The organism is Sphingopyxis sp. SE2 (assembly GCF_032227185.1).
Taxonomy (GTDB): domain Bacteria; phylum Pseudomonadota; class Alphaproteobacteria; order Sphingomonadales; family Sphingomonadaceae; genus Sphingopyxis.
Window position 1 is genome coordinate 2,096,375 of sequence record NZ_JAPMXW010000001.1, and the last position, 55,216, is coordinate 2,151,590.

Sequence of the window (55,216 nt, forward strand, 5' to 3'; positions counted from 1 at the left end):
GCTGGTGCCGACCCGGTCGAAGAGCAGGCGCGCCGCGCCGCGTCCGTCCCCCGCCGCAAAGCGGACGTCGCCGGGCCAGTTTCGCTGTTCGAAAGCACGGCCCGGCAGCACTTGCCATTCGCCGGCGACCCGCCGTTCGAACCCATAGCCCGAGGGCGCGAAATTGACCGCGACGCTGCGCCCCTCGATCACCGCGACATCCCGCGCGGCGGCAAGCCGCGCCGCAAGCCGGTCGGCCTCGCTGCGCACCGTGCGTTCCTCGCCCGGAATGGTGAGCACAACCGCGGTCGCGGCGAGCGCCATAATCGCGAGCACGACCATCAGTTCGACGAGAGTGAAGCCGCGATCATCGGCACTTGATCGCACCCCCGCGGAGGGCGTTCGGAGGCGCGGGACTCCGAACGCGGCCCAGACCTGACGCGGACGCGCCTCAGGCGTCGCTGCGAATATCCGCATTGTCGTCGGTCCCGCCGGGGGCGCCATCGGCACCGAGCGACCAGACGTCGAACGCCTTTCCGTTCGGCCCCGGCGCCTGATAATTATAGGGGCGCCCCCACGGATCGGCGGGCAGTTTCTTGATATAGCCGCCGCGGCGATAGCGTTCGGGCTGGGCCAGCGCAGGAGGTGCGGTGACAAGCGCGTTCAGCCCGTCGGTAGAAGCCGGATAGACCAGATTGTCGAGCCGATATTGTTCGAGCGCATTTTCGAGCGTCGCGATATCGGCCTTCGCCTTGGTCACCATCGCCCGGTCCTGGCTCGGGAGGACGTTGATCATCACCACGGTCGCGAGCAGCCCGATGATGAAGATGACGACCATCAATTCGGTCAGCGTGAAGCCGCGCTCGTCCTTCTTGCGGCGGCGGTGAACGGGGGAGCGGCCCCGATCCGAAAAGGACGTATCGAGCATCAGGTGAAGGAATAGCTTCATCAGCGACATTTTCATAGTCCGGCTAGATTCTGCAACTGAAGGATCGGCAGCAGAATGGCGAGGATGATCAGGGCCACGCACGACCCCATAACGACAATTATGACAGGTTCGAGAAGCGCCATCGACGCGGCCGTAAAACGGTCGAATTCGCGCTCGAGATAATCGGCCGCGCGTTCGAGCATCACCTCGAGCCGCCCGGCGCTTTCGCCGCTCGCGGTCATATAGACGAGCAGCGGTGGGAACACCCCGGCGTCGCGGAGCGCGGCCGAGAGGCCGCCGCCGGCGCGCACCTGATCGACGATGTTGGCGGTCGCGCCGGCGAGCGCGGCGTTGCGGATCGTCGGCACGGTCAGTTTCAGCCCTTCGACAAGCGGCAGGCGGCTCGACACCATCGTCGACAGCGTCCGCGCGAAGCGCGCCGCGTAGAGGTCGCGGAGGAGGCGCCCCAAGAGCGGCAGGCGGAGAAGGCGGGCATCGACCGCGGCCTTGAACGCCGGACGGCGCAGCGCGGCGGCCCAGCCGAACGCGGCAGCGACGATGAGCAGCGCGATCAGCCACCACCAATTGGCGGCGAAGCTGGAGATCGCGATCACCGCGCGGGTCAGGAAAGGCAGCTGCTGGCCGGTGTCGGTGAACTGTTCGACGACGCGCGGGACGACGAAGATCATCAGCGCCGCGACGACCCCGATCGCGACGATCGCGAGCACGATCGGATAGGCGAGCGCGGCGATCAGCTTGCCGCGCACTTCGGCCTGGCGTTCGAGCAGGTCGGCGAGGCGCGCGAGGATCGTGGTGAGGCTGCCGGTCGTTTCGCCCGCTGCGACCATTGCGCGATAGAGCGGCGGAAAGCTGCCGGGCTGGCGACCCATCGCGTCGGCGAGGCGGCGGCCTTCGAGCAGGCCGGCGTGGACGTCGCCGATAATCGCGCGCGCGCTTTCGGCCTCGCTCTGACGCGTCAATGTGCGCAGCGCCTCTTCGAGCGGCGCGACCTCGGCGAGCGTCGCGAGCTGGCGGGTAAAAAGCGCCAGTTCCTTGGCTGACAGTTTGGTCTTGCGGAACGCGAGCAGCGAGCGACCGGCGGGTTTCGCTCCGGCGGCTTCGACCGCAACGATGTGGAATTTCCGCCGCACCAGATCGGCGCGCGCGGCCTCGTCGTTCGCGGCGGTCAGCCGTCCCTTGCGCTCGCGGCCTTGGGGATCGATCGCCACATAGCGATAATCAGGCATCGACATCCTCGCGCCGCGCGATGCGGATCGCCTCTTCTGCGGTCGTCAGCCCCTTCGCGACCATCGACCGCGCCGCCGAGGCGAGCGTCGGCGATTTGAGGAAGGCGTGCTTGGCGATCATCGCCTCGTCGCCGCCGGCGTAGATATAGCGGCGCACCGTCTCGTCGACCTTGATCGCCTCGAACACGCCGATGCGCCCCTTGAAGCCGGTGCCGCCGCACGCCTCGCAGCCTTTGGGGCGCCAGATGACGGTTCCGATGTCGAGGCCGAGCATCGCGGCGACGCTGTTGTCGGCCTGGACGGGTTCGCGGCAATTTTCACAAAGTTTGCGCACAAGTCGCTGCGCAAGAACGGCCCGGAGAGTCGAAGCCAGAAGAAAAGGCTCTACTTTCAAATCTTTAAGTCGCGTTATTGCGCCGACCGCATCATTGGTGTGGACCGTCGAGAGGACGAGGTGGCCTGTGAGCGAGGCTTGCACCGCGATGTCGGCGGTTTCGCGGTCGCGGATTTCGCCGACCATCACGACATCGGGATCCTGGCGCAGGATCGCGCGCAGACCCGCGGCGAAGTCGAGCCCGACCTTGCTGTTTACCTGCGTTTGTCCGACCCCGTCGACGGCATATTCGACCGGATCTTCGACGGTCAGGATATTGCGCTGGCCGTCGTTGAGTTGCTTCAAGGCGGCGTAGAGCGTCGTCGTCTTGCCCGAGCCCGTCGGGCCGGTGACGAGGATGATGCCATTGGGTTCGGCGAGCGCCTCGCGCAATATCTGATCGGCGGCGCCCGACAGACCGAGCACGTCGAAGTCGATCCCCGCCGTGTCCTTGTCGAGAATACGCATCACGACCCGCTCGCCCGCGCGGCTCGGCAAGGTCGAGACGCGGACGTCGACCGCTTTCCCCGCGAGCGTCAGCCCGATGCGGCCGTCCTGCGGCACGCGGCGTTCGGCAATGTCGAGGCGCGCCATCACCTTGATGCGGCTGACGACGACGGGGGCGACATGCGGCGGCATGCGGAGATGCTCGCGCAGCACGCCGTCGGCGCGCATCCGCACGACAAGCCCGCTTTCATAGGGCTCGATGTGGATGTCGCTGACCCCCTGCCGCACCGCTTCGGCGATGATCGCGTTGATCAGGCGGATCGCCGGGGCGTCGTCGGCGCTGTCGAGCAGATCCTCCGCGCTGGGGATGCCGAGGTCGAGGTCGCTGCCGTCGAGCGAGCCCGCCATCGCGGCGGCCGAGCTGTCGACGGCATAATGGTCGGAGAGCAGCCGGTCGAAATCGGCGGCATCGGCGGTCGCGACGCGGAGCGGCTGCGCGAGATAGCGTTTGACCTCGATCAGCACCGCGGGATCGCTGCCCTCACGCAGCGTCGCGAGCCACACGCCGTTTTCGCCCGGCGCGATGACGACGCCATGCGTGCGCGCGAAACCGTAGGGAATATCAACCGGCGCCGGGGAAGGCGCCGCCGGTTCGATGTCGGTCACGGATAGTCTCCGGCAGGCGGGGCGGGCGCCTCGGACGTCGAGGGCGGAACATCGGTCGTGATCACGCTGCCGTCGGGGCGGCGCAGTTCGGGGAGGTTGACCGGGCCGACCGTCACGTCGGCCGGCGTCGGCGGCGACGGCGGCGTCGTGCCCATATAGTCACGCACCAGCGTGTCGATCGCGGGTTCGACATCGGGATTCCGCTGGAGCTGGAAGTCGCGGATATAGCCGTAGCGGCGCGCGGTGAGCGCGGCATTGTCTTCGCGGCTCTTGAGGATGGTCGGGCGGATGAAGACCATCAGGTTGGTCTTTGACCGCGTCCGGCTGCGCGACTTGAACAGTTCGCCGATCAGCGGAATATCGCTGAGGAGCGGAATCCGCTCGATCGTCTTGCGCTCGTCGTCGTTGAGCAGCCCCCCGATCGCGAGGATTTCGCCGTCGTCGACGGTCAGCACGGTTTCGAACGCGCGCTTGTTGATGATGAGGTCGCTGTTGCGCGACGACACCGGCCCCGCGACGCTCGACACTTCCTGGCGGAGGAACAGCTTGACCTCGCCCGCGCCGTTGACCTGCGGCGTCACGTCGAGCTTGATGCCGACCTCTTCGCGCTGGACGGTGCGGAAGGCTTCGTCGAAATTGTCGCTGAGCGCCTCGCCCGTCGTGATCGGCACTTCCTGCCCGACGAGGAATTTCGCCGCCTGATTGTCGAGCGTGACGATATGCGGGGTCGCGAGCAGGTTCGACGTCGTGTCCGATTTCACCGCGTTGATGATCGCGCCGAAGATCGTGTTCTTGCCGATGTCGCCCGCAAAGCCAGCGAAGCCGCCCGTGGCCTGAAGCAGCTGCGCCGCCGCGGCCTCCTGAAACGCGTCGCCGAGCGCGCTCGACGTCGTGGTCACCACGGTCGTACCGTCGGTGGTCGTCGTTTCCTCGCTGATCTGCGTCGAGGCATAGGCGCCGCCGAGCGTCAGGATATTGGGCGACGCATTGCTGTAGCTCGTCGCAACGAACGGGATATTCTTGCCGCCGAGCAGGAACTGGACGCCCAGCTTCTTGGCCGCGTCGTCGCCGATCTCGACCACGATCGCCTCGACGAGCACCTGTTGCCGCCGGCTGTCGAGCTGGCGGATCAGCTCGCCGAGCATCCGCTGCACTTCGCTGTTCGCCGCGACGATGATCGCGTTCGCGCCCTCGTAGCGCGTGACGATCGCGGGACCGCGAGTCGAGATGCTGCCGCTGCCGCCCGCGCCGGTCGAGGTCGCGGCGGGTGCGGCGGCGGGCGCGGGTGCGCTGCCGCCATTCGAGGAAGAAGTCGAGGTCGAGGCGGACGCGGGCGGCAGGCCCGCCTTTTGCGCGGGGTCGCTGCCGCCGCCGATCAGCTGCTGGAGCGTCGGGAGCAATGTCTCGGCATTGGCATGTTCGAGCCAATAGACGCGCAGTTCGGTGCCGCCCGCAGCCTTGGCATCGAGATCATTCGCCATCGCGACGAAGCGCGCGACGAGCGCCTGATCGCCCCTGAGCGCGATCGCATTGCTGCTGTCGATCGGCACGATCGCGACCGGCGCGCGCGCGCCCTCCCCCGCCGCGGGCACCAGCGCGGCGAGCGCGGCAGCGATTTCGCGTGCCCCGGCGTTCTTGAGCGTGACGATCTGGCTGGTCGAACTGTCGCGGTCGATGCTGGCGGCGAGCGACCGGATGCGGCGGATATTGTCGGCGAAGTCGGCCACGACGAGGCTGTTGGCGTTGCGGTTCGCGGTGAGCGAGCCCTGCGGGCTGACGAGCGGGCGCAGCGTTTCGACCGCCGCGACGGCGTCGATATGCCTGAGGCGGATGATTTCGGTGACGAACTGGTTCTGCGCCGCGCGCGCGCTGCCGATGCGGCCGGGCTGCGATGCCGCGCCGTCGATCGGCTGGATGCGATAGCTGCCGTTCGGCCCCGGCACCGCGACGAGGCCGTTCGAACGGAGGGTTGCGAGGAAAATCTCGAAATATTCGCTGCGCGACAGCGGCCGGTCGGTGACCACCGACACCTTGCCGTTGACGCGCCCGTCGATCACGAAGGTGCGTCCGGTGATCCGCGCCGCATCCTGGATGAAGGCGCGAATATCAGCGTCGCGCACGTTCAGCGTATATTGGGCGACCGCAGGCGCCGGTGTGGCGGAAACGAGCGCGGCGGCAAGCATGAGCGAGAGTTTAAGACGCATAGAACCTATTGCTTCGAAAGGAAGATGGCGACGGGAACGACGCTGGCGCCGCGTTCGACCTCAAGCGCGATACGCGCGCCCGGGGCAAGTTGATTGGCAAGCGCCGCGACGTCGCTCGCCGAGGTGATCGGGCGGCCGCCGACCGAGCGGATGACGTCGCCGGGGCGCAGACCCGCGGCGCGGAAGGTGGCGCCGTCGCCCTGCGGCTGGACGACGATGCCGGTGATGCTACCCTCTTCGGCGCGCGGCGCAAAGGCGACGCCCGCCTTGATCGCTGCGGGGGTCATTTCGCCGCTGGTGGCCGACGGCGCCGCGCCGATTTCGGGCGTCGGCGCGGGGAGCGCCGTTCCCGGACTGGCGACGGGCGCCTCACCGCTCTGGTCGAGAAACAGGCTTTCGCGCGCGCCGCCGCGATCGAGCAGCACATGGTCGAACGCGACGCCGGCAAGCTTCAGCCCCGGCGCGATCTCGTCGCCGACGGCATAGCTCGTCTGCACCCCGTCCTCGCCCGCGATGATCGCCGACCCGCCGCCCGTCGCTTCGTTGAGGTTGATCCCGAACAGCGTGAGCCCGGCCGAGGTCACGGTCGCGGTGGCGGGACCCTGAACATTGCCGCGGAAAAAGGGATCGAGGCTAGTGAAGAGCGAACGCCGTTCGGCGGGCGATGCGATGACGGCGGTCTGCGGCTGCCACGCGCCGAGCGGCGAGAGCGGCGTGAGCAATGTCCAGAGCAGGCGGACGCCTTGCCAGATCAGGAGCGCGCCGAGCAGGCCGACGAGCAGGTGCGGCCAGATTTCGCGCGGGGTCCGCTTGCGAACGCGGAGCCACGAGGGCAGCGCGCGCGGCAGCCGAACGGCCGATCCGGACATCAGCGTTGCCATGTGGTTATCTGTCCCCCAACCGAAAGAGCATCTCGCGAATCGCCTAGGGGCGATTGGTGACAATCAGTTGACGGCAAGATTACAGTTTTTTGTCAGCCGGGCGAGTCCGGTGCGGTGGGGCGCTTCGCATAAGCCTCTCCCCTTTAGGAGTGTCAGGTCGGTCATGCCCCCGGCATGACCTAAACCGTCCGGGGGACGGTTTACCTGACACTGGGTTGGGGTGGGGGCCATCGGCCTTGCGCAAGGCCGATGGCCCCCACCCGCTGCGACTAAGCCAGCAAGCTGGCAAGTCTCGCTGCCCTCCCCTGAAGGGGAGGGCGTCAGTTGGGTCAAAACTTGATCGAAGCGCTGAGCGAGAAGGTGCGGCCCAGCTTGTAGCGGTTGAAAAAGATCTTGTTGTCGCCCGAGGTCTGGACTTCCTGATATTTGCGCCCCGTGAGGTTGCGCGCCTCGAACTTCAGTTCGATTTCCTTGTTCAGGAGATTGATTCCCTGCCGCGCGACGAAGTCGAGCTGGATGCCGGGCTTTTCCTTGAGGTCGGGCTGGCCCGACGGGCCGCGGCTGGTCACGCGCGGGCTGGCGTAGGTCAGGAGCAGGGTCTGCTGCGAGAGCCGGTCCTGATCTTCGAGCCCGATCTGGAAATTGACCAGATGGTCCGACTGGCCGGTCAGCGGCGCCCCGTCGAAGAAGAAGTTCTCCGCATTCTGCACCACGCCGTTGATGACGGTCGTGTCGCCATCGCCGACCTTGATCTCCGATTTGGTGTAGGTGTAGTTGCCGATCAGCACGAGGCGGCGGCTTTGCCAGAAGGGCGAATCCGATAGCGTGTCGAGCGGAAGATATTTCTGCACTTCAAGCTCGGCGCCATAAAGGGTCGCCTTCGGCGCGTTGGCGTAGCTGCTGTTCACCGACGAGTCCGAAATCGAGGTATAGGTTTCGATCGGATTGTCGATCGACTTGTAGAAGCCGGCGACCGTCAGGCGCTGATCCTTGTCAAAATACCATTCATAACGGGCTTCGGCATTCCACAGCTCGCTGTCGGTCAGCGAAGGGTTACCACGGAACAGACGGTTCGATTCGGGATCCTGATAGACCTGTGCCACCAGTTCGCGGAACTGCGGGCGGGCAATCGTTTTCGATCCGTTGAGGCGCAGCTGCATATCGGGCGCGACTTCCCAGGTCAGCGTGACGCCCGGGAGCCAGTAATCATTGTCGAGGTTTGTTTCGACGATCGCCGACGATCCGGTGCCGAACAGGTCGATCGGGACAACGGTCTGCTTCGCCTCTTCATAGCGCACGCCGGCGTTGACATTGACGCCCGCCGTCAGCTCGGCCTGCACCTGCGCATAGCCTGCATGGGTGGTCAGCTTCGCATCGAAGGCCGCCGTGCCGTCCTGCGCCGAAGTTTCGAGCAGCGAGATGTCGTACAGCTGAATCGTCGCGTCGGAGAGCAGATAGTCGGGGCGCAGCTGCTGCACCTCGATCGGCAGGTTCGACGCGCGGAACTGGAAGGTGCGGCGTTCCGAAATGCGGTGCGTGTCGGTATAGGCATAACCGACCGTGGCGGTGATCCGCGGCGCCAGTTCGTACGACAGATCGACGCCGCCCGACCACAGATCCTCGTTGAGGTCCGAAAAGGCGATCGTCGCGTCGCCGCGGTTGCCGCCGAGGTCGTTAACGAACTTGTCGCCCACCGGGTCGCCCGGCTGGTTGGTGCGGACATAGGTGAAGCCGCGCTCATAGGGCGCCTCGCGCTGCGAATTGGTGTAGGCGCCGCGCAGGTCGAGCTTCAGCCGGTCGAATTTGAATTCGCCGACCAGCTGCGTATTGATCAGCTGGCGCTCGTACCAGGCCGTGTCCTGCTTCATGATGTCGCGGTCCGACTGGTTGGCGTCGGTACCGAGCGCGAGGCGCGCCTGCTTCAACGTGTCGCGGATATAGAGGTTGGTCCAGCGGATCTTGTGATCGCCAAGTTCGAGCCCGAAGCCGAGCAGCCCGTTCACCACGACACGATTGTCGGTGATGACGCGGTTATAGCTCGTCTGCGGGTCGCCCGAGAGGTCGTCGTTGACCGAGGTCTGCTGGAGCGTGTCGCGCGTGCGCCATTTGTTGCTGATCCCGGCGGTCGCGATGATCCCGAGTTCGCCATCGGGAAGCTGGATCGTCGTGCCGCCGGTGATGCCCGCCGACCAATTCACCGGGATATGGTTGTTCTGTTGCAGCAGCGTGGTTTCGGCGTTCACCAGCTCCATCTGGATCGCTTCGAGCTGGTCCTGCGAGAAATCGGCGCCTGCGAGGATCGGCTTGCCGCTCTTCAGCGCAGCGCTCAGCAGCGGCGGAACGTCGCGCGTGCCGTCGTCGAATCCCGTCCAGTCGGTGTCGCTGCCATAATAGGTATAGCCGAGTTCGTTGGTCGTCTCGCTGTCCCAGCCGATGCCGCCCGAGAAGGTGAGGAAGGTCTCGCGCGGGGTGGCCTTGGTCGTGAGGTTGATCACGCCGCCGCCGAATTCGCCGGGGAAGTTCACCGAGAAGCTCTTTTGCACGAGCGTCGAGTCGATGACGTTGGTCGGGAAGATGTCGAGCGGAACGACGCGCTTCAACGGTTCGGGGCTGGGCAGCGGCGATCCGTTGAGCAGCGCGAGCGAATAGCGGTCGCCGAGGCCGCGGACATAGACGAAACCGCCGCCGACGACCGACAGGCCGGTCACGCGCTGCAGCGAGCCCGAAATATCGCCTTCGCCGGTGCGCGCGATGTCGGCCGACGAAAGCGACGACACGACTTCGGGCGTCGCACGGACGATATTGGGGGTATAGCGGCCGGTGACGACGATTTCCTGATCGGCGCCGCCGGGAATCGAAACATCCGCTTCTTCTTCGGGCGCCGCCGTGTCGTCGGCAACCGCTTCATCGGCAGCGGGCGGCGCATCGGCAGCGGGTTCGGCGCTGGCGTCCTGCGCGAGCGCGGCCGGCGCAACGAGCGCGGAACTAAGGAGAAGCAGGCTGGCGAAGATCGGCCGCTTGGTCATGGTGAAAATCCCCAAGGTATATGCAGGAAGGGAGCGGGCCAGCCCGTCAGGCGTGCCCGCTCCCCGTTTGGATCGCGAGCGATCAGGTCGTCGGGATGGCGCTGCAGCTGCCGCTCGACGTACCGAAGTCCGCCGTCGCCGAGTTGCAGGTCCAGCCCTGGTACCAGGTGTCGTTCGCGTCGCGGACCGCGCCGACATAGGCCGTGGTGTCAAAGAAGGACGCGATCGTCTTGGCGTCGAACGCCGCGAAACCCGTTTCGGTGGCGCCATTGACGAACAGGCTGGTCAGGCTGGGCGTGTAGTCGAAGCGGTTGTTCGTCCCGGCGGTGAAGATCGCCTGGACTTCGGCGTCCGTCACGGCCGGGCTGCCGCCGCCGCGGAACGGGCGGGCGGCGCTGCACTTCGCCGAGACCGAGAAGAAGCGCGGCGGCCCCTGTTCGTCGGCACCCGTCGTCTGCGTCGTCGACGTGCTGTCGATGCGGAAGCACGACGTATCGGTCGTCAGCAGGCCGTTCGCGAAGGTGTAGTCGGCACCGCCGCGGATGCGGATGGCGGCCGCATTGCTGTTGTTCGCGTTACGGTGGATGAAGGTGAAGTTCGAGATCGTCACATTCTGACGCGGCACCGCCTGTTCGTTGCCGTCCGAGTCGATTTCCATCATCGAGTCGCCAACCGTCCCGCCGGCCCGGCCGATCGCAATCGCATATTGGATATTGCCCTTGTAACCGACGTCGGTGTCGAAGGCGTCATCTTCGGCCCCGGTGACGATCATATGCTTGAAGTTCGGGCGGCCGCCGAAAACTTCCATGCCGTCGTCCGAGCTGTTGTGGATCTGGATGTGATCGAACTGGGTGCCCGAACCGACGCCCGACGGGGTCAGGCCCTGCAGTTCCTTGTCGGCGCTGAGGATGAAGCCCGAATAGCGGATTTGGACATAGGACATGCGGCCCGAATTGTCTGCCGGCTGCGCGCCGCCGTATAGTGCGTTCGACGTACCCTCGGTATCGCGTTCGCAATCGACGGTACCTTCGGCGGCGCCCGGTGCGAGGCAGTCGGTGACCGGCGCGCGGCCGAGCAGTACGACCCCGCCCCAGAGCTGCGAGGTGTTGTCGCCCGCCGAACCGACGACGTTGCCACGGCCGGTAAAGACGATCGGCTGCGTCGGGGTGCCGACGGCGTCGATCCGGTTGCCGCGGTTGACGACAAGGTACGAAACGCCCGTCGAACCGAAGATGGTAACGCCCGGATCGATCGTCAGCGTGACGGCAGTGTTGGTGCTAGCGGCGCCCTGATCGGTGCCGACGTCAACGCGGCCGGGCAGCGAATAGATGACGCCGTCCACCTTCGGGATCGCCGTCGTCGAATTGAAGCGCGCGGGGAAGCCGCAGTTGCGCCAGGTGCCTTCGTTACCGGCGATTGTGCCGAGGTCGGTCAGCTGGTCGGCACCGGCGATGCTCGGACAGGCGTCGGCCGGGGTCACGCCGGTCGGCGTGGGCGTCGGGGTCGGGGTCGGAGTGGGCGTCGGGGTCGGCGCGGGAATCACGATCACGCCTTCGCCCGGCGACGCAACGCCATCGGCGCCGCACGCCGCAAGAATGGAACAGGCCACGCCGCTGAGCATGACCAAACGAATGCGTGCGAAAGCCGCCATGAAAATCTCCGTCCCGGTGTGCGCCCCCAATCGGTCGAGCAGCGCCCCTGATGAAAAACACGCCGCGGGCGAGAAGAAGAATTGCTGACTCGCCCCCGGTGACGCCGCCACTAGGGTGATTCGATGACGGTCTGACGCCAGAGCCGTGACAGTTGCATGACTCTTTCGAGTCCGTTCGATGACAACGGCAGCCGTCGCGGCCTGCGTTTGCCGGCGCGCGCGAAAATAAAAGCGGCGAAGCTCGCTTGCATCCCCCTCAAAGCTTTGCTAGGCGCCCGCTCCTACCTGGTGCCGGACCCGATCCGGACCATCATGATGTGCGGTCGTGGCGGAACTGGTAGACGCGCAACGTTGAGGTCGTTGTGGCCGAAAGGCCGTGGAAGTTCGAGTCTTCTCGACCGCACCATCATCGCCGTTTGTGGCGTATCTTCAGTAGCTTGGCCAGAGGCGGGGAGAGAAAGCCCCGGCACCCCCTACATGGGCGGGTGCGCGCAGAACGACGCCGCGGTGCCAAGGCGTAAACCCCGCCTGCGCATGATCGCGTCAAGCGTCTCGGTTTAGGCGGCGCGCGCGATGGTCGCGACGCACTCCGCGCCAGCGGCGCTGCCGATGAAAGCGCGACGGCCCAGCATCAGCCCCCCGGCGCCTGATCGTAGACGAGGCGGAAGCCGACGTTGCTCGTGCCGAGCCCGGGATCACGGCCCTGCCGCGAGGCCGGGCGATAACGCTGGCAATAATTGGGGGCGCAAAGATAGCTGCCACCCTTGACGGTGCGCGACGGCATGCCTGGGTTCAGCGGGTCATAGGCGTTGTTTTCGCTTGGGCCCCTGGGATTGTCCGTCTCGTCCGGGTTATGACCCGGCTTGAAAAAGTCCGACGTCACTTCCCAGACGTTGCCGACCATGTCGTAGAGCCCGTTGGCATTGGGCTTGTAGCAGCCGACCGGCGACACGCCCTTGAAGCCGTCGCTTGTCGCATTGTAGTTCGGGAAGGCGCCCTGCCAGCTGTTCGCTTCTTCAGGCTGGACGTTTTTCGACCGCTGCCCGGCGCTCGCCGCATATTCCCATTCGGCCTCGGTCGGAATCCGCCCGCCCGCCCATTTGGCATAAGCGACCATATCGTCCCACGCCAAGTGCACGACGGGTTCGTTGGCGACCTGGTCGGCACCGGTCGGACCATAGGGCTTTTTCCAGTTGGCCCCCGGAACATATTTCCACCAGTCGGCATAGTTGTTCGACGGAAAGTCGGGCGGGGTGAACACTGCCGACCCGGCCTTCAGCATATCGGCCGGAATCTGCTCGACGGGCACCTGAAACTGCTTCGGATCGACGGGCTTTTCGGCGACGGTGACATAGCCGGTCGCCTTCACGAACGCGGCGAACTGGCGGTTCGTCACTTCATGCGGATCGATCCAGAAGCCCGCGACCGTCGTCTTCCGCACGGGGCCTTCCTCGGCATAGACGTCGTCCTCGCCCATTTCGAAGGTGCCGCCGGCAAGCTTGACCGGCGTGTCGGCAATGCCCGGGCATTTGCGCGGCGCAGCGGCAGCGACCCGATTGTCTTCGGACTCGCTCTCGCTGCATGCGGATGCCGCGAGGAGGATGCCGGCGCCCACGACGGGCGCGAAGAAAAACAGGGGCGAGCGGGTCATGATCTTCTCCTGAGGCACCTTGGCATTGCCACCACAACCGGGGCTGAACGCCTTCGCGGCCAAGGTCAATGGGCGAGCGCGGGCGCTGCGCCAGCGGTCCGCTCGACCCGTACATGGCCGGTCACGACGAGCAACCAGCCGCTGCGCGCGGGCAAGGAGCGTTCATGACGGCGGCACCTAACAGCAGTCCCGAACCGCATCTTTGCCGACGATGGAACCGGAAGCCGGCAATTCCTGAAATCAAGCTTTTATCAACGCAGAGGCTGCTGAAGTGCGCCCCAAGTCGTTCATCAAATCTGATAATGGAAGATTCTCTGGTAGCGGAGGAGGGACCCATATCAAGGTATTAATTATCTGTTTTCACACGATTTATTTTGACGACCGCTCGAAAACCGCCCCAGTTTTAGCCCCCATTCGACGAGTAGTTTGCGGAATACGACAGACCGTTTTTGTCAGTTCGCTTCCCGCGATGTCTCCGATGCCGTCGTTCCGCGCGGGCGATGCTGCATTCGATTTGCTGTGAGAAAGCGGCGGATACTGTCCACCATGATGACGGTCGCGCGCCCGACTTTTGCAGCCTCGATGTCCCCCGAGGCGATCAGCTCATATATGGTCGAGCGCCCCAGACCGGTCATGCGGCTGGCGTCAGGAATGCGAACGCTGATCGGTTCAATCGGCGACCGGGCGTCGCCGGGCGTCAAACTTGCTCCGCTTCCGCGACGGTGCATCGCTACGTCCTTCGCCGCTGCTTGCTGAACTCGCGGTCGCCGGCAATGAAGCGTTCGATCATCGGCGGGATGAGCTTCTCCGGCGTCAGCGCCGATGCGAGCCCTGTCAGTTTGGCGTGGACCTCGGCATAATCTGCAAGGTCGCGCGCGAGCGCGCCCGATATCTCGAGCGTGAGCTTCACCGGTTTGTCTTCGGGGATCGGACCGAGGCGGAGCTTCGTCATCGCGCCGCCCCGATGTCGATCGGCTCGAGGATCAAATCGCGCGTGACGATGACGCGGAACGCAAAGCCCGGGCGCACTGTGAGGGTCGCCGGAACGGACAGTTCTCGCTCGACGACCCGCCTTCCCGCCTCGTTCGTCCCGTCCTGCACCCCCGCGCGCAAAGCGCGCACGAGGTCGCTGTCGCCGCTCGACACCAATTCGGTGCCGACGCCGAGGAGCGAGGAGATCAGCGCAGCGCGGAGCATCCGGCCCCAATGATTGTCGACCTTGTCTTCGAGGCCCGCCATGCCGGACGCATCGGCACCGGGCTGGCGGTCGAGCCGGATCGACCGGCCACCGGGAAGGATGAGCCTGTCCCATGCAAGAAGCACGCGACTCTGCCCGGCGACGACCTCGCTGTCATACTCGCCAACGAGGCGCGCGCCTTGCGGGATCAGGAGAATGCGGCCCGTAGGGCTATCGAAAACATTCTGCGTGACCTGAGCGCTGATCTGACCGGGCAGGTCGGAGCGTATGCCCGTGATGAGCGCAGCCGGAATAACAGCGCCTGCCTGCAAGATGAAGGGAGAGCTCGGTGCTACGATCGGCTCGCTGCTCTCGATCGGAGGCCGGCCGCCGCCCGCCATGAATTGTCGCCGCGCCGAGGCGATCGTCGGCTTCTCCTCCGCCGCTTCGGCGGAAGCCGGCGTCGCGGCGATCTCGGCCGCAGCCTCGCGCAGCGGCGCCCCGCCGCTTCCGCCAAGGAACAGCCGGCTCCCCTGCGCCGCCTCGCGTTCCTGCAAGGCGCGCTGCCGCGCCTGTTCGGCCGCCGCGACCCGGGGATCGACCGGCGGCTGCGCCATGCCGGGCACGGGCACGGTTTCGCCGGCATTCTGCGCCGCCACGATCGGCCGCCCGAGATCGCCGGGAAGCGGCGGCCCCAGTTTCGGCACCGAACCATAGTCAGCTGGGCCGCTGGTGATCGTTTCCGCCCGATTGGGGTTGGTTACCTCGTAAAGTTCCTGCGCGGGCCTCGGATCGGGTGTCCGCAACGCCCAAAGCAAAGCGCCGCCGATCGCGAGGCCCGCCGCCCCGCCCGCAAGGGCGAGGGTCTTGCGCGACAGACGCATGACCCGCGGCAGCTCGCCTTCGAGCCGGAAGCCGTCGGGGCTGGCGGGGGCCACCGCTGCCGGACAGAGCTCCGCCTCGACAGGCGCCCCCTCGCCTTCCCGGTCCGGCGCGTTCACTTGCCGCTCCGGCGGCGGGGCGCATCGCGCTCGATGCGAACCGAGTTCGCGGCCCGCCCGCTGCCGAGACGAAGCTCGGCGCGCTCGAAGAGGCGGTCGACAATCATGAAGCGGCCCTGGACGCGGTAGTTGACGAGTTCGGCTGCGCCCTTGTCGCCCAGAATGAAGAGCGGCGGCATCTCCGCGGTCGCGACATTTGCTCCGAATTCGACGAAAAGCTGGCGGCCATCGTCGAAGACGCGCTGCGGCCGCCACGCGACCTTGTCGCCTGAAATCCGGTAGGCAAAGTTCAGGGCGGCGAAATCGATCCCGCCGGCCACGGGGGCAAGCCTTTCGCGTTCGGTCTCCGCGGCGCGGAGCGCGATCAGCTCGTCCTGCGGATAGGACCAGGACACGCCCGCCATATAGGTCGACGGCGTTGCCCTGAGCTCGATGTGATAGGTTCTACGGCTGGTGTTGATGACGAGGTTCGTCATGATATCGGGCCGCGTTGGCTTCACGAGGATGTGGACGCGGCGCGATACGCCGGCGCCGCTCAGCGTGTCGCCGATGATCCAGCGCACCGTGTCGCCTGCGGCAACCGGTCCGGGGCCGACAAGCTCCTCGCCTTCCTGCAGCGCGATGTCGGTGACCTGGCCCGGCGCCGTGTAGATCTGGAACAGCGCGCCATCGGCCCAGGCATATTTCTGGATCGCGCCCTGGAAGGTCGCACGCTCGGGCTGGACGCGGGCGGCGTCATTGGCGCGGCCGACCTGGACCTTGGGATCGCCGGGCGCGGCGTGCGCGGGAAGGCCGAGCGCGAGGGCGCCCAGCAAAAGGGGAAAGCGGATCACTGGCTGAGCTCCTTCGACCAATTCAGACTGGACACAAAGACGCCGAGCGGGTTTGTCCGCAGCGCGTCGGCGGTTCGGGGCGGCTGGATCGTGACCGTAACGATCGCGGACCAGCGCGAGGTTTCGAGGAGGCTGCCGTCCTGATAGCGGCGCTCGGTCCAGGCAATGCGGAAGCTGTCCTTGGACGCCCGGATCACGCTCGATACATCGACCGCGACCTGGCGCTTGCCGATCTCGGCGAACGGGTCGTTGGTGCGGGCGTAATCATTGAGTGCCTGCGCCCCGCTCGTCGTCGCAAAGTCATAGGCGCTCAGCCAATCCCTGCGCAGAACGACGGGATCGGCGGGAATCGAGCGGACATGCTCGATGAAGCGCGCGAGGTGGAAGGCGATCTGCGGATCGGTCGGCGCGAACTCGCCGTCGGCTGGCGCAACCGAGCGCGCCTCGCCAAGCTTGTCGACCTCGACGATCCAGGGCGTGATCGTACCGCGTGACGCCTGCCAGACCACGGCGGCGGCGAGCCCGCCCGACAGGAAGAGCGTGCCGAAGAAAGCGAGCCGCCAGTTCCTCGCCTGGACGCGAGCGGAACCGAGCCGGTCGTCCCAGACCTGGCCTGCGCGCTGATATGGCGTCACGGGCTCGGGCGATTTGCCATAATGGTTGGTCGGTCGTCGAAACATCGCGTCATTCCTTCTGGCTGATGTCGGGAGCGGAGCCGGCCCCATGGCTGTCGCCGGCCTTCAGTGTCTGCGAAGCGATGGTCGCGCCCGACGTGACGGCCTGACGCCGTTTCATCGCAGCGGCCCATGCCGGCGGACCGGCGGGCGCGGAACCTTGCGCCGCCTGCGAGGGCGAACCGCCCTGCCCCTCGGCATAGCTTGACCGGAGCCGCGCCGCGGCGCGGCGCAGCGGAGATCCGGCGCCACTCGCCGCTTCGCGCGCCACATTCGCGAGGCCCGCGCCGAAAGCGCGCATCCCGCTCTTTCCGGCCGCCCCGCGCGCATAAGAGGCCGATGCGCCGCCAGCGGTGCGCGAGGCACCGAGCGCAGTCCGGCCAAGGGCACTGCTTGCCGCGCCGGCGGCAAGTGTCGCACCCGCCGCGCCGGCGGCGAGCGTCGCTCCCGCCGCGAGGGTCGTACCGGCGGCGGCGCCGGCGCCGAGCTGCGGGCCGCCGGCAACGATGCCGTTCGCCACGCTGGGACCAAAAATGCCGAGACCGAGCAGCGTCAGCGCGCCGAGCGCGATCGCCATGACTTCGCGGATGTCGGGCTCGGTGCCGAGTCCCGCATCCATGAAGCGCTGGAAGAGCGTGGTTCCGATGCCGGTGATGACCGCGAGCACCAGCAGCTTGATGCCTGAGGAAATGACATGCCCGAGCACGCGCTCGGCCATGAAGGCGGTCCGGTTGAAGAAGGCGAAGGGCAGCAGGACGAACCCCGCAAGGGTGACCAGCTTGAACTCCAGGATCGTCACGAAAATCTGCACCGCGAGGATGAAGAAGGCAATGACGACGATCACCCAGGCTATCAGCAGGATCAGGATCTGGACGAAATTGGTGAAGAGCCCGACCGGCCCGACGAGGTCGGCGGTCGCGTCTAGTAGCGGTTCGGCGGCGTCGAGCCCGGTGGCTGCGACCATGCCGGGGCGCATGAAGTCGCCGATGGCCATCGCTCCGCCGCTCGCCTTCAGGCCGAGACCTGCGAAGCTTTCCAAAAGAATGGTCGCAAGCGCCTGAAAATTACCGATGATGAAGGCAAAGACGCCGACGTAGATCGTCTTTTTGACGAGCCGTTGCAGCACATCCTCATCGGTGCCCCATGCCCAGAAGAGCGCGGCGATCGTCACGTCGATGACGATCAACGTCGAGGAAAGAAAGCCGACCTCGCCGCCGAGCAGACCGAAGCCGCTGTCGATATAGGTCGAGAAGACGCCCAGAAAATTGTCGATGACGCCGGTGTCGTTCATGGCTTGCTCTTTTCGGTCCGGAAGAAGTGGCGCCTTTTGGTCTCCCAGGCGGCCTCGCACTCGGGGTCGGCTTCGGTGACGGTGCGGCAGCGGCGCAGCGTGTCGCCATAATCGGGGGGTGCGTCCGCTCCGGAGATCTGGGGAGCGGACGCACCGGGCGCGGGCGGATCGAGCGCCGCGATGAGGGCAAGGGCCAGCGCAAGACCCAGGACGATTGCCCCCATCACCAAGCCGCCCGCCCGGCCCATCTCAATTGCCTTTGCGGAAACGGCGGAAGCGTTCGCGGCCCTCGGCCTCGGCGGCCGCCGCGCGCGCCGCGCCCAGCATCTCCGCCCGCCCCTGCGCGCTCATCACCGCTGCGAGGTCGGAAATCTGCTGCGACTGGATGGCGAGCAGCTGGTTGCCCGCCTGCGCCGCCTGCAGCGCCCCGGTCGCCGACTGGCTTGCCCCGACGATTGTCGAGATGGACGTGCGCGTACCGCCCATGTTCGAGACGATGCCGGCCTGCACCTTCATCGCATCCTCGAACGCGCCGACGCTGTCTTTCCAGCGCGCCTCGGCATTGGCGACCATCTCGGCGGCCGAGCCGGTCAGCGCACCACCCTTGTACCGCTGCTCGAAGCCCTTGCGGATGTCGGTCACGTCATAGGCAATGCCTTCGGCCTCGCTCAGCAGCTGGCGCGTCTGGTCGACCTGCGCCTGTAGTTCGCCGAGCGTCGAAACGGGCAGGCTCTGGAGGTTCCGCGCCTCGTTGAGCAGCGAAGCCGCCTGGTTCTGGAGCTGCTTGATCTGGTTGTTGATCTGCTCGAGCGTGCGCGCGGCAGTCAGGATATTCTGCGAGAAATTGCGGGGATCGTGGACGATGCCGCCGACCTGGGCCTGCGCCCGCATCGCCAGCATGGGGCCGGATACTGTCACGGCAGCGAGCGCCGCAGCGACCATCGTGCGGGCAAGTTTCTTCTTCATCGGGGAGACTCCTCATTGGGGGCGGCAATGGGGGGGGAGCAGCTCGGCCGCCCATTCGAGCTTGCGGTGAGAGAGCCAGGCGGCGGCAAAGCCGGCGGCGCCATGCGCGGCGAAAATCTCGCCGATGCGCGTCTGGTCGGTCTTCGAAGAGGCCGCCGTGAAGGCGAGTGCGACGTCGCCGAGCCCGAGGTCGAAGAGGCGATTGCCGCGGCGCGACTGGCAATAATAGTCGCGCTTGGGGGTCGCCCGGCTCAGTATCTCGATCTGGCGCTCGTTGAGACCGAAGCGTTCGTAGATGCGGGCAATCCGCGGCTCGGCGGCGCGCTCGTTCGGGAGGAAGATGCGCGTCGGGCAGCTCTCGATGATCGCCGGCGCGATGCTCGACGTCTCGATGTCGGCAAGGCTCTGCGTCGCGAACACCACGCTGGCATTCTTCTTTCGTAGCGTCTTCAGCCATTCGCGGAGTTGGGCAGCGAAAGCGGGCTGATCGAGGACCAGCCAGCCCTCATCGATGATGATGAGGGTCGGCGAGCCGTCGAGCCGCCCGGCGATCCGGTGGAAGAGATAGGAGAGGACCGCGCTGGCCGACGCCGCTCCGACGAGCCCTTCGGTCTCGAAGACCTGCACGCGTGCCTTGCCGAGCTGTTCTTCGTCGGCATCGAGAAGCCGCCCCCACGGTCCGCCGATGCAATAGGGCGCGAGTGCCTGTTTCAGCGGCTGCGACTGCAGCAGCACCGCGAGGCCGGTCAGCGTGCGCTCGGACATTGGCGCTGTCGCGAGCGAAGTGAGCGACGACCAGAGATGGTCCTTGGCCGCGGGGTCGATCGCGATCCCTTCGCCGCCCAGCAATGCCGCAAGCCATTCGGCCGCCCAGCTGCGTTCGGCTGCCTCGTCGATCCGCGCCAGCGGCTGGAGCGCAACACCGCCTTCGGCATCATGAAGCGCGCCGCCGAGATCCTGCCAGTCGCCGCCCATCGCAAGACAGGCCGCGCGGATCGAGCCGCCGAAGTCGAAGGCGAAGATTTGCGCCCCGCGATATCGCCGGAATTGCATAGCCATCGCCGCGAGCAGCACCGACTTGCCGGCGCCGGTCGGCCCCACGACGAGGCAGTGCCCGACGTCGCCGACATGAAGGGTAAGGCGGAACGGGGTCGAACCTTCGGTCTTGCCGTAAAGCAAGGGGGCGTCACCGAAATGCTCGTCCCGTTCCGCCCCCGCCCACACTGCTGAGAGAGGGATCAGGTGGGCGAGATTAAGCGTGGAAATCGGAGGCTGGCGGACATTGGCGTAAACGTGACCGGGAAGGCTGCCGAGCCAGGCCTCGATCGCGTTCATGCCTTCGATCGTGCAGGTGAAGTCGCGGCCATGGATCACCTTCTCGACGAGGCGCAGCTTCTCGGCCGCGAGCGCCGGATCGGTATCCCACACCGTCACCGTCGCGGTCACATAGGCGATGCCCGAATGATCGGCGCCGAGCTCCTGCAGAGCCATATCGGCGTCGGCCGCCTTGTTCGAGGCATCCGAATCCATGAGCACCGACTGCTCGTTGGTCATCACTTCCTTGAGGATCGCGGCGATCGACTTGCGCTTCGCGAACCATTGCCGGCGGATCTTCGTCAGCAGCTTCGCGGCGTCGGTCTTGTCGAGCATGATCGCGCGCGTCGACCAGCGATAGGCGAAGGCGAGCCGGTTCAGTTCGTCGAGCAGGCCCGGCCAGGTCGCGGTGGGGAAGCCGGTAATCGTGAGCGTCCGCAGATGCGATTGGCCGAGCCGCGGCTCGAGGCCGCCCGCAAGCGGCTGATCGGTGAGGAGCGCGTCGAGATAGACGGGTGTCTCGGGAACGCGCACGCGCTGACGCTTGGTCGATACGGTGCTGTGCAAATAGGTCAGAGTCTCGCCGTCATCCAGCCAGTCGGCCTCGGGCATGAAACCCTCGACGAGGTGAAGGACGCGGTTCGACCGGTCGATGAAGCTCTTCAGATGCTCCTTCGGATCGACGCCGCTCCGCGCCATCCCTTCATAGAGCCAGGCTTCGGCGCGCGAGGCGTCCTCGGCCGGCGGCATCCACAGGAGGGTCAGGAAGTAGCCGCTCTCGAAATGCGCTCCCTCTTCCCGGAACTGCTCTCGCCGTTCCATGTCGACGAGCGCGGAGGCCGTGTCCGGGAATTCCGAGACGGGATAAGCGTTCGAGGGCACGCGCTGCGCCTCGACGAACACCGCCCAGCCAGATCCGAGCCTGCGCAGTGCATTGTTCAGCCGGGCGGTGACGGCGACGAGTTCGGCGGGCGTGGCGCTTTCGAGATCGGGACCGCGGAAGCGCGCCGTGCGCTGCAGCGATCCGTCCTTGTTCAGCACCACGCCCTCGCCCACGAGCGCGACCCAGGGGAGAAAGTCGGCGAGGCAGGCAGATTTGGAGCGATATTCGGCGAGATTCATCATGGCCGCATCCAGACGGGATATTTGATGTGACGCCGGGCGACGTCGACGAACTGGGGGTCGCGGCGCGCGGCCCAGACCGATAGCGCATGGCCTATCGCCCAGATCGCGAGGCCGGCGATCCAGAGCCGGAGCCCGAGACCGATCGCGCCCGCGAGCGTACCGTTGACGATCGCGAGGCTGCGCGGCGCGCCGCCGAGCAGGATGGGCTCGGCCAGCGCGCGGTGGACCGGCGCGAAGAAGCCCGGCACCTCCCCTTCCCGGCTCATCAGACGAGCGCTCCGCCGCCAAAGGAAAAGAAGGACAGGAAAAAGCTCGAGGCCGCGAAGGCGATCGACAGCCCGAACACGATCTGCACCAGACGGCGGAAGCCGCCCGAGGTGTCGCCGAATGCGAGGCTCAGCCCGGTCACGATGATGATAATCACCGCGACGATCTTGGCGACGGGCCCCTCGATGCTCTCGAGGATCGACTGTAGCGGTGCTTCCCATGGCATCGACGAACCGCCGGCGCGGGCGGGTGCCGTGTAGATGAGACCGGCGGCGGTAACAGCCGCAGCACCGAAGCGGTCGAGCGTTGTCCCGCTAAGCAAACGGCGCTTGGTATCCTTCTTGTTCATGCTGGCACTCCTTCAGGGGGGATGAGCGATTTGAGGCGGTACTCGCCGGTCGCGGGATCGAGCCCGTCGACGCGGGCGAGTTCGGAAAGCCGGCGTCCGGCGCCATCGCGGACGAGCACGGCGACGAGGTTGATGGTTTCGGCGAGCAGCGCGCGGGGTACAGTGATCACCGCTTCCTGAATGAGCTGCTCCATCCGGCGCAGCGCGCCGATCGCGCTGCCGGCATGGATTGTTCCTATGCCGCCGGGATGCCCGGTGCCCCAGGCCTTCAGGAGATCGAGGGCCTCGGCGCCGCGCACCTCGCCGATCGGAATGCGGTCGGGCCGCAGACGCAGCGACGAGCGAACGAGATCCGAAAGCGAAGCCACCCCGTCCTTCGTCCGCATCGCAACGAGGTTGGGCGCCGCACACTGGAGTTCGCGGGTGTCTTCGATAAGGACGACGCGGTCCGAGGTCTTCGCAACTTCGGCCAGCAGGGCGTTGGCAAGCGTGGTTTTTCCGGTGCCCGTACCGCCCGCGACGAGAATGTTCTGGCGGTCGGCCACCGCGCGCCGCAGCGCCTCCGCGGCCACCATATCCATGATGCCCGAGGCGACGTAATCGCCGAGGGTGAACACCGCGACCGCGGGCTTGCGGATCGCAAAGGTGGGTGCCGCAACGACGGGAGGGAGCAGGCCCTCGAAGCGCTCGCCGCCGTCGGGCAGTTCCGCCGACACGCGCGGAGCGCCGGTGTGAACCTCGGCGCCGACATGGTGCGCCACCAGGCGAATGATCCGCTCCCCGTCGGCTGCCGAGAGGAGAATGCCGCTATCGGTAATCCCGACCCCAAGCCGATCGACCCAAAGGCGGCCGTCGGGATTGAGCATGATCTCGATGACGGTCGGGTCGGCCAGCCACTCCGCGATGGCGCCGCCGAGGGCGGTCCGGAGCATCCTCGCTCCGCGCCCATGCGCCTCCAGCCGTATCGGTTCCGCGCCCATGGAAGACCCCGTTCCTGCGTCCGGGCAACGGCGCCCGGCTCGACGGGGATGAGTAAGAGACGCATAAAAGGTCGGGCTTCAACAAGGATTTGCGCGCGTCAAACAACAGCAAAGAAAGACAGGCTCCGGCAAAGTCGTTCGTCTTCAATTCGGAACGAACTCACCGCGACTCACCCCCTTGATGCTTGCGCTCGGCGACTTTGTGACCAGAGTGGGACCATGGATGATTCGGGGTCGCACCCACCTGACGATGAAGATCGATGGAACCGGCTGACAGATAAGCAGCGCGCGTGCCTCGACATGCTGATCGAACATAAGACCTCGAAGGAGATTGCTCGGCTGCTCGATATCTCCAAGCATACCGTCGACCAGCGGCTCACGACGGCACGCGATGTCCTCGGTGCGGCCGACCGGAACGAGACTGCGGTGATCTACCGCCGGCTCAAGCAAACATACGACCGAATGACATACGATGCGGTGGGTATTCCTCCGAGCCCGGCGTTGGTGCGATCCGAGTTCCCAGACGGAAGCCCGCCCAACCTGATGGAATTGCACGACAGTTCCGAAGTGCTGGGCAGGCAATCGAGCAATCGCTCTCCGTTCGGGGATTTGTTGAGGCCCGACCATAGTTCGGCAGCCCGCATCGGGATCACGTTGACGCTCGTCGGCGCCATCGTCCTGATCGGACTTGGCGGGCTGTCTATCGGGCAGACGCTTACCGAGCTGCTTACTCGCTGACCCCCTTCCATTGTCGCCGAACAAGGCCGGAGCGGATGCCGCCTCCGGAACAGGAGAAGTCATGTCCAACGAAATCGCACCCACCACCGCGCGTCTCCAGCAGGACGTCGCAGCTGCCGAGACCAGCGTCGATGATACGCTGATCACCATTTCCACTCTCATGAGCAGCGTCGTTGCTGCTCGGCGCGACACTCCGGGCGTTCCTGTCGTCAAGGGTCACGCCACCATCCGCCGGCTTGCGACTGCACAGCTCGCTCTCGTCGACCTCAGCGGCGACATCCACCGCGTCCATGGCGATCTCGTCGAAATCGGACGGGAAACCGCGGGCTATGATCTTCACGAATGTCCGAAGACCGCGGGCGCCAATGTCGTACCGCTCGCCGCGGTGGCCTAAGCTCGTTTGACCGAGAGCCATGAGCGTGAAAAAAGAAGAGAATGCGCATCGCAGCATTCCTCATCCTCATGCTCGTAGCAATCGGTTATGCCCTCCGGAAGGGCGGCGGGCCAGAGCGGGCGATGGCCCTGATTGCAGCGACGATGATCGCATCGGATCAGGCGCTCCACCTGCTCGTCCCGCCAGAATATGCGAGCCTCGACGTCGGACATCTGGCGATAGATCTCTTCGGGGCGAGTTCGACGATGTTCCTGGCGTTGATAGCCTATCGGTTCTGGCCGATGATTGCAGCCGCGCTCCATATTCTCCCGCTTCTCGCCCATCTCAGCCGCTACTTCGACTTTGCGCTGCATCCCGCAGCCTACCTGATCATGCAGGTGAGCTCCTCCTGGCTGGTCCCGCCCCTGCTGATTGTCGCAACTTGGCGGCATCAAATGCGGCTCAAGCGGAACGGCAACGATCCGTCCTGGCGCGGCTCGTCGCTGCCGTTGAACCGGCAAATTGCGAGCGGATAGCCGCAAAGCTTCTCGAGGAATTCCAGAGCATCGGCCGGATCTGGGCGGCAGCGCCCGAAGCGCTTGGCCGCGTCCTTGGGGACGTTTCGCCGGTCGTTTCGCTGATAATCGGCGCGCGCGATGCCGCGCTTGAGACCATGGCGGGCGATCTTCGCGGTATCGCAATCGACCCGTTCAGCCCGGAACTGCGACGCTATCTGATCGCGTCGATGGGATCGCTCGCCGATGAGACCTTGCGCATTCTCTTTCTCGATAGCGCCCGGCGCCTGATCGCGGACGAACGGCTGCAGAATGGCACGCTAAGCCAGCTCGCGATCTTCCCGCGAACGATCTTCAGGCGCGCTCTCGAGCATAATGCGGCGGGCCTTATATTGGTCCACAACCATCCGAGCGGCGATCCCTCGCCGAGCGAGGAAGATATCTCGGCCACCAGGCGCCTCGAAGCGATCGGGCGCTCGCTCGATGTCGAGATCGTGGATCATATCATCGTGACGGCCGCCTACACCCATCATATCCTGAGCCGGGACGCGATCGCTGGAAAGGCTCCATCGCCCTCGCTTTTCACATTCCGCTCGCCCCCTCCGCCGCGATCGGCGCCCGATACCTCCGTGGCGCTGGCCAATGCGGAGACGCTTGTTCATCGACGCCTTCTCCGGCAGCAGCTGATCGGATCATCCGAGCTGTTTGGCGACCCCGCCTGGGAAATGCTCGTCGATCTCTTCATCCATGAGTGCAAGGGCAAGGATCTCTCGATCAGCTCGCTTTGCGTCACACCCACGATACCGATGAGCAGCGCGTTGCGTCTCGCCCAGAAGCTGTGCGACGCGGGCATCCTGCGCCGGGTCGCCGATCCGTTCGATGGCCGTCGGAGCATCATCAAACTGGAGCCCGAAGTCTTCCACAGGCTGCGCGCCTATTTCGAGGGAGGATCGGAATGATCCCCAAGATCGCGTGAGAGCTCGGTTGCCAGTTTCGGCCCGCCCTCCATCCGCCGCGCGAGCGCGGCAACGAACGCCTCCCAGCGCCGCTTGCCGACCGCTTGGGCCGCGGACAAGGCGGCATCGGGCAGCGGCGGACTGTTCGTCAGCCAGTGCCGGACGAGCAGCGCCAAGGTTTCACTCACGAGCTCGCTTTGCCATTCGATGCGGTCGAGTTGACGTGTCATCCGGTCGAGCCGCCTCGTCACCATCGCCTCGAGCCGTTCGTCATGGTCGGGTGTTAGCAGCGAGGCCAAGGCGGCTTCGACGATCTCGGTGCGCGTCAGCCGTCGTTGCTGCGCGCGTTCGCTCATCAGCCGGACGAGCTCGGCATCGAGCCTGAAGGTCTGTTTGACATGCCCGGTCACAGGTCGATCCCGTCGCCGGGATCGAGCGACGCGGTCCGGGCATTGCGAGCCATGCGGCGGTCGGCCGCCGCCCGCAGGCGCGCGGCATCGGCCTGGCTGTCCTCGTCCCGGAAATCGAACTCGCCGTTCACCGGCGGAGGGGGCGGCGCGATATCTTCGTGCACGGGCAGTTCCGGTTCCTGCCGGATGCCGCCATTTGCTGCATCTTCGTTAGCCTCGGCACCTGCAGCGGGATCGGGCGGCGCGACGGATTGCTCGCGGCCCGTCCAGTCGTCGGGTCGGTCAGGACCGCTGTGATCAACCGTCGGCGGTGGCAGGATGCGGCGCGCAAACCGAGCATCGGCATAGTAGCGCGCCTTCTGGCCGCGGATCGGTGGCAGCCCGGAAGCCATCACGATCTCGTCGTCCGGCGGAAGCTGCATGACCTCCCCCGGGGTAAGCAGAGCGCGCGCGGTTTCCGTGCGCGACACCATCAGATGACCGAGCCAGGGCGAAAGGCGATGCCCGGCATAATTCTTCATCGCGCGCTGTTCGGTGGCCGTACCCAGCGCATCCGATATGCGTTTGGCGGTCCGCTCGTCGTTCGTCGCAAAACTAACCCGGACGTGGCAATTGTCGAGAATGGCATTGTTAAGTCCATAGGCCTTCTCGATCTGGTTCAACGACTGCGCGATGAGGAAGGCCTTGATCCCGTAGCCAGCCATGAAGGCGAGCGCGCTTTCGAAGAAGTCGAGCCGCCCGAGCGCCGGGAACTCGTCGAGCATCAGAAGCAGCCGCCGCGGTCGCGCAGCCGGATTGAGCTCCTCGGTCAGGCGCCGCCCGATCTGGTTCAGGATCAGGCGGATCAGCGGCTTCGTCCGGCTGATGTCGCCGGGCGGCACGACGAGATAGAGCGACACCGGGGTATCAGCCTCCATCAAATCGGCGATCCGCCACTGCGAGCTGCCCGTGACCCTGGCGATAACCGGATCGCGGTAGAGCCCGAGAAAGGACATGGCGGTCGACAAGACCCCGGATCGCTCATTCTCGCTCTTGTTTAAGAGTTCCTGCGCGGCCGCCGCGACGACGGGATGGACGCGATCACCCAGATGCTTCGCCTGCTTCATCCTGTAGAGCGTCGCCTCGATCGGTCGGCGCGGATCGGACAAAAAGGCCGCGACGCCCGAGAGCGTCTTCTCCTCCTCGGCGTAAAGGACATGGAGGATGGCGCCGACGAGCAGCGCGTGGCTGGTCTTCTCCCAGTGGTTTCGCTTTTCGAGTGACCCCTCTGGGTCGACGAGCACGTCGGCCACATTCTGCACGTCGCGCACTTCCCATTCGCCGCGCCGCACTTCGAGCAGCGGATTATAGGCTGCCGATTTCGCGTTGGTCGGATCGAAGAGCAGCACGCGGCCGTGGAGGGCCCGAAAGCCGGCGGTGAGCTGCCAATTTTCGCCCTTGATGTCATGGACGATGCAGCTTCCCGGCCAGCTCAGCAAAGTGGGCACGACGAGACCAACGCCCTTGCCCGACCGCGTCGGTGCGAAGCAGAGCACATGCTCGGCGCCGTCGTGCCGCAGATATTGTTTGGCGAAGCGGCCAAGGATCACACCATCCGGCCCGAGCATGCCCGCCTTGCGGATTTCGCGCTCATTCGCCCAGCGCGCCGAGCCATAGGTCTCGGCGCGGCGCCGCTCGCGAGCGCGCCACACCGACATGGCTATCGCCACGATAATCGAAAGGAAACCGCCTGACGCGGCGATGGCCGCGCCGCGATAGAAGATCGGCGGCGCATAAGCGTCATAGGCGAACCACCACCAGAAGAAGGCGGGAGGCGGATAAACGGGATAACCGTCGACGCGGAACCATGGCGCGCCGAGCGCGGTCTGAAAGCCGAGCGCGGCAGCCGTCCATTGGGTCGCCGCCCAGACTGCGGCGGTCACGATGGTGAGGACGATGACGATCTGTCCCCAAAGAATGCGGTCGTTCATATCTCCATCCTTTTCTCAGATACCGATCCCGCGGCCGCGGCCGAGGGCCCAGTCGATCCCGCCGGCCCCGGTGATAGTGCCGATGACCTGCTTGCCGAGATGCCGGTCGAGAGCGGGTCGCCAGGGAACGAGCTGGAAGCCGAGGCCGTCATCGATCATCGCAAAGCGGCCGGAGGCGAGCATGACTCGCTCGCGGTAGATGCCGGCCAAGCGCTCGCCGGGCGCCGATGGGCGATGGGCGAGGCCGGTGCGCGCGGCGATCGCCGCGCCGGCCGCCTCAAGGTCGCGGCGGCGCAGCGTTTCGATCAGCCCGGGCTCGAGATTCCATCGGCCGCCCTGCCGCCGCGCAAGCCCCTCGCCCTCGAGGAAGGCGGCGCGCGCTTTCATCGCATCCTGAAGTTCGAGCCCGAAGCCCGAACCGGCGACCGGCTCGCGCGCGAGCAGCTGCCGATCGAGCCAGGTCGCGCCGCGCGCCGAGATCTGGTCGGCGAGCGGGAGGTCCGAACGAAGTGCGAGCGACAGTCGCCGCGCTCCATCACGACCTTCCCAGCTGCGAAGCTCGACGATCGCACCGGCGGCGGCGTCCCCGGTCCATTCAAGATCGTCGAAGCGAAGATGATGCGCGCGGCCGTCGACGCCATCGACGATCGCGAAGGCGGATCCCGCGAGCTCGTCGTCGAGGCCGCGCGCTACCAGCCGCCCGACGATCGGACCATCGCCCTCTCCATCATGGATCGCGAGCGCGGAGGCATCGAACCGCAATCCCTGCGCCCGCATCTCGCGGTGCATCGTCTTGATGATGTCGCCGCGCTCGCTGAGTTGACGAAGCGTTGTCTCAGCTTCGGGATCGATCACGAACAAGCCCGGGCCGAGCTTCGACGCCAGCCCCATCGCTTCGAGCCGCGCCGCGCGGCCGCGCAGATGGCGGTCGGCTCCCGTATCGCCGCGGTCCGGTCTGAGGTCGGTGACACCCGTCTCGCGGCCGCGCGCGACAAGCTCCGCATCGAGCCCGGTCCAGCGGTCGGCGTCGACCTCGCGCGCCTGCGCCTTGTCGATCTCCAACTCGGCGCGCGGACCAAGTTCGAGCGTCAGGATCTCGGACGCCCTGCCGCGGATCCCTTCGGCGACATAGGTCCGGTCGACCACCAGATCGGATCCGTCCTCGGCGACGCCGCGGACGAGGATATGGATGTGGGGATTGTCGGTATTCCAATGGTCGACCGCGACCCAGTCGAGGGGCGTATCGAGATCGCGCTCCATCTGTTTCATGAGATCGCGGGTGAAGCGCCTGAGATCGTCGACCTCGGCGGCGTCCTCCGGACTGACGATCAGCCGGAAATGATGCCGGTCGTCGGCGCAGCGCTCCGCGAAGGAACCCCTGTCGGCAGCATCCCCGCCGGCATCGAACATCGAGGCGTCGTGCCCGTCGCGCGTGACGCCGTCGCGCTCGAGATAGGCAATGTGCCGCCCGAGAGGCGCCGCGCGAAACTGCGCTCCCTTGTGACGAACGATGCGGGCCATGACGGTGACGCGGCGCTGGGCGGGGCCGCGCCGCATGGCCGCGAGCGCGTGGCGGCCGCGGCCATGGCGCCCGGTCCCGCCGCCTCCCGTGCGGCCGGGACGCGATCGCGTGAACCCCGACCGGGCGGCCGCGCGCTTGACCTGCGCGGCAAGCCGCTTGCCCCTCTGACCCGAACCCGCCCCAGCGTCCCTTCCCTTTCCGGGCCGAACGCGAAAATCCATGTCGTCGCCGCTCATGGCAGCGATGCCAGACGGCAAGTTGTTGAGAGAAAGCAGGAAAGTCGCGCCGCATATGGCTGAGCGAGGGCGGTGCCATACGCAAAAACGTCGGTAATCCAACCACATACCGCCAGCAAGCTGGCAGGTCTTTTATCTTGCCCTCCCTTCCACCACCCCAAGTAGAGCAGCCATCCCAGGAAAATCATGTCCGGACGATCCACGAGACCGGGACGGCAGAAGCTCATTGGTCGCTCCCGGAAAGCGGGACGAACAGGGGCGAGAGCTGACGCGCGGCCGGCGGCGAAGCTGCCGCCGACGCGCGCTCGTCTTGCAGCGCCGGTGCAGCGGAGCTGCCCGGCACACTGCCATTGGCCTGCCCCGCGAAGAGCGAAGCGCTGCGCCAGGCGGGCGCGCTTGCGGTCGGTGCGGGAGCGAGCGGAGCGATGCTCGATGCGCCGATCGCGGGCGCGATCGCTGCGACATAGGCGATAGTCTCGGCGGGCAATCCGCGCCGTCCCGCCGCATAGGCGTCGGCGCGGCCGGGTCCCGCATTATAGGCCGCGAGCATCAAGCGGATATCGCGATAGCGATCCCACATCGCGCGCAGATAGGCTGCACCGCCGAGGATGTTCGCGCGCACGTCGAAGGGATTCGTACCGAGACCATGGCGTGCGGTCAGCATCGCCCAGGTCGCGGGCATGATCTGCATCGCCCCCATCGCGCCCGCAGGCGAAACAGCGCGGGCATTGCCGCGGCTTTCGATATGCATCACGCGCCAGATCCACTCCTCGGGTATGCCGAAGCGAAGCGAGGCCTCGGCGACGTGGGCCGCATAGGGGTGCGACGCGCCCGGCGAAGCCGGCGCCGCGAACGCATCCCCCGCGGCACCACCAAGCGCCGCGAGGAACAGCAGCGCGGCGGCGATGCGCGCGGCGCGGAAGCGCGCCGAGCGAGCCGGACGCGTCACCGCTCAAGCCTTGTCGCGCGGCGCAGGCCGCGACCAGAGCAGATGATATTCATCCTCATTCTGCGTCGAGCGCAGCAGGTTCGCGCGGATCGGCGCGCCGAGCGCCGGGTCGTCGATCTGCAGCGCGATGTAGGAGCCGGCGCGCTCGCCGCGCCGCTCCCATCCCGCGCCGATCTCGATGCCATTGTCGGCCTCGACGAGCAGGACGCGCCATGCCGGAGCATTCTCGGCGTCGGACGGCTGCGCCGGAACGATCGCGATCATCGCGTCGAGAAGGAGGGTGCGGATATGCCCTGCGAAGCCGTCGTCCGCAGATTGGAAGTTTCCGATAATCATGGGGTGGGTTCCTTTTCTTCCGAGGTTGAAGCGGGGGATTGGGGGTTCGGGCGCCAGCGCAGCGGCGCGCCCGGCGCATCGCGCGTGAGCAGTGGATGCGCGGTGCCGATCACAGCGAGGGCGGGCAGCGGGCCGAAGTAGCGGCCGTCGAAGCTGTCGGGTGCATCGCCGAGGAGGAAGACTTCGCCGCGCTGAAGACGGCGGCAACCGAGCCACTCCGGTAGCGGACGGCCGAGCCGGTCGTGCGCGCGAGCGCGCGCCACGCCGGCACCGTCGACGGTCACGAAGGCACCGCTTCGGCACACGAGCGATCCTTCGGTCGCGGCGGCGCGCTTCAGGAGCGGCACGCCGCGCGGCAAATAGCTGCGCGCGGCAAGCAGCGCGGCGACGTCGCTCGCCGGCTCGGCGACAACCATATCCCCGGCGACCGGGCGGCGGCCGACCTCGACGCGGTAGAAGCCGAGCGGCATGCTCGCGCTCGCATTCCAGATGAGCCGCGGCTGCGGCGCGAGCGCAGCGACGGCACCGAACAGGCCCGCGAAGAGCCCGCCCGAAATGACCGTCGCCCGGAGCCAGCGCCGCCTCATGATTCGATCGCCCTGCGGCGGAGCCACGCAGCGTGCCGATCGATCCCATAAGGACGAAACGGCAATCCGGCGGCAAGCTGGCTTCCGATGTGGCGCCAATGATCGGGCGCGACATCGCAGGGATCGACGCCGGCGGCCTCGATCGCGTCGATTGCCTTCAGAACCTTCTCGACCTTCGGCCAGCCGTCGATCCGGAGCAGCAGCTCGCCGCCGGGTCGGACGAAGGGATAGGTGGAATAGGGCAATCGCGGCGCAGCGGCCGAGAGGATGGCGATGCTCGAATGGACCGTGCCGAAGTCGTTCGAACTCCAGCGCACGAACGCGAAGACGGCGACGGGACGGAAGGAGACGACGCGCGTGCGGCGATCGACAATGCGGTCGGCCGCAACGCGGCCGAAGCGTATCCATCGCTCGAGGCGGCGCTCGATCCAAGTCAGCTCGACGTCGGTCAGGCCGCTGGCCGCCGACGGAGCGCCGACCGCAGCGGCGGCGTCGGACGCAACCAGATCGCGTGGCCGCGCAGCGGCAAGCGCGCACATCAGCGGCGCACCGGGCGCGCGGGATGGATGCAGCCGTTGCCCGGATCCGAGGTCGAGGTCTTGCGGCCGATGTCGGCCCAGGCGTCGAGGTCGGTGATCGCATAGACGATGCGCCCGCCTAGCTTGTGGTAGCGCGGCCCCGTTCCGTAGCAGCGATGCTTCTCGAGGGTCTTCGGCGAGAGGCCGAGGTGGACGGCAGCGTCGGGGGTCTTGAGATAACGCGGGACGACGGGTGCGACATTGTCGGGCACGGGAGAGCTCCTGGCATGTGCCGAAGGCCATGGCGGGCTGCGGCAGCGAGGAGACGACAATGGAAAAGCGGGGGCCCGGTTCGGAACGGACAAAGCGCCGGGGTTCGGAATGTCCCGATCAGGCGGCGCGCAGCAGCGCGCTGAAGCCGCCGTCGCGCATCGCGATGGCAGCGCGCTGCCAACGCGCGATGCGGCGGCGCTCGCTCGAGGCATCCCATTCGGATGCAGAATATTCGCGGGCCTCCGCGAGCAGCAGCGTCGCTGCGATCTCGCGGGCTGGCGCGCCTTCGTCCATCGCGTCGAGGAGGCGCAGCCACTGGATAAGCCGCCACCGCTCTGTGGGGCCCGGCACGCCGTCAGGCGGCGGGCGGACCGCACCCAGGTCAAGCAGTTCGCGGTGCAGCGCCATGATCATCGAGGCGCGAAGGGCGGTCTGCGCATCGGCAGGGGTCAGAAACGCGAGCTGTTCGTTCGACCGGCAGCGGCGGATCAGGAGGCGATAGCGGCGCCCCCCGGCGAGTAGCACGACGTGCCAGTCGCGATAGGAAAGCAGCTCGGCGGCAACTTCGAGGCCGTCGAAAATCTCGGCGAGACGCAGCGCGGCGAAGCCCTTGGGCGCTGGCCGTGCGATTGTGACGAAGGCGCAGGCCTGCGGCCGCCACAGGGCGGGCGCAGCCGCAGCCGAGAGATCAGGATCGAAGGCGAAAGACCAACCCCCAGCGGCTGGCGAGCCGCCGCAGGAGCCGAACCCGGTCGCCGCCGCGCGCCGCTGCGGCGGCGGCGAAGGCGCCGCGATAGGCGGGACTTCGTCGCAGGAATTCCTGCGCGAAGTCCGCGCGATCATATAGTTCGAATATCTTCGGAAAATATGGCGACTGCCACCCAGCTGCCTGATCCACTCGCACCTCCGACCCGTTTGAGGAGAATAAACCGCGGAATTTCAGCCGGTTTCTGTCACTGGCCGCGACATGGTTACCGGCGCGCAAGGGACAAGCTTAACGCAAAATTGTCTCAATCCCGCACGCTAAAGCCCTCAATTTGGATGTAACATCGCCCGGCCAGCGGCCGGGCGATGTGCGGCTGGATCAATTGTCGCCGCGGCGCGGCTGGCGGGTCCAGACCAGGTCATGCTCCCCCTCTTCGCCCGAGAAGAGCTGGGCGAAGATCGGTGCGACGAAGCTCGGGTCGTCGAGCTTGACCGAGAGATAGGGCCGTTTGTCCTGGCTCGTTTTCTCCCAGGCCGCACCGACCTCGACGTCGCCGACGAACACGCGGTGGCTCGGAGCATTGCCGCTGGCATTCTTCTCCGGAACGATGCGGACCGACTTGGCCTGCACCGAGAGAGTGATGATCTGGCCGCGATATTCACCCGAGACCAGTTTGAAGCTGCCGATTTTGCTCATGTTGAAGTCCTTTTCTGCATCTCGCGGCCGCACCAGCGCGGCCTCGATGCGCATCGGCGGCCGGCAAGGCGCCGCGCCGCAGCCTTTGGGCCCGGAGCGAAGCGGAGGACGGCGGGACCGAGAGTTTCTTGTTTCGCGAGGAACGGCGGCACGCCGGGGGAAGAAAGTTCCGGACCAGCCGTTGCGGCTAGCGGCGCAGCGTCAGCGGCTTGCCGGCAGATCGCGCAAATCGAAGAGGCCGGGCCGGTGCGGCGCTGCCGACAAGGACATCAGCGGTGACGGATCGTCGAAAGCCGGGCGAACCCGACGCGGTTTCATTCTCAGGAGGTGGCGCCGAGCGGGACGCCGGCTTCGGGCCGACTGCCCTGCGGCGTCCCGAGACTTCGCCAGGCGGCCGCTGCCGTGATCAGCGCGCCTGTGATCGCGAGGCACTCGAGGACTGCGCCGTCGCTCAAGGCGAGCCCGCCCAAGCCTTTTGCAGCCTGATATCCGGCAAAACCTGCCGGAAGGGCAAAGAGCAGCGCCACGAGGCCCCTCCACAGCGGGGGCAGTGCCGCACAGAGAAACCGTCCGGCAAGGAGGATCAGAACCCCTAGAAGCAATCCTGAGACGATCGACGCGTCATATCCAAAGCCGCGATCGAGCATCCAGAGACCGGCGCCGATACCGGCGTAGAGCGGCAGCGCAATCGCCGCGAGCCGGAACATCAGCACGATGAGAGAGAGACCGGCGATCCCGCCGAGGATGATCATAAAGGTCACAAGCGTCCTCCCTTCGGACGCGCTCTCCACCACCACCACAGCGCAATCTGCCTGGAAAACATAGCAGAAATGCCCCGAAGGTGGAACCGGAAGTGGAACCACCTTGGGGCGAAATTTCTGCGATCAGCGGTTGAAGGGGTCATATTCGCAGACGATGCAGGCGGGGTCGCCGTCGAATTCGTCGAGGGGCATGACCGAGAAACCAGCGCTGGTTTCAATGAGGACGATGACCGTCATCATCGTGCGGGCGAGGTTCCAGCCGAGCGATTGGGCAGTGGAAAGCGGCATATCGAGGCTCCTGCGGGAGCGGGACCATTCCCGCTCGACAGTCGCCCCGCCGGACGGGGACAGGCCGCAGTCACCGCGGCGCAGCCGCGGCCCAAGCTTGCGCAGGGACCCCGCCGGGGTTGACTGTAGGAGGCCAGGCCTCGTTCAAGGGAATAGCGGCATTCGAGAGCGGGGATGGTCCCGCGCCGGGCCTAGCGCCTTGCCGCTACCGCCCTGTCTCGATCCGGACAAAAAGCGACGCGGCGGTGAGGACCGCCGCGCCGGATAGGTGCGCCCCTTCGGAGGTTGTCAGGGCACCGGAGTGCGGTTCGCGATCGCGTCTTCGATCAGATCCTGCATGACCTGTTCCAGTTCGACGCCCTTGCGGTCTCCGCCGGTCGCGATCTGGGTTGCAACCAGCGCGTAATAGCCGGTGTCGCGATCGATCCATCCGGTCCAGCCATAGGCGCCCGGCGACGAATTGATCTTCGATGTCGCGCATGCGGCAGGCGTATCGCATTCGACGAAGGAACCGAGGGCATATTCCCAGTTCACCGCGCCAGCGGGCACGAAGACGCGCGGCAGCCCTGCCGTGCGCTGCTGCGTAAAGGTCGTCATATCGGTGATGAAGCTGCCCCCGAGGAACGCGCGCAGCAGCTTTGCATAGTCGCGCGGCGTCGAAAAGGCGCCGCCGGCCACCCACGGGTTGGTCGGGGCGCTGCCCGAAGGATCGTACCAGGTCGTGCTCGTCATCCCGAGCGGGGTCGTCACATGCTGCGCGAACAATTCGTGGAAGTTGCGCTCACGCGCGGGCGACGTTCCGGGCTGGATGCTGGTGTCCTTTGCCTCCAGATACGCCGCTGCGACCTGAATGCCGTGCGGGCCGTAGCTATATTGCGCGCCCGGGGCGTTGCCGGGCCGCAAGCTGTCATAGCGAAGGTCGTGAATGCTCTTTGCGCAATTGTAGAGCGTCATCGCGGGAAGCAGCTGGCACCCGCCGACCAGCGGGCTCGCGTTGAAGCCCGATGTCATCGACAGCGTATGCTTGAGCTTCACGTCCTTCTTGGTGCCGGTGGTCGTCCAGAAGGCGAGCGGCGGCCGCATCGGATCTTCGAGCGTGACGATCCCCGCCTGCGCCATCCGCATGCCGAGCGCCCCGGCGAACCATTTCGATGCGGAGGCGAGCGGGGTCACCCGGTCGATGCCGAAGCTCCCCTTTTCATAGGCGAAGAGATAGTCCGGGTCGGTCGCGTTTCCGACGATGAAATAGCCGTTCGGCACTTCGGTATCGGCATCGATCGCGGCCTGCAGGGCGGTCCAGTCGTAGCTGTATCCGCCGACGATCGTCGTAAGGCTGGCCGGGGCCGCGACCGCCGGTGCGGATCCAGACGCCTTTGCCGGCGCTGCGGCGGGCGGCAGCTGCACCAGATAGCGCCCTTCCCCGCCGTTGCCGCCATCGAAATTCGCTTGCGCGGCGAACGCCGCAGCAGCAGCCAGCACCGAACCGGCGGCAATTCCCATCAGTCTCTTTCGTTGAGGCATCTTCTCTCTCCAAGCTTCGTTGCACGTCGTCGAAACGGAGGGGCCGCGTCTTCGCGGCCGGAACTAGAATGAGATGCGCCCCTCGACCCCGACCACGCGAGGCTGGCTGTAGCGATTGATCGTCGGCGCCTGCGCAACGAAATAGACCTTGTCGAAGAGGTTGTTGGCGAAGGCGCTGATGCTGAGGTTGCCCACCTCGACGCCGACACGCAGGTTGACGAGGACATAGTCATCGAGATCGACCGAGGTCGCGGTCAGTTCCTGCTTGCCGCCCCACTGCCCGCTCACCAGCACATTGCTGGTGAGCGCGACATCATTCGTGACCGGCAGGCGAAGGTTGAGGTTGGCCGAGGCCAGCCAGTCGGGAACCTGCGCGAGATCGAGGCCGTCGTAACGGCCGCTCTTGACCTTGCCGCCCTGGCGCGAGCCGCTGATGGCGAGACGCCCGTTGCCTTCGCCAAGATCGAAGCCCTGGCTATACTCAGCCTCGATGCCCCAGCTCTTCGCGTCGCCGGCATTGGTGAGATAGGCGACGGCGGCGACCGGGCACGCGGCGTTGGTGAGCGCGCAGCCATCGTCGACCTGCGCGATCAGGTCTTCGAGCTCGGTATAATAGCCCGCGATCGCGAAATAGCCACGGCGCACCGGGCTGCCCTTGAAGCCGGCCTCGTAGCTGGTGCTGTTCTCGTTACCGAAAAGGACCTGGACCGGGCTCGGCGCGCGCGGGTCGGAAAGGCGGGTGTTGAAGCCGCCGGCGCGATAGCTGCTGCCGACCTTCGCATAAGCGAGGATATCGGGCGTGAGCTTGTACGAGAGCGTGGCGTTGTAAGAGAGATTGTCGGCGTTGATGCTGTCGTCGATGACGCGTGCGGCGCCGCCGGTGGGGAGCCCCGTGCCGAGATCGTAGAGCCGCGCCGTGATGCTGCGGCTGTCGCGCGTGTAACGCAGCTCGCCCGTGATATTGAGGCTGTCGGTCAGGTCGAACCCGAGCGAGCCATAGGCCGCATAGCTTTCGAAATGGAGCCGCGCGGGCGCAATGTTCCCCGGTGAGGGATTGGCGAGCGTCGGGGTCCGCGTCGTCGTTACCGAGAAATCACTGTCGAGCAGGAGCATTTCGGCGCCGACGAGCCAGGTCAACCGGTCGGCCGAGCCGCTGACATGGATATCTTGCGAGAAATTGTCGGTCGTATCGACCACGTAGGAGGCGCCGCTCGGGTCGAGCGGCGTCAGCGCGCCGATCTCGCCCGCCGCGCGGGCACGCGCGAGTTCAGCCGGGCTCACCGCGTCATTGTCGAGATCATATTCGGAGTGGCGCTTGCGGAACGAGGTCGTCGAGGTGAGATCGGCGCCGCCGAGATCGACGCGAACAATCGCCTGCAGCCCGTCGACATCCTGCGAAGCGCGCGGCGCGGTGCTCCAAGGATAGCGGAATCGGTCCTGGATGTAGCCGCCCGGGAACCCCGGCGTGCCCGCGGGAATGAAGATCTGATAATGGATCGCGGGCGTCGTCAGCCGCTGCGTCTCGGCCATGATGACCGCGTCGACCGGCCCGCGCTTGAGGCGGATCTGGCCGCGAAGTCCATGCCCCTTCTGCTGGTCGAAGTAGACGTCATTGTCCGGGTTGTAGAAGAAGCCCTTGTCCTGCTCGACGAGATCGCCGCTGATACGCATCGCGATCCCGTCCCCGAGCGGCACATTGACCGCGCCCTGAAGCTGCAGGCTGTTATTCTCGAAGCCGTAGCGCGCGCTCGCCCAGCCCCCGAGATCGAAGACCGGCTCGGCCGAGATGATGTTGATCGCCCCGCCGACCGCATTGCGGCCATAAAGGGCGCCCTGCGTTCCGCGCAGCACCTCGACTCGGCCGATATCGAGCATGTCGAGACGGGTGAAGTTGCGTCCGCCGACGGGGCCGCCGGCAATATAGGCACCGTTGCGATAGAGACCGACGCTCGGGTCGCCGTTGGTCGCACGCGCGGTCGACGAAGCACGGATCGAGATTTCCGACGTGATCGACGAGCTCAGGTTGTTGAACCGGACGCTCGGCTGATCGGCGAGCAGTTCGCCGCTGCCCGTCGCGCCGCCGCGATCGTTCAGCGCGGTGATGTCGATGACCGACGCCGCGGTGGGCACATCCGCTAGCCGCTCCTCGCGGCGACGCGCGGTTACGACGATCGCGCCGTCATCGCCCGCCTCCGCCGCCGTATCGGCCGGGAGAGCCTCGGGAGTTTCCTCCTGGGCGAAGGCGGGCGCGGCTGCGGCGGCGACCCAGACGGCAGCCGTGCAGAATAGAAGATGCGCCTTGCGTCCCATAAGTCTCTCCCCATCGTCTTATTGCAATTATTATCGATAATTTTGTGCATTGGGACGCACGAGTCAAGCCGGAAAAACGCGAAGCGTCCGGCGAGCCAATCAGCGGTGAGTGGGAACGATCGCGCTCAACAGGTCGCGAAAGCCGCGCGCCGTAGCGGCAAGCGGCTCAGCGGCGACGGTCGATAATATGTCGGTCGCGGCATGATGATGCCGGTGTGCGCCGAAGATGCCGGCGTGGCGCGTATAGCCCGCCCTGATCACTTCGGAGAGCTCGCCCGCCGTCCCTTCGGACGACGGATAGGCCATCTCCGCGCCCGGCTGGCCTTTGAAGATTTCGCGCGCCCGCTCGACATATTCGTGCGATGTCATGAGGAAGCGGAACGGATCGGCGCTCGGCAGCGGCAGGAGGCGGCCGGGCATTTCCTGATAGTCGCGCGTCGCCACATTGGCGCCGAGATGCAGCCAGAAATCGGTCTCGGCGGGCGGCGGCCCGATCGCCTCGACGATGTGGCTGGCGCCGAGATTCTCATATTCATGGCCGCTGTTGCAGACGAAGAGCAGATTATGCTCGGCATAGACGCGCGGCATCCAGTCGGCGAGCGCCAGCCAGATCGCGATACCCGGCCCTCGTTCGCCCGCGCAGTCGGTCCAGCCCGAGCGCGGCGTCGAGACGACGAGCCAGGGGCGGCCGGGCCGAAGGCGGCGGCCGATCACATTCTCCGCCTTGCGCGTCCCCCCGCTGCCGAGAAGCGTGAGTCGCGCCGGCCTGCCATGCCGCGCCGCCTCGATCACCGGCGCCGCGAGACGCGGCGCCAACAGGGCCAGCGGCCTGTCGGATATCGGCCGATCGGCCGGCGTGTTGAGAAGGAGCGCTTCGCCCGACGGGCCGGTCGTCACGAGGATGACCGCGCTCGCGCCGCGCGACAGGGCGTCGGCGAGCGGGTCGCGAACCGCCCGGTCGACAAGGCTCGACCAGCGGCGATGCGGGAGCCGCACGACGGCGATCGCGCCGTCGAGGCGCTCGGCTGTTTCAGCCAGCCGCAGCGGCGCCTCCAGCCCCGCCGCGCCGGTTTCGGTGGCCAGCGGCTGCGCCACGAGCGCGATCTTCAGATCGCCGAGTGCGAGCTCGCACCGCGAAGCCTCGAACCAGGGAACATCAAACACCTGCCGCTCGACGGCGAAGCCGGCGGCGGCGAGCCGCTTCGCGGTCCAGTCGGCCGTCGCGCGGTCGCCCGCGCCGCCCGACTGCTTGTTGCCGGCCTCGGCGTAGGTCTTGAGATCGGCAAGGAGTCGCTCGGGCCCGAACATCGCGATTTCCTTGCTCTCGGCCGCTCCGGCAGCGCTCGCCTGGAGCGCGAGCGGCGCCGCGAGCCCCACCTTCAGCAGGGTCCGGCGATCGGTGACCGGGCGCGTCATGTCGCTTTCGCCTTGCGGCGCCCGGGCTTGGGCTTGGCATGGCGGGCTTTATACTCCTCGAGCGCGCGCCCGAAGCTCTCCTGCGTCACCCCGATCAGGTCGCGCGCGGCCGCGTCGGCGGCATCACCGTCTCGGGCAACGATATGGCGGCACAGCTCTTCATAAAGCACCGCCGAGCGCCGTCCCGCCTCATTGCCGTGCGTCTCGATATAGCTGTCGGTGTAGACATTATGCTGCCAGCGCGCGAGCAGCGCGACGCGGTCGAGAAGCTCGAGGGCAAGCGGCGCATTACTGCGCTTGGCGATGAAACGGCCGATCCGGTTCGAGACCTTGATATGCTCGAACGTATCCTCGGTGCGCTGCGTCACGTCCTTATATTCGACGAGCCGGTGCATGAGTTCGCGCCCGTCACGCTGGGTCATTTCCGCCGCGGCAAGACGGCAGACGACACCGAACAGCGCCTTCCAGAGCTCATAGACTTCGTTCGCCGCATGCTCGTCGATGTCGATCACATAGGTCCCGCGCCACGGCACGACCTTGACCAGCCCGATCCGCGCGAGGTGGCGGAACGCCTCGCGCACCGGCGCATGGCTCACATCGAACCGCGCCGCGATCTCGCGCTCGCGCAGCCATGTCCCCGGCGGAATGCGCCATTCGACGATATCGTCGGTCAGCAAGCGCGCGATCACGCGGTCCTGGGTCGGCGCGTCGCCGTCCTCCATCTTCGTCGCGGCCATTTCTCTCCGTTCGGCTTGTCCTGCTCGCGGTGCATCCTAGTCGGGCAGCCCACACGAGCAATCGATGATTGCGATTGAAATTATTATCGATAATATCAGCAAAGACAAGCACGAGAAACGGGAGCCGGATTTTGAAGCGAACCATCCTCCTTCTTGCCGCCGCGGTAGCGGCGGCCCCTGCCCCCGCCGCCGAACCTTCCCCGCTTCCCGGCTGCGCTGCGGCGCTCGCTTATTCCGATGCGCATGCGGGCGTCGCGGTGCTGGTTCTCGAGAATGGCAAGATCCGCTGCTCCAGCGCCGACACAAGCACGCCGCAGGAGCTTTGGTCGGGGACGAAGAGTCTCGTGGGGCTGATGGCCGCTGCCGCGGTTCAGGATGGACTGCTGACACTCGACGAGGCGGCGGCAGACACGCTGTCCGAATGGAAAAGCGATCCCGCGAAGGCCAAGATCACGCTGCGCCAGCTCCTGTCGATGACGAGCGGCCAAGCCTCTGCGGTCGGCAGACCGCAATCCTATCTCGATTCGGTGAAGCTGCCGCTTGCCGCGACCCCGGGCAGCAAGTTTCAATATGGCCCGGCCCCGATGCAGATCTTCGGCGAGATCATGCGCCGCAAGCTCGTCGCCAAGGGCGAAGACGGCGATCCGCGCCGCTATATCGAGCGGCGCATCCTGGCCCCGATCGGGGTGACCGTCGGCGATTGGCGCAGCGGCCCCGACGGGGCACCGCTGATGCCGCAGGGTCTCTTGCTCGCGGCCACCGAGTGGGCGAAGATTGGCGAGTTCGTGCGGCGCGGCGGGACGCAGGACGGAAAGGCGCTCGTCGATGCGGCCGCGCTCGCCGAGCTGTTCAAGGGCAGCGAGGCCAATCCGGCCTATGGCCTGACCTGGTGGTTGCCGCGCGCCAGCCCGGCCAGCGACGCCGTCACACGCTCGACCGACATCACCCAGCATGCGGGCACGCTGCCCTCCGACATGGTGGTGGCGGCAGGCGCCGGCGACCAGCGCCTCTATGTCATCCCGTCGAGGCAGCTGACGATCGTCCGGCAGGCGAAGCTCGACATCATGGCGCTCGCCGCGGGCCGGAAGAGTGGCTGGTCCGATGCGCACTTCGTCGGGCTGTTGCTCGGCGACTAACGCCCCAAGCGATGCGAGCGCGGTTCTCCATTGCGGAACTCGGCCAACTGATATCATCTTGCGCCGATGAAGACCGTGACCGTTCGTCTGCCCGATTTTGCCGCCATGTCCGACGAGGAGATGCAGCACCATAACCTGACCGGATCACGCGATGGGCGCTGGAGCAGCCTAACGCTCTGGCTTCTCGAACGGTTCGGGACCGACAAGCTTGAGCTGGGCGACGCCTGGTCGCAGACGTGGACGGGATGGGAATGCCCGGTCTGCAAACGGCCGAAGTTCGAGATCGCCCGGCTCACCGACAACAATGTCCTGCTTTGCCAGCTCGATGAACATCATGATCATCTGTGCGACCATCTCAAGAGAGTGATCGGCAAGGAGATACTCGCCGCCGCGCCCGGCGATACGGGCGTCATCAGGCGCCGGGCATTTGCGACGACGTTCCCGCTCGTGGAGCGCTTCGCGAGGCTGCTCGTCTGCAACGACTGCAATGCCGCCGACGGCGCGATGAAGGCGCAGCTCGGCCGGGAGGTTCCCTCCTATTTCAGCTTCAGCCCAAGCGAGATCGCGGCCTTCATCGTGCCGGCGCCCAATGCGCCACACGACATCGAGGTCGATATTGGCGAGATGCTGTGGCGTGAGGCGAAGGCCGACATCGAGCAACGCATCGAGTTTGCGGAAATGATGGCGGACCGCATCATGCGCGGGCTTCACGACCGCGAACAGGATCGCTGGAGCATCCCGCGCACAAACAACAGCGAGCTGTTCTTCCGCCTCGCGGTCGATCAGTCGGCTCTCAACGATCGGCCCTATGGACTTGAGGATGCCATTCGGGCGCGTTCGATTTCGACGCACGGAAAGGCTTCGGGCAAGACGAAACGGCGAAAGGTCGGTCCGCCTCCGACCGCCAAGGAGTTCGCCGCGCTCGATGCCGAAAAGGTGAAGCTCTCCGCGCCCTGGCGCAATGCCGGCGCCGACTGGCGCTGCGAAGTCTGCGAGCGGAGCAAGTTCGAAATCCTGCGCAAGGCGAACAGCGGTGCCTGGACGGCCGACGTAAGACAGCTGGAGGCTTATGAGGAGGAGAGTGATCCCCTGTCGCGCCGCTTCCGATACGACGGCAATGAGGATCGGCCCGTGCTGGGAAGCGAGCGCTACGCATCGATCTGCCAGGATTGCCGCCAGATTGTCTCCGACGCCGTGAGCCTGATCCCCGAGGCGGATCATCGCTGCATGAGCCTTGCGGACATTCGCTCGCTCGTTGGCGAGCCTCTGCCCCACGCCCGGCACGAGGTTGGCAAGGACGAGATTTGCGCGCTGGTCCGCGAGAATGGCGAATGGATTTCTGCGGTGAACGATTTCCTCCGGCACCGGAACGAGGCACTGGACGTCGATCTCGTCCACTATCGGCTGATGATGAACGAGCGCCTGTCGCCCGCCGCCGCGCGCAGCGCGGCGATCCCGCTCCTCGTCGCGGATGGCCGGCTTCCGCCCGCCGATGCCCATCAGAAGTTCGACTGGCTGATGGGGGAGCGGCGCCGGCTCGTGCCCGATCGCTGAAATCGCCCGGCCCCTCCGGGGAGGGGCCGGGTTCGCGTTTCAGCTCGGCGGGTTCCAGATCAGCACCTTCTTCGACGGATCGTCGCCCGGCGCGTTTGCGACGTTGCAGAAGATCTGGCCGAGTTCGGGGGCCGACAGCGACACCGAGATATATTCGGCGCCGGTGGTCTGCGAGGTCTTCACCCAGCCGGCGCCGAGCTCGAAGCCATTCTTGCGGCTGATGACGCGATAGTCGGGCTCGCTGTCCTTCACCTTGCGGCCGTTCGGGACGATCGCGATCGGGGCGGTGACCATGAGGGTCGCGAGATTGCCCTCGAGGCTGCCGTCGTCCTTGACGGTGAGATTTGCGATGCTTGCCATTTGAAGTCTCCTTGGGTTGCTCGGGGACCATCCCCGATGGCGCCAACCGAAGGGGCCGCGAGCCGCCGTCACCGAGCCCCGCGCGAGGGCGAACCCCGCAGGGGGTTGACGGCCAAGGCGAGCCGAGACCCGCAGCCAGGCGACAAAAAGGGGTGGTTTCCGGCCCAAGGTGCGGTAACGGGCCGCCCGCACCAACGAAAGGCCAAGAGGCAGCATGGGTAAATATGATCCGCTCGGGGCGTTCCTCCGCCGGTGGCGGAGCCGCAATTCGGCCGAAGGTCTCGAGCTTACCCTCGACCAGATCGAGGGAATCATCCGCGGCGTGTTGCCGCGAGGGGCAGGAGAAGGCCATTGGTGGACCAATGACGCCGAGTGCGGACCGCATCAGCGCGCCTGGACAGATGCCGGCTTCGCGGCCGATTTCGACCCCAAGACCGAGCGCGTCTTCTTCCGATGCCTGTCTCCCGTCCAGTAGGTCAGATGCCGTCGGCAGGAATTCCGAGATAGTTCGAGAGGCTTTCGTTGGTCTCGTGGATTATCGACCAGTTATAAACGAAATCCCACCGCGTGGAGCCAGAGTGGACGCCGATGCGCGCGATCACAAGCAGGCACCAGCGGAGTGTTTCTCGGCAGAATTCCCTGTTTTCGAACAGCTTCTGCTGATTATCGACAAACCCCGCATACATCATGCCGTCGAAGGCGATCGAGGACGGTGTCCACTTCGGATGCACCATGTTGGACCTCAGATCGTATAGCTCGCGCATCTTCGCGCAGAGCTTCTTTGAATTGGGGAGCGGGCTGCCAAAGGCGCGGCGCGGCAAATGGCTGAGTTTGTGCTCGATCGGCTTGTCGCTCGTCGCAAGGTCGATGACGTCGGGCAGACCCTGAAGATTTCCAAGCTGGTGAAAATAGATATTGAGAAAGGCCTCGGTGCCGACGAGGCTCATCAGGAAGCTTTGAAGACCGAAATGCCGGTTGTCGCGTGCGCGGTCGCCGTCGGGATCGTCCCCCACCGTCATCGCATCGATGTTCCGGATCGCCGAGGCGAAATACGTCTGAACGATGCTGTTCGGCGATTCCAGGCTGATGGCACCCTCGATCAGTTCGCCATCCTTGTAGATTGCCCGCGCGGAGCCGTCCTGATCGAGATCGAGTTCGAAATGCGGCATTCGCAGTTCCTCAGTGGTTTGCCGCGGGGCGCGCCGACGCCCGCAAATGCTCGAAGCAGGCGGCGATCGAACGCCAGCGTGCGACGCCGTCCGTATCGCCTTGCAGTGCGAGCGCGCCGATCCGCTCCGCGATATGGTTTGCTGCCTTCGCACCATATTGCCGCTCGACGGCCACCGCGCAGGCCCAGTCCCATCTGTCCATGATGCTACCGTGGGCGCTCGATCACGGTTGCGGCAGCCCGAGCGTGTCCCAGGCATCGGCATTGCCGACCAGAAGTGCCCAATGACGATCGGTTGCATCGGGACAATCGGCCCAACCGCCCGGCGAGAGGGCTTCGACCGCGGCGGCATTGTGCGCGGGGATCAGAAGCGTATCGAGTTCGCCGACGCCATCACTCTCGATGAACAGGGCCATGCCCTGATCGCCATGAAAGACCGTCGTGAAAAGCTGGTCGTAACCGGCCTGCAGCGCCGACCATTCGGCGAGCGGCATTTGCTTGCATCTGAACATCGTCATCCCCTTTTCATTCGAGCGATAGCGGCGGCATTCCATTGTAGCATGACGGTGCACCAGATCGCACCCACAGGAATCCGGGCGGGGCGATGCTAGTGAAAGTCATGGCTTCGGATCCGCAGCGGCGCATCGCGCGAGTCCGGCCCTCCCCCATTGCGCGCGCCGTCCCCCCGCCCCGGCGCTATCGATACATCGCCCTGCGCGATCGTGCGCAGCATCGCGTCATGGTCGATGATCCGGTCGCAGATGATGTGGATGACCTCGCCTTCCTTCTGCAGCCGTCCGCGCATCGCGATCATCGACGCCGACATGACAGACCTCCGATAGATATCGAAACGATCGGGCCAGAGGATGCCGTTCGCGATGCCCGTTTCGTCCTCGATCGTCACGAAGAGCACCCCTTTGGCCGAGCCGGGGCGCTGGCGGACAAGGATGACGCCCGCGACCTCGATATTCCGCCCGTCGCGAATATGCGGGAGGTCCGCGCAGCGGACGATCCCCATGGCATCAAGCTCGTCGCGCAGAAAACTCAGCGGATGCGCGCGCAGCGATAGCTGCAGCGTGCGATAATCCTCCACCACCTCGCGCCCCTCGGTCATCGGCCGGAGCGCGGTCGCGGGTTCGAGCCCCTCGGGCGAGAAGCAGGCCTCGCGGGCATCCGCCGCCGCGAAGAGCGGCAGCGGCGCTTCGCCCAGCCCCCGCACCTTCCAGAGGCCCTGCCGCCTGTCCTCGGACAGGCAGGCAAAGCCGTCGGCCTCGGCGATCCGTTCGATCGCGGCGCGCGGGACGCCCGCGCGCCGCCAAACATCCTCGACGCAGTCGTAGGGCAAATCCCCCCTCGCCCCGACGATCGCAGCGCCATGGATATTGGCGAGCGAGCGCACCTGGCGAAAGCCGAGGCGCACCGCGAGATAGTGCCCTCCACTCTCCTCCAGCGTGCAATCCCAATGGCTGTCGTTGATCGAGACGGGGCGTACCTCGACGCCATGGTTCCGCGCATCGCGGACGATCTGAGCAGGCGCATAGAAGCCCATCGGCTGCGCGTTGAGTAGCGCCGCGGAGAAGACGTCGGGATGGTGATGCTTCATCCAGCAGGATGCGTAAGCGATCTTCGCGAACGAGGCCGCATGGCTCTCGGGAAAGCCGTAGCTTCCGAACCCTTCGATCTGCTTGAAAGTGCGCTCGGCGAAGTCCTTCGGATAACCGCGCTCGACCATGCCGCCGACGAGCTTGTCGTAGAAATGCGATACGCCGCCGGTCAATTTGAAGGTCGCCATGGCCCTCCGCAATTGATCGGCCTCGGCCGGGGTGAAGCCCGCGCCGACGATCGCGACCTTCATCGCCTGCTCCTGGAAGAGCGGGACGCCGAGCGTCTTCTCGAGCACCGCGCGAAGCTCGGGCTTCGGATATTCGGGCTTCTCCTTGCCCTCGCGGCGGCGAAGATAGGGATGGACCATGTCGCCCTGGATCGGGCCGGGGCGGACGATCGCGACCTCGATCACCAGGTCGTAGAAGCATTTGGGCTTGATGCGCGGCAGCATCGACATTTGCGCGCGGCTCTCGATCTGGAAGACGCCCAGCGTGTCGGCCTTCTGGATCATGCCATAGACGGCAGGATCGTCGTCCTGCAGGTCGGCCATGCCGACATCGATGCCCTTATGCTCGCGCAGCAGGTTGAACGCGCGGTTCATGCAGCCGAGCATGCCGAGCCCCAACACGTCGACCTTCATGAACTTGAGGACGTCGATATCGTCCTTGTCCCATTCGATGATCTGCCGGTCTTCCATGCGCGCGGGCTCGATCGGCACGAGGTCGTCGAGCCGCTCTTCGGTCAGCACGAAACCGCCCGGATGCTGCGACAAATGGCGCGGGGTTCCAATCAGTTGGCGCGCGAGATCGAGAGTCAATCTGAGCCGGTGATCGTCGGCATTCAGATTGAGGCTGGCGATCTGTTCGTCGGGAATGCCGTCGACCGACCAGCCCCAGACGAGGCCGGTGAGCATCTTGGTGAGGTCGCGCGGCAGCCCGAGCGCCTTCCCCACCTCGGCCACGGCGCCGCGCGTCCGGTAGCGCGTGACCACGGCGGTCAGCGCCGAGCGATGGCGGCCGTAGGTCTCGTATATCCACTGGATGATTTCCTCGCGCCGCTCATGCTCGAAGTCGACGTCGATATCGGGCGGCTCCTTGCGCTCGCCCGACACGAAGCGCTCGAAGAGCAGCTCGTGCCTGATCGGATCGATCGAGGTCACGCCGAGCAGGAAGCAGACGCAGCTGTTCGCCGCCGAGCCGCGCCCTTGGCACAGGATGCCGCGCCGCCGGCTCTCGGCGACGATCGAATTGACGGTCAGGAAATAGGGCGCGTAACCGAGCTCGCCGATGAGGCGGAGCTCATGATCGATCTGTTTCCGGTAGGCCGGCGGTACGCCGCCCGGAAACATGCGAACCGCGCCTTCCTCGGTGAGCGCGGCGAGCGCCTCCTGGGCGCTCCGCCCCGCCATCACTTCCTCATAAGGATATTGGTAGCGGATCTCGGCGAGGTCGAAGCGGCAGGCCGCGGCGATATCCGCCGTCGCCTGGATCGCGTCGGGAAAGAGCGCGAAGCGTCGTTCCATTTCGGCGGGCGACTTCAGAGCGCGATCCATGAAGCGCTCGCGCCGGAAGCCGAGCGCATCGACGGTGGTTTTCTCGCGGATCGCGGTCAGTACATCCTGCAGCGGGCGGCGCTCGGCTGCATGATAGAGAATGTCGCCGCAGGCAACGCTCCGCACCCCGCCATCGCGCGCCAGGGCGTCGAGCGCGCGCAGCCGCGCGAAGTCGCCGGGCCGCCGCCGGAGCGACAGCGCCAGATAGGCATCGACTCCGAAGACCTCGCGGAGCTCGCCAAGATCGAGGCGCGTCCGCTCGTCGGCCGCGTCGGGCAGAAGAACCGCTACCAGCCCTTCGGCCCAGGCTGCGACATCGGGCCAGTCGAGCCAGCAATTGCCCTTGCCGCCGCGCGCCTTGCCGAGCGACAGCAATCGGGTCAGCCGGGACCAGGCGGCGCGATCCTTCGGGTAGAGCAAGAGCGACCGGCCATCGCGCAGATCGACGCGCGATCCGGGGATCAGCCGGACACCGGTCGCCTCCTGCCCCGAGAGGCCGCGGACCATTCCGGCGACGCTACCGCGATCGCAGAGGCCGAGCGCCGAATGACCGAGCAACGCCGCCGCTGCGAACAGCTCCTCGGGCGCCGACGCCCCCCGCAGGAAGGAGAAATGGCTGGTCGTCTGGAGTTCGACATAGGTCGTCATCCGAACACGCCGTGCATGTACCAGCTCAAATCCCCGGTATTATCCTCCTGCGCATCGCCGCGCCGGAAGAGCCAGAAGCGCTCGCCGCTCTCCGCCTCGACCCGGAAATAGTCGCGTACCGCCCACATCTCGCCGGCCCGCCGCCACCATTCGCCATGGATGCGCTCGGGCCCGTCGCCCGCGACGACGCGGTAGCTCCGCCCGCGCCACGCGAAACGGCGCGGCGGATGATCGGGCAGCAGCGCGACGACGCCCGACAAGGCCTCGGGTCGCCCGAGCATCCGCACCGGACGCGCCCAGGCCGGCCAGCCGGCAGGCTTGGCGAGCGGCCCGGCGCGGCCGATCGCGCGTTCGGGCACGTCGCTTTCGATCGCCGCGAGGCGAAAGAGAGCCGCCTCGCCGGCACGTCCAGCGAGCTGGTCGACGAGCGGCGCGATGTCGGGCGTGCGCTCTCCGCTATCGAGCGGCGACCCGATCGTCTCAGGCGCCAAGGCTTCGACCTGCGGCGCGGCGAGCGTCATCGCCTCGATCCCCAGCCCCGGCTCAATGCGGTCGATGCGGAGCCGGAAAAGCCGCACGAGATGCTTTGCATCGCGCGTCGCCCGCGCCGTCCCGAACGCGACGCGCTGCTCGCGCGCATCGACGCGCTCGCAGCTCAGGATCGCCGTTCGCACACCGAGTCCGCGCCGTTCGAGTTCGGCGACAAGGTCGCCGACCAGATCGGATATGACCTGCTCGATCGCCTCGGCGGTCGCGATCGGCTCGAGCAGCCGCCGGGCCGCGACGGGCGTCTCGAACGGCACGACCGGGACGATCGGCTCGGGCAGATGCCCGCGCGCCTGGTCGAGCCGCTCGACCGCGCCGCGTCCAAGACGCCGCGCCAGCGGCCCGCGGGGCATCGGATAAAGGTCGGCGATCCGCTCGATCCCGAAACGCGCCGCCGAGACAAGCGCCTCCGGCGCGAGCCGGAGCGCGCGAAGCGGCAGCCCCGCAAGCGCCTCCCCCTCCTCCCCTTCCGGCAAGACCAGGGTGGCCGCGCCGCCGAAACGCGCGAGCGCGTGCGCGGCGCCGGGGGTCCCGGCAATCGCGACACGCGCGGTGAAGCCAAGGCGGCGCAGAAAGGATAGGAGCCGCGATGCAAAGCGCGCCTCGCCGCCGAAGAGATGGGTGGTGCCGGTGAGATCGAGCCAGAGCCCGTCGGAGCCCGACACGGCGGCGGTCGGCGTCCAGTGGCGCACCGCATGCAGCGCCAGCCGGTCCAGCCACGCGGCATCCGCGTCGGGCGCCGCATCATATATATCGAGATCGGTCACGAGCGCGCGCGCATGCGCCGCTGCCATGCCCGGCGCGAGACCGAGTTCGAGCGCGATCGGGCACGCGGCGGTGACGAGGTCGCGCTGCCCGGTGCGCGCGACGAGGATCGTCGGCCGCGCCCCCCAAAGGACCGGAACCGGAGGCAAGCCCGCCGGGGCGCTTCCATCGTCGCTGCGCGCCATGCGAAAGACCGGCGCCGCAGCCTCGCTCCGCCGCCCAAGCTCGCGCATCGGCGGCCGCTGGTGCGCGGGCAGCGCGTCGATCGCGGCGCGGTCGGGCCGTGCATGCGCCGACGTGTCCTGGGCCCAGCGCGCGCCGGGTCGCCAGCCGCCGCCCCGCGGTACCGAACAGGCACCGGGATTGTCGTCGACGGGTTCGGGGAAGCGCGGCGCGAGCCGCGCGGGCTCAGGCGGCGTGGCCGAGCGCGAGATCGGCGCCGCCCGCCGCAATCGCTCGATCGCGAGTTGCGGCAGGAAGAGCGAGGCGACCCTGGTCATCGCACGCCTCCAGTTCGAGGGAGAAAGGCGGCCCGCCGCGCTGGCGCACAAGCTCGATCGACCAGCGCCCGCGCCCGACGCCCGGCGTCGCGAGCGGCGCCGATGCGAGGCTCCCGACCCGCCAGCGCGTGCACGCCAGTGAGAGATCGGTGAGCGGGCATTGGCCGTAGCGCCGGTAGCGCCGGTAGAGCAGCATCGGCGTCTTGCCTTCGGAGGCTGCGAGCTGCAGCCGGCGCGTCGCGGTCTGGTCGGCCGCTTTGACCTCGGCGACGACGCAGGCCAGCGCGCCGTCGCGTAGCGCGTCCTCGCACATGGCGAGAAGTTCGCGGTCATTGCTGCCCTGCGCATAGAGGATGCGATCGGGCCCGAGCCCCGCCTGTTCGAGACCGGGCGCATAAAGATCGAAGCGCGTGAGCGCCCATAGCGCCGACAGGCCCGGCGCCGCGAAGCGCGCGGCGATCCCGGCTGCGAACAGGGTGGCGGCCGCATCGTCGCTCCAGCTTGCCGATGCCGCCGCGACTTCATGGAGGCCCGCACCGTCGAGCCCGCCGCCCGCGAGCAGATGATCGAGCGGCCCGACGCCAAAGGGCAGCACCGGCCCGCGCTCCGACGCGACGCGCGCCACCGCGTCGCGAAGCGCTTGAAGCTCCCCGGCGCTCGGCCGGGGCTGCGATAAAGGCGGTGCGGTCATATCGGGTTCGACTCAAATGTTCCCTATATGTTCCACCCTAGCGGAACGCCCGTCAAGCGACCTGCGGCAGGCGGCTGTGGATCATTCAGCGCCGCGACACCTTCATGCCTGTAAAGCGGGGCTATTTTATGCCGACCCCTACCGACCTCACCCCCCATATTTCGGGAAACCAGCTTGCGATCTACGCGATCGGGGCCGCGCTGATTCTCGTCATCCTGTTCAAAATCCCCTATGTGGGCCGCGTCATCCGCGGGCTTTTCTCGTTCGCGCTCCTCGCCTTCGGCATCTATCTGGTCCTCCAGCAGGCGCCATTCGATCCCAATCTATCGCGGATCACCGCGAGCCTCGGCCTCGACAGCCAGCAGGTCGTCGGCAAGGAGGTGCGCATCCCGATGGCCCGCGACGGCCATTTCTGGGCAGACGTCGAACTGAACGGCACGAAGCGGCGCATGCTTGTCGACAGCGGCGCGACTATCACTGCTCTATCGTCCACGACGGCCTCCGAGGCCGGGGTAAAGACCGATACGACGCTGTTTCCGCTGCTCATGCAGACGGCGAACGGGACAGTCCGCGCCGATGCCGGCACTGTGGAAAGCCTCAAGGTCGGCGGTATCGAAGCGACGAAGTTCAAGATCGTCGTCTCACCGGGAATGGGGAATACCGACGTTCTGGGCATGAACTTCCTGTCACGGCTCCAGTCATGGCGGGTGGACGGAAGGACGTTGATCCTCGAGCCGAAAGCGAAGGGCTAGAGGCTGGAAATCGAGCGCTTGCGCCGTCCGGTCAATCAACCCGCTCGCGCCGCCGGTCATCGGGACCAAAACCAAGTTCGGACCAGACCTCCTCACTCGCCGATTCAGCCATCTGGCGCGCCTTGGCGCGCACGGCGGGGTCCTGAAGCAACTGTTCGCGGGGACCGGCGATGCTCGGACCGGAGAGAATAGCGTAGAACAGCCGGTAGAGATCGCGCGCCCGCTCCGCCTCGGCGATCGCTTCCTCGAAATCCACCTTCCGATAGACCAAGATTTGGGTATCATCGATCGGCATCGGCCGGATCACGCCGCGGCCGTCGGGAAGCTCGATAACCCGCTGCCTGCGGCTGATATTGTGATGGACGATGATCTTAGGATGCGTCAGCAGGATCGCATCGGCCAGTTCGCTGCAATGTCCCCAGACCCGATGCGCAAAATGATTGCGAGTCTCACGCCAGGGCTCAACCACCGAGGTAATCGCTCGCAACAAGATTTCCTGCCAGGCAGGGAGCGCCTCGCGCGCGGCCGCCTTGAGGGCGCTCTTCTGCCCGCCCGAATTGACCAGCGACAGATACATCGCCGTTCCGACCGCAATGTCGGCCTTCAGCATGCGGCTCAGGATCGACGCGATATCGCCATCGGTATGGGCCCAAAGCGCTATCACATAAGCGACGTCGGTCGCGAACGGAGACGTTCGCAGCACGCCTGCCGCAAAGGTCAGCTGACCATCTGGCGAAACCTCGGATAAAGGCTGCGGCATAGCGTTCTCGCTCCCGAAGTCAGAAGGCCAGCCCGAGTTCCTCGAGCGCGATCGCCTCGAGATCGGGAACGGCGCGTGCAACGACGGCCGCGGCGTCGGCGGCTTGCTCGGGTGGAGCAAGTCCGGGACCGTCCGTGTCGCGCATGTCTTTCAGATATTGTTCGAAACGCGCAATGAAGCGAGGGGACAGCAAGAGACGCTGCGCATGATAGGCGAACCGCGCCGCCTGCAAATGCTCGCTCATCTCCCGGCTAGCGCGCCTCACATGGTCGCCTTCGTCATATCCATGCGGGTCCTCGCGGTATCCCTCGTCAATAACTTGAAGGATTGCGCGCCCGCGCTCGAGGCTGCCTACGATGGTCGTATAGGCCTCCCGGCGAAGTTCCCACGAGCGATCACGCCGATACTTCTTCCGCTCGCTGCGCTGAATAAGCCAAGTCGAGACGACCGACAGCAGGCCGCCGATGAGCGCGCCGCCAAGGCCGATCAGGGCGACTTGAAGTTCGATCGTCATGCGCTTTTGGTGCCTAGCAATGCCCGCTCGAGACGCTCAAGCGTGCGTTGGTCTCGCACACCCGCGAACCAGCGGTCGAGCGCCGCTCCGAACAGTGGCCTGGGATCGGCTGCTTCGAACAGCGTCAACGACGAGCAAAGTTTCACGGCGTCGACCTCGCCGAAGACCGCGACCGGATCATGACCGATCAAATCCTGAAGCGCCGAAACGCACTCGACATAGCGCGGCCCAAGAAGTGGGTGCTTCAGATAGGCCCGCGCCTCTTCAAGACCCGAGATCGCGAACCGCTGCGCCATCGCACTTCGCCCAAGTCCGGCGACTTGCGGAAAGACGAACCACATCCAGTGCGAACTTTTCGCACCGCGGCCGATCTCGGCGAGCGCACGCGGATAAATCTGCTCCTGCGCGGCGACAAAGCGCTCGAGCCCATCGATCTCGTTCATAGCGCAAGCGCTCCCTGCGCCGGCGGCTTGCCATAAACCTGGGTCACTTCGAGGCTACCTTCGGGGAGCCATTTCAATATATCCGCGGCGGGCACGCGCGGATCGAGCCAGGCGGCCCACTGCTCCCGCGCGAGCGGGATGATCTGGCGATGATGATAGGGTGCGATATCGGGGCCTGCGTCCATCGTCAGCAGGCTGAAGGATTCGCCGACATGGGCATCGCGCCAGATGCCCGCCATGCAGAACCAGCGATGATCCTTCATCGTGAAGAGCCATTTATCGAGGCGCTTCTGCGCCGGATCCGTGGGATCGGTGAATTCGTAAAAGCCGTCGCACAGAACGAGGCAACGCTGCGCGCCGAGGTCGCGGCCCTCGGACCGGACATTGTAGACCGGCTTGCCACCCTGCCCCGGCCAGCTCCAGCGCCGGTTGACGAGCTCGCCGATCGCGGCGCCGTCGCTCGCTTTCACGATCGGCGCCATGTCGGTGATTCGCACATCCTCGCGCGCCGGCACGTTCGGCGCGCCCTCGGGCATCTTGATCTTGATCTGGAGGTCGTCGAAATCCTCAGCGATCGAGGCGATGTCGACTTCCAGCCTGTAATCATTGCACATTCGCGAGCATCCCCTTGCCCTTGCGACTCATCATCGTTCCCATTATGTTCCACATATGGGTATGGCGCCAACCCCTTTCGATCCCGATGCCCCGGACGGTGGACGCCGTGCGCTCATAAGGCGCAATCCCGAGGATGAAAATGAAGTCGAGATGGTCGAGGCGGTCTGGGGAAGCGATCCGCGCTTCTCGGACGGCATCAACTATCGTTTCGTCCGCTCCGAAGGCCGCGCCTTCCCCAAGCGCCGCTGCCTGATTCCTGCGTCCGAGTTTCGCATGGGAACCGGCGATCACCGCTACCGGGTGACGCTCGACAGCGGCAATTTCTTCTACCTCGCCGCCATCTGGGATCCCCCGCTCGCCGACTGGCCGCTCTCGTACCGCATTCTCACCATCCCGGCGGGTGCCGACGTGATCCCCTATCAATCGCGGCACGGCGTCATCGTCCATCGCCGCGATGTCATGCACTGGCTCGACGGCACGCTGCCGAACGAGACATTGTTCGAGGAGCCCCCGCGCCACACGCTCTTTGTCGAGCCGCTGCGGGCGCAAGCCGCGCTGCCGCTGTGAGCCGGGGCGCCGCGGCGCGGCGCGGCGCGCAACCGGACCTCTTCGCCCCTCCCCTGCTTCCCGGCCTCGCCTACCGCGACAATGTCGTTACGGAAACCGAAGAAGCTGCGCTGATCGAGCGCATCGAAGCTGCCCAGCTCACCCCCTTCCAGTTCCAGCAATGGGAAGGCAAGAGGCTGACCCGGTCGTTCG

At 66.3% G+C, this 55,216-nt stretch carries 59 protein-coding genes and 1 tRNA gene (2 of these 60 cut by a window edge); 11 read left to right on the forward strand and 49 right to left on the reverse strand.

What is annotated here, in order from left to right:
• The 8 genes from OVY29_RS10005 to OVY29_RS10040 all read right to left on the reverse strand — a co-directional run.
• Window positions 1-456: the 5' portion of a GspH/FimT family pseudopilin gene (locus tag OVY29_RS10005; protein WP_081933067.1), read on the reverse strand. 90 nt of this gene lie to the left of the window's left edge; 456 of the gene's 546 nt are visible here — the first part of the coding sequence; its start codon is at window positions 454-456; the stop codon falls past the left edge of the window.
• The gene (gene gspG, locus OVY29_RS10010) at window positions 431-937 is read right to left on the reverse strand and encodes a type II secretion system major pseudopilin GspG (RefSeq protein ID WP_052182202.1); all 507 of its coding nucleotides are present in this window, start codon (window positions 935-937) and stop codon (window positions 431-433) included. The genes OVY29_RS10005 and gspG overlap by 26 nt, the downstream gene beginning before the upstream one ends.
• Before the next feature lie 2 nt (window positions 938-939).
• Window positions 940-2,154, reverse strand: coding sequence for a type II secretion system inner membrane protein GspF (gene gspF / locus OVY29_RS10015; protein ID WP_037555218.1), 1,215 nt, complete (start codon window positions 2,152-2,154; stop codon window positions 940-942).
• Window positions 2,147-3,640, reverse strand: coding sequence for a GspE/PulE family protein (locus OVY29_RS10020; protein ID WP_037555194.1), 1,494 nt, complete (start codon window positions 3,638-3,640; stop codon window positions 2,147-2,149). The genes gspF and OVY29_RS10020 overlap by 8 nt, the downstream gene beginning before the upstream one ends.
• Window positions 3,637-5,844, reverse strand: a complete 2,208-nt coding sequence (gene gspD / locus OVY29_RS10025; protein WP_037555196.1) for a type II secretion system secretin GspD — start codon at window positions 5,842-5,844, stop codon at window positions 3,637-3,639. The genes OVY29_RS10020 and gspD overlap by 4 nt, the downstream gene beginning before the upstream one ends.
• Before the next feature lie 5 nt (window positions 5,845-5,849).
• Window positions 5,850-6,725 (reverse strand): type II secretion system protein N, encoded by an 876-nt coding sequence (locus OVY29_RS10030; RefSeq protein WP_037555197.1) that lies wholly within the window; start codon window positions 6,723-6,725, stop codon window positions 5,850-5,852.
• Window positions 6,726-7,054: 329 nt separating this feature from the next.
• On the reverse strand, window positions 7,055-9,751 hold the full coding sequence (locus OVY29_RS10035; protein WP_313911215.1) for a TonB-dependent receptor domain-containing protein: 2,697 nt from the start codon (window positions 9,749-9,751) through the stop codon (window positions 7,055-7,057).
• Window positions 9,752-9,833: 82 nt separating this feature from the next.
• On the reverse strand, window positions 9,834-11,402 hold the full coding sequence (locus tag OVY29_RS10040) for a hypothetical protein (RefSeq protein WP_037555199.1): 1,569 nt from the start codon (window positions 11,400-11,402) through the stop codon (window positions 9,834-9,836).
• A 319-nt stretch (window positions 11,403-11,721) separates the two neighbouring features.
• On the opposite strand from OVY29_RS10040, the gene OVY29_RS10045 reads away from it, so the two are divergent.
• Window positions 11,722-11,808, forward strand: a tRNA-Leu gene (locus OVY29_RS10045).
• 225 nt (window positions 11,809-12,033) lie between these two features.
• Here the strand turns inward: OVY29_RS10045 and OVY29_RS10050 are convergent.
• From OVY29_RS10050 to trbB, 13 genes are all read right to left on the reverse strand, one after another.
• Window positions 12,034-13,053, reverse strand: coding sequence for a formylglycine-generating enzyme family protein (locus tag OVY29_RS10050; RefSeq protein ID WP_052182203.1), 1,020 nt, complete (start codon window positions 13,051-13,053; stop codon window positions 12,034-12,036).
• A 452-nt stretch (window positions 13,054-13,505) separates the two neighbouring features.
• Window positions 13,506-13,781 carry a helix-turn-helix domain-containing protein gene (locus OVY29_RS10055; RefSeq protein ID WP_313911216.1) on the reverse strand — a complete coding sequence of 92 codons (276 nt, stop codon included), beginning with the start codon at window positions 13,779-13,781 and terminating at the stop codon, window positions 13,506-13,508.
• A 2-nt stretch (window positions 13,782-13,783) separates the two neighbouring features.
• Complete coding sequence (locus OVY29_RS10060) at window positions 13,784-14,005, reverse strand: DUF2274 domain-containing protein (RefSeq protein ID WP_313911217.1); 222 nt, start codon at window positions 14,003-14,005, stop codon at window positions 13,784-13,786.
• Window positions 14,002-15,231: a TrbI/VirB10 family protein gene (locus OVY29_RS10065; protein ID WP_313911218.1), complete on the reverse strand. Its 1,230-nt coding sequence runs from the start codon at window positions 15,229-15,231 to the stop codon at window positions 14,002-14,004. The genes OVY29_RS10060 and OVY29_RS10065 overlap by 4 nt, the downstream gene beginning before the upstream one ends.
• A complete protein-coding gene (gene trbG, locus OVY29_RS10070; protein WP_245198677.1) occupies window positions 15,228-16,046 on the reverse strand; it encodes a P-type conjugative transfer protein TrbG in 819 nt (272 codons plus the stop codon). Before trbG ends, OVY29_RS10065 begins: the two co-directional genes overlap by 4 nt.
• 14 nt (window positions 16,047-16,060) lie before the next feature.
• Window positions 16,061-16,744: a conjugal transfer protein TrbF gene (gene trbF, locus OVY29_RS10075; protein ID WP_167921564.1), complete on the reverse strand. Its 684-nt coding sequence runs from the start codon at window positions 16,742-16,744 to the stop codon at window positions 16,061-16,063.
• A 4-nt stretch (window positions 16,745-16,748) separates the two neighbouring features.
• Window positions 16,749-18,029, reverse strand: coding sequence for a P-type conjugative transfer protein TrbL (gene trbL, locus OVY29_RS10080; protein ID WP_313911220.1), 1,281 nt, complete (start codon window positions 18,027-18,029; stop codon window positions 16,749-16,751).
• Window positions 18,026-18,253: a putative entry exclusion protein TrbK-alt gene (trbK-alt, locus tag OVY29_RS10085; RefSeq protein ID WP_167921566.1), complete on the reverse strand. Its 228-nt coding sequence runs from the start codon at window positions 18,251-18,253 to the stop codon at window positions 18,026-18,028. The genes trbL and trbK-alt overlap by 4 nt, the downstream gene beginning before the upstream one ends.
• A 25-nt stretch (window positions 18,254-18,278) precedes the next feature.
• Window positions 18,279-18,995: a P-type conjugative transfer protein TrbJ gene (gene trbJ, locus OVY29_RS10090; RefSeq protein ID WP_313911221.1), complete on the reverse strand. Its 717-nt coding sequence runs from the start codon at window positions 18,993-18,995 to the stop codon at window positions 18,279-18,281.
• Window positions 18,996-19,007: 12 nt separating this feature from the next.
• Complete coding sequence (gene trbE, locus OVY29_RS10095; RefSeq protein ID WP_313911222.1) at window positions 19,008-21,434, reverse strand: conjugal transfer protein TrbE; 2,427 nt, start codon at window positions 21,432-21,434, stop codon at window positions 19,008-19,010.
• Window positions 21,431-21,700 (reverse strand): VirB3 family type IV secretion system protein, encoded by a 270-nt coding sequence (locus tag OVY29_RS10100; protein ID WP_313911223.1) that lies wholly within the window; start codon window positions 21,698-21,700, stop codon window positions 21,431-21,433. The genes trbE and OVY29_RS10100 overlap by 4 nt, the downstream gene beginning before the upstream one ends.
• Window positions 21,700-22,050: a TrbC/VirB2 family protein gene (locus OVY29_RS10105; RefSeq protein ID WP_313911224.1), complete on the reverse strand. Its 351-nt coding sequence runs from the start codon at window positions 22,048-22,050 to the stop codon at window positions 21,700-21,702. The genes OVY29_RS10100 and OVY29_RS10105 overlap by 1 nt, the downstream gene beginning before the upstream one ends.
• Window positions 22,047-23,030, reverse strand: coding sequence for a P-type conjugative transfer ATPase TrbB (trbB, locus tag OVY29_RS10110; protein ID WP_313911225.1), 984 nt, complete (start codon window positions 23,028-23,030; stop codon window positions 22,047-22,049). The genes OVY29_RS10105 and trbB overlap by 4 nt, the downstream gene beginning before the upstream one ends.
• A 219-nt stretch (window positions 23,031-23,249) precedes the next feature.
• Between trbB and OVY29_RS10115 the strand changes: the two genes are divergently transcribed.
• From OVY29_RS10115 to OVY29_RS10130, 4 genes are all read left to right on the forward strand, one after another.
• Window positions 23,250-23,768, forward strand: a complete 519-nt coding sequence (locus OVY29_RS10115; protein WP_313911226.1) for a helix-turn-helix transcriptional regulator — start codon at window positions 23,250-23,252, stop codon at window positions 23,766-23,768.
• Window positions 23,769-23,829: 61 nt separating this feature from the next.
• The gene (locus OVY29_RS10120) at window positions 23,830-24,162 is read left to right on the forward strand and encodes a hypothetical protein (protein ID WP_313911227.1); all 333 of its coding nucleotides are present in this window, start codon (window positions 23,830-23,832) and stop codon (window positions 24,160-24,162) included.
• Window positions 24,163-24,203: 41 nt separating this feature from the next.
• The gene (locus tag OVY29_RS10125; protein ID WP_313911228.1) at window positions 24,204-24,677 is read left to right on the forward strand and encodes a hypothetical protein; all 474 of its coding nucleotides are present in this window, start codon (window positions 24,204-24,206) and stop codon (window positions 24,675-24,677) included.
• Window positions 24,678-24,814: 137 nt separating this feature from the next.
• The gene (locus tag OVY29_RS10130) at window positions 24,815-25,615 is read left to right on the forward strand and encodes a JAB domain-containing protein (protein WP_313911229.1); all 801 of its coding nucleotides are present in this window, start codon (window positions 24,815-24,817) and stop codon (window positions 25,613-25,615) included.
• Here OVY29_RS10130 and OVY29_RS10135 read toward each other — a convergent pair.
• The 17 genes from OVY29_RS10135 to OVY29_RS10215 form a co-directional block, all read right to left on the reverse strand.
• The gene (locus tag OVY29_RS10135; protein ID WP_409581459.1) at window positions 25,591-26,022 is read right to left on the reverse strand and encodes a ribbon-helix-helix protein, CopG family; all 432 of its coding nucleotides are present in this window, start codon (window positions 26,020-26,022) and stop codon (window positions 25,591-25,593) included. The genes OVY29_RS10130 and OVY29_RS10135 overlap by 25 nt on opposite strands.
• Window positions 26,019-27,992, reverse strand: a complete 1,974-nt coding sequence (locus OVY29_RS10140; protein ID WP_313911230.1) for a conjugal transfer protein TraG — start codon at window positions 27,990-27,992, stop codon at window positions 26,019-26,021. Before OVY29_RS10140 ends, OVY29_RS10135 begins: the two co-directional genes overlap by 4 nt.
• Before the next feature lie 15 nt (window positions 27,993-28,007).
• Window positions 28,008-29,750, reverse strand: coding sequence for a DUF3363 domain-containing protein (locus tag OVY29_RS10145; RefSeq protein ID WP_313911231.1), 1,743 nt, complete (start codon window positions 29,748-29,750; stop codon window positions 28,008-28,010).
• A gap of 223 nt (window positions 29,751-29,973) precedes the next feature.
• Complete coding sequence (locus OVY29_RS10150; protein WP_313911232.1) at window positions 29,974-30,699, reverse strand: lytic transglycosylase domain-containing protein; 726 nt, start codon at window positions 30,697-30,699, stop codon at window positions 29,974-29,976.
• 3 nt (window positions 30,700-30,702) lie between these two features.
• Window positions 30,703-31,035 (reverse strand): DUF736 domain-containing protein, encoded by a 333-nt coding sequence (locus OVY29_RS10155; protein WP_313911233.1) that lies wholly within the window; start codon window positions 31,033-31,035, stop codon window positions 30,703-30,705.
• Window positions 31,032-31,622, reverse strand: coding sequence for a S26 family signal peptidase (locus tag OVY29_RS10160; RefSeq protein WP_409581460.1), 591 nt, complete (start codon window positions 31,620-31,622; stop codon window positions 31,032-31,034). The genes OVY29_RS10155 and OVY29_RS10160 overlap by 4 nt, the downstream gene beginning before the upstream one ends.
• On the reverse strand, window positions 31,619-32,161 hold the full coding sequence (locus tag OVY29_RS10165; protein WP_313911234.1) for a DUF2840 domain-containing protein: 543 nt from the start codon (window positions 32,159-32,161) through the stop codon (window positions 31,619-31,621). Before OVY29_RS10165 ends, OVY29_RS10160 begins: the two co-directional genes overlap by 4 nt.
• Window positions 32,161-32,412, reverse strand: coding sequence for a helix-turn-helix domain-containing protein (locus tag OVY29_RS10170; RefSeq protein WP_313911235.1), 252 nt, complete (start codon window positions 32,410-32,412; stop codon window positions 32,161-32,163). Before OVY29_RS10170 ends, OVY29_RS10165 begins: the two co-directional genes overlap by 1 nt.
• Window positions 32,413-32,530: 118 nt before the next feature.
• Window positions 32,531-32,938, reverse strand: coding sequence for a DUF2285 domain-containing protein (locus tag OVY29_RS10175; RefSeq protein ID WP_313911236.1), 408 nt, complete (start codon window positions 32,936-32,938; stop codon window positions 32,531-32,533).
• 163 nt (window positions 32,939-33,101) lie between these two features.
• Window positions 33,102-33,317, reverse strand: a complete 216-nt coding sequence (locus tag OVY29_RS10180; protein ID WP_313911237.1) for a transcriptional regulator domain-containing protein — start codon at window positions 33,315-33,317, stop codon at window positions 33,102-33,104.
• 180 nt (window positions 33,318-33,497) lie between these two features.
• Complete coding sequence (locus OVY29_RS10185) at window positions 33,498-33,815, reverse strand: DUF736 domain-containing protein (RefSeq protein ID WP_313912055.1); 318 nt, start codon at window positions 33,813-33,815, stop codon at window positions 33,498-33,500.
• Window positions 33,816-34,135: 320 nt separating this feature from the next.
• Window positions 34,136-34,576 carry a hypothetical protein gene (locus OVY29_RS10190; protein ID WP_313911238.1) on the reverse strand — a complete coding sequence of 147 codons (441 nt, stop codon included), beginning with the start codon at window positions 34,574-34,576 and terminating at the stop codon, window positions 34,136-34,138.
• 123 nt (window positions 34,577-34,699) lie between these two features.
• A complete protein-coding gene (locus OVY29_RS10195; protein WP_313911239.1) occupies window positions 34,700-34,864 on the reverse strand; it encodes a hypothetical protein in 165 nt (54 codons plus the stop codon).
• 288 nt (window positions 34,865-35,152) lie between these two features.
• Window positions 35,153-36,364 (reverse strand): serine hydrolase domain-containing protein, encoded by a 1,212-nt coding sequence (locus OVY29_RS10200; protein ID WP_313911240.1) that lies wholly within the window; start codon window positions 36,362-36,364, stop codon window positions 35,153-35,155.
• A gap of 84 nt (window positions 36,365-36,448) precedes the next feature.
• On the reverse strand, window positions 36,449-38,695 hold the full coding sequence (locus tag OVY29_RS10205) for a TonB-dependent receptor (protein WP_313911241.1): 2,247 nt from the start codon (window positions 38,693-38,695) through the stop codon (window positions 36,449-36,451).
• 99 nt (window positions 38,696-38,794) lie between these two features.
• Window positions 38,795-40,111 carry a hypothetical protein gene (locus OVY29_RS10210; protein WP_313911242.1) on the reverse strand — a complete coding sequence of 439 codons (1,317 nt, stop codon included), beginning with the start codon at window positions 40,109-40,111 and terminating at the stop codon, window positions 38,795-38,797.
• The gene (locus OVY29_RS10215) at window positions 40,108-40,848 is read right to left on the reverse strand and encodes a GntR family transcriptional regulator (RefSeq protein ID WP_313911243.1); all 741 of its coding nucleotides are present in this window, start codon (window positions 40,846-40,848) and stop codon (window positions 40,108-40,110) included. The genes OVY29_RS10210 and OVY29_RS10215 overlap by 4 nt, the downstream gene beginning before the upstream one ends.
• Before the next feature lie 131 nt (window positions 40,849-40,979).
• Between OVY29_RS10215 and OVY29_RS10220 the strand changes: the two genes are divergently transcribed.
• Together OVY29_RS10220 and OVY29_RS10225 are read left to right on the forward strand one after the other, a co-directional pair.
• Window positions 40,980-41,984, forward strand: a complete 1,005-nt coding sequence (locus OVY29_RS10220; protein WP_313911244.1) for a serine hydrolase domain-containing protein — start codon at window positions 40,980-40,982, stop codon at window positions 41,982-41,984.
• 75 nt (window positions 41,985-42,059) lie between these two features.
• Entirely contained in the window at window positions 42,060-43,538 is a 1,479-nt protein-coding gene (locus tag OVY29_RS10225; RefSeq protein WP_313911245.1) for a hypothetical protein, read from the forward strand.
• Between the two features lie 39 nt (window positions 43,539-43,577).
• Here OVY29_RS10225 and OVY29_RS10230 read toward each other — a convergent pair whose 3' ends face one another.
• On the reverse strand, window positions 43,578-43,898 hold the full coding sequence (locus OVY29_RS10230) for a DUF736 domain-containing protein (RefSeq protein WP_313911246.1): 321 nt from the start codon (window positions 43,896-43,898) through the stop codon (window positions 43,578-43,580).
• 214 nt (window positions 43,899-44,112) lie between these two features.
• Here OVY29_RS10230 and OVY29_RS10235 point away from each other — a divergent pair, with 214 nt between their 5' ends.
• The gene (locus OVY29_RS10235) at window positions 44,113-44,373 is read left to right on the forward strand and encodes a hypothetical protein (RefSeq protein WP_313911247.1); all 261 of its coding nucleotides are present in this window, start codon (window positions 44,113-44,115) and stop codon (window positions 44,371-44,373) included.
• Window position 44,374: 1 nt separating this feature from the next.
• Here the strand turns inward: OVY29_RS10235 and OVY29_RS10240 are convergent, their stop codons facing one another.
• The 6 genes from OVY29_RS10240 to OVY29_RS10265 form a co-directional block, all read right to left on the reverse strand.
• Complete coding sequence (locus tag OVY29_RS10240; protein WP_313911248.1) at window positions 44,375-45,067, reverse strand: hypothetical protein; 693 nt, start codon at window positions 45,065-45,067, stop codon at window positions 44,375-44,377.
• 10 nt (window positions 45,068-45,077) lie between these two features.
• Window positions 45,078-45,269, reverse strand: a complete 192-nt coding sequence (locus tag OVY29_RS10245; protein WP_313911249.1) for a DUF6961 family protein — start codon at window positions 45,267-45,269, stop codon at window positions 45,078-45,080.
• A gap of 21 nt (window positions 45,270-45,290) precedes the next feature.
• On the reverse strand, window positions 45,291-45,578 hold the full coding sequence (locus tag OVY29_RS10250) for a hypothetical protein (RefSeq protein ID WP_313911250.1): 288 nt from the start codon (window positions 45,576-45,578) through the stop codon (window positions 45,291-45,293).
• Window positions 45,579-45,673: 95 nt separating this feature from the next.
• Entirely contained in the window at window positions 45,674-48,871 is a 3,198-nt protein-coding gene (locus tag OVY29_RS10255; protein WP_313911251.1) for an error-prone DNA polymerase, read from the reverse strand.
• The gene (locus tag OVY29_RS10260) at window positions 48,868-50,682 is read right to left on the reverse strand and encodes a DUF6504 family protein (protein ID WP_313911252.1); all 1,815 of its coding nucleotides are present in this window, start codon (window positions 50,680-50,682) and stop codon (window positions 48,868-48,870) included. The genes OVY29_RS10255 and OVY29_RS10260 overlap by 4 nt, the downstream gene beginning before the upstream one ends.
• On the reverse strand, window positions 50,591-51,373 hold the full coding sequence (locus tag OVY29_RS10265; protein ID WP_313911253.1) for a protein ImuA: 783 nt from the start codon (window positions 51,371-51,373) through the stop codon (window positions 50,591-50,593). Before OVY29_RS10265 ends, OVY29_RS10260 begins: the two co-directional genes overlap by 92 nt.
• A 128-nt stretch (window positions 51,374-51,501) precedes the next feature.
• On the opposite strand from OVY29_RS10265, the gene OVY29_RS10270 reads away from it, so the two are divergent.
• Window positions 51,502-52,125, forward strand: coding sequence for a TIGR02281 family clan AA aspartic protease (locus OVY29_RS10270; protein WP_313911254.1), 624 nt, complete (start codon window positions 51,502-51,504; stop codon window positions 52,123-52,125).
• A gap of 31 nt (window positions 52,126-52,156) precedes the next feature.
• Here the strand turns inward: OVY29_RS10270 and OVY29_RS10275 are convergent, their stop codons facing one another.
• From OVY29_RS10275 to OVY29_RS10290, 4 genes are all read right to left on the reverse strand, one after another.
• A complete protein-coding gene (locus OVY29_RS10275; RefSeq protein ID WP_313911255.1) occupies window positions 52,157-52,735 on the reverse strand; it encodes a hypothetical protein in 579 nt (192 codons plus the stop codon).
• 169 nt (window positions 52,736-52,904) lie between these two features.
• Window positions 52,905-53,399, reverse strand: coding sequence for a hypothetical protein (locus tag OVY29_RS10280; protein ID WP_313911256.1), 495 nt, complete (start codon window positions 53,397-53,399; stop codon window positions 52,905-52,907).
• Window positions 53,396-53,842, reverse strand: coding sequence for a DUF1810 domain-containing protein (locus tag OVY29_RS10285; protein WP_313911257.1), 447 nt, complete (start codon window positions 53,840-53,842; stop codon window positions 53,396-53,398). Before OVY29_RS10285 ends, OVY29_RS10280 begins: the two co-directional genes overlap by 4 nt.
• Window positions 53,839-54,456 (reverse strand): SOS response-associated peptidase, encoded by a 618-nt coding sequence (locus tag OVY29_RS10290; RefSeq protein ID WP_313911258.1) that lies wholly within the window; start codon window positions 54,454-54,456, stop codon window positions 53,839-53,841. Before OVY29_RS10290 ends, OVY29_RS10285 begins: the two co-directional genes overlap by 4 nt.
• Before the next feature lie 55 nt (window positions 54,457-54,511).
• Here OVY29_RS10290 and OVY29_RS10295 point away from each other — a divergent pair, with 55 nt between their 5' ends.
• Both OVY29_RS10295 and OVY29_RS10300 read left to right on the forward strand, forming a co-directional pair.
• A complete protein-coding gene (locus OVY29_RS10295; RefSeq protein WP_313911259.1) occupies window positions 54,512-55,024 on the forward strand; it encodes an SOS response-associated peptidase family protein in 513 nt (170 codons plus the stop codon).
• Window positions 55,021-55,216, forward strand: partial view of an alpha-ketoglutarate-dependent dioxygenase AlkB gene (locus tag OVY29_RS10300; protein ID WP_313911260.1) — the beginning only. The gene runs 389 nt beyond the window's last position; only the first 196 of its 585 coding nucleotides appear in the window; the start codon lies at window positions 55,021-55,023; the stop codon falls past the right edge of the window. Before OVY29_RS10295 ends, OVY29_RS10300 begins: the two co-directional genes overlap by 4 nt.

Coding starts and splice junctions, on each gene's coding strand:
- gspG (WP_052182202.1), bottom strand. CDS start 937: ATGTCGCTGATGAAGCTATTCCTTCACCTGATGCTCGATACGTCCTTT.
- gspF (WP_037555218.1), bottom strand. CDS start 2,154: ATGCCTGATTATCGCTATGTGGCGATCGATCCCCAAGGCCGCGAGCGC.
- gspD (WP_037555196.1), bottom strand. CDS start 5,844: ATGCGTCTTAAACTCTCGCTCATGCTTGCCGCCGCGCTCGTTTCCGCC.
- OVY29_RS10030 (WP_037555197.1), bottom strand. CDS start 6,725: ATGGCAACGCTGATGTCCGGATCGGCCGTTCGGCTGCCGCGCGCGCTG.
- OVY29_RS10035 (WP_313911215.1), bottom strand. CDS start 9,751: ATGACCAAGCGGCCGATCTTCGCCAGCCTGCTTCTCCTTAGTTCCGCG.
- OVY29_RS10040 (WP_037555199.1), bottom strand. CDS start 11,402: ATGGCGGCTTTCGCACGCATTCGTTTGGTCATGCTCAGCGGCGTGGCC.
- OVY29_RS10050 (WP_052182203.1), bottom strand. CDS start 13,053: ATGACCCGCTCGCCCCTGTTTTTCTTCGCGCCCGTCGTGGGCGCCGGC.
- OVY29_RS10055 (WP_313911216.1), bottom strand. CDS start 13,781: ATGCACCGTCGCGGAAGCGGAGCAAGTTTGACGCCCGGCGACGCCCGG.
- OVY29_RS10060 (WP_313911217.1), bottom strand. CDS start 14,005: ATGACGAAGCTCCGCCTCGGTCCGATCCCCGAAGACAAACCGGTGAAG.
- trbF (WP_167921564.1), bottom strand. CDS start 16,744: ATGTTTCGACGACCGACCAACCATTATGGCAAATCGCCCGAGCCCGTG.
- trbL (WP_313911220.1), bottom strand. CDS start 18,029: ATGAACGACACCGGCGTCATCGACAATTTTCTGGGCGTCTTCTCGACC.
- trbK-alt (WP_167921566.1), bottom strand. CDS start 18,253: ATGGGGGCAATCGTCCTGGGTCTTGCGCTGGCCCTTGCCCTCATCGCG.
- trbJ (WP_313911221.1), bottom strand. CDS start 18,995: ATGAAGAAGAAACTTGCCCGCACGATGGTCGCTGCGGCGCTCGCTGCC.
- trbE (WP_313911222.1), bottom strand. CDS start 21,434: ATGATGAATCTCGCCGAATATCGCTCCAAATCTGCCTGCCTCGCCGAC.
- OVY29_RS10100 (WP_313911223.1), bottom strand. CDS start 21,700: ATGAGCCGGGAAGGGGAGGTGCCGGGCTTCTTCGCGCCGGTCCACCGC.
- OVY29_RS10105 (WP_313911224.1), bottom strand. CDS start 22,050: ATGAACAAGAAGGATACCAAGCGCCGTTTGCTTAGCGGGACAACGCTC.
- trbB (WP_313911225.1), bottom strand. CDS start 23,030: ATGGGCGCGGAACCGATACGGCTGGAGGCGCATGGGCGCGGAGCGAGG.
- OVY29_RS10115 (WP_313911226.1), top strand. CDS start 23,250: ATGGATGATTCGGGGTCGCACCCACCTGACGATGAAGATCGATGGAAC.
- OVY29_RS10120 (WP_313911227.1), top strand. CDS start 23,830: ATGTCCAACGAAATCGCACCCACCACCGCGCGTCTCCAGCAGGACGTC.
- OVY29_RS10125 (WP_313911228.1), top strand. CDS start 24,204: ATGCGCATCGCAGCATTCCTCATCCTCATGCTCGTAGCAATCGGTTAT.
- OVY29_RS10130 (WP_313911229.1), top strand. CDS start 24,815: ATGGCGGGCGATCTTCGCGGTATCGCAATCGACCCGTTCAGCCCGGAA.
- OVY29_RS10140 (WP_313911230.1), bottom strand. CDS start 27,992: ATGAACGACCGCATTCTTTGGGGACAGATCGTCATCGTCCTCACCATC.
- OVY29_RS10145 (WP_313911231.1), bottom strand. CDS start 29,750: ATGAGCGGCGACGACATGGATTTTCGCGTTCGGCCCGGAAAGGGAAGG.
- OVY29_RS10155 (WP_313911233.1), bottom strand. CDS start 31,035: ATGATTATCGGAAACTTCCAATCTGCGGACGACGGCTTCGCAGGGCAT.
- OVY29_RS10160 (WP_409581460.1), bottom strand. CDS start 31,622: ATGAGGCGGCGCTGGCTCCGGGCGACGGTCATTTCGGGCGGGCTCTTC.
- OVY29_RS10165 (WP_313911234.1), bottom strand. CDS start 32,161: ATGTGCGCGCTTGCCGCTGCGCGGCCACGCGATCTGGTTGCGTCCGAC.
- OVY29_RS10185 (WP_313912055.1), bottom strand. CDS start 33,815: ATGAGCAAAATCGGCAGCTTCAAACTGGTCTCGGGTGAATATCGCGGC.
- OVY29_RS10195 (WP_313911239.1), bottom strand. CDS start 34,864: ATGCCGCTTTCCACTGCCCAATCGCTCGGCTGGAACCTCGCCCGCACG.
- OVY29_RS10200 (WP_313911240.1), bottom strand. CDS start 36,364: ATGGGAATTGCCGCCGGTTCGGTGCTGGCTGCTGCTGCGGCGTTCGCC.
- OVY29_RS10205 (WP_313911241.1), bottom strand. CDS start 38,695: ATGGGACGCAAGGCGCATCTTCTATTCTGCACGGCTGCCGTCTGGGTC.
- OVY29_RS10210 (WP_313911242.1), bottom strand. CDS start 40,111: ATGACGCGCCCGGTCACCGATCGCCGGACCCTGCTGAAGGTGGGGCTC.
- OVY29_RS10215 (WP_313911243.1), bottom strand. CDS start 40,848: ATGGCCGCGACGAAGATGGAGGACGGCGACGCGCCGACCCAGGACCGC.
- OVY29_RS10230 (WP_313911246.1), bottom strand. CDS start 43,898: ATGGCAAGCATCGCAAATCTCACCGTCAAGGACGACGGCAGCCTCGAG.
- OVY29_RS10235 (WP_313911247.1), top strand. CDS start 44,113: ATGGGTAAATATGATCCGCTCGGGGCGTTCCTCCGCCGGTGGCGGAGC.
- OVY29_RS10240 (WP_313911248.1), bottom strand. CDS start 45,067: ATGCCGCATTTCGAACTCGATCTCGATCAGGACGGCTCCGCGCGGGCA.
- OVY29_RS10245 (WP_313911249.1), bottom strand. CDS start 45,269: ATGGACAGATGGGACTGGGCCTGCGCGGTGGCCGTCGAGCGGCAATAT.
- OVY29_RS10250 (WP_313911250.1), bottom strand. CDS start 45,578: ATGTTCAGATGCAAGCAAATGCCGCTCGCCGAATGGTCGGCGCTGCAG.
- OVY29_RS10255 (WP_313911251.1), bottom strand. CDS start 48,871: ATGACGACCTATGTCGAACTCCAGACGACCAGCCATTTCTCCTTCCTG.
- OVY29_RS10260 (WP_313911252.1), bottom strand. CDS start 50,682: ATGACCAGGGTCGCCTCGCTCTTCCTGCCGCAACTCGCGATCGAGCGA.
- OVY29_RS10265 (WP_313911253.1), bottom strand. CDS start 51,373: ATGACCGCACCGCCTTTATCGCAGCCCCGGCCGAGCGCCGGGGAGCTT.
- OVY29_RS10270 (WP_313911254.1), top strand. CDS start 51,502: ATGCCGACCCCTACCGACCTCACCCCCCATATTTCGGGAAACCAGCTT.
- OVY29_RS10275 (WP_313911255.1), bottom strand. CDS start 52,735: ATGCTGAAGGCCGACATTGCGGTCGGAACGGCGATGTATCTGTCGCTG.
- OVY29_RS10280 (WP_313911256.1), bottom strand. CDS start 53,399: ATGACGATCGAACTTCAAGTCGCCCTGATCGGCCTTGGCGGCGCGCTC.
- OVY29_RS10285 (WP_313911257.1), bottom strand. CDS start 53,842: ATGAACGAGATCGATGGGCTCGAGCGCTTTGTCGCCGCGCAGGAGCAG.
- OVY29_RS10290 (WP_313911258.1), bottom strand. CDS start 54,456: ATGTGCAATGATTACAGGCTGGAAGTCGACATCGCCTCGATCGCTGAG.
- OVY29_RS10295 (WP_313911259.1), top strand. CDS start 54,512: ATGGGTATGGCGCCAACCCCTTTCGATCCCGATGCCCCGGACGGTGGA.